Source organism: Corallococcus sp. AB018 (assembly GCF_003986945.1).
Lineage (GTDB): Bacteria > Myxococcota > Myxococcia > Myxococcales > Myxococcaceae > Corallococcus > Corallococcus exiguus.
The window spans coordinates 1-56,910 of the sequence record NZ_RAWR01000017.1; the positions used below are offsets into that span (position 1 = coordinate 1).

Sequence of the window (56,910 nt, forward strand, 5' to 3'; positions counted from 1 at the left end):
GGAGGTGGGGTGGGCTTCGGCGCTCACGCGGGCATCAGACGGCGCGGGCGACGGCGAACAGGCTCATGCCCACGGGCAGCCTCACCTGTTGCTCGGCCTGGGCGAGCAGGGGCGCCAGCGTGTCGTAGAGCTTGAGCTGGAGCTTGGGCACCGCGCGGCGGCGCAGGAGGCGGCTGTTGACGAACCAGCCCGGCAGGCCGACGAGGTTCATCCACTCCAGCGTGTCCACGCGGAAGCCGTTCTCCTGCAGCACCGCGCGCAGGGTCTCCGGCGTGTAGCGGCGGTAGTGGCCCACGGCCTCGTCGATGGCGCCGAACAGCTGCGGCAGCGCCGGCACGAGGATGAGCACGCGGCCGTCCGGCTGGAGAATCTGGCGGAAGCGGCGCACCGCGGACGCGTCGTCCGGGATGTGCTCCAGCACGTTGGACAGCACGATGGTGTCCAGGTTCTCCGCCTTCAGCGACTCCCAGTCCGCGAGCGCCACGTCGGACAGGTAGGGGCGCACGTGGGGCTTGCCGCGGAAGAGGTTCTTCAGGCGGTCCACGTAGAAGCGCTCCACCTCCAGCGCGACCAGGTGCTCCGCGCCGGCCTCCAACTCGCGGGTGATGGTGCCGATGCCGGCGCCAATCTCCAGCACGCGCCGGCCCATGTGTTCGCGGAAGCGGCGGCCCAGCCACTGGTTGTAGTGGGTGGCGCCGTCCATGCGCTCCAGGGTGGAGTAGCCCTCGTGCTGGTTGTCCGCGTCGTCGCGCACGGTGGCGTAGCGCACCAGCGTGCGCAGGCGGGCCAGGTGCGCGGAGGCCGAGCGGCGCGGCACGGCCTGCAGCGGCGGCAGGGACACCTCGGTGAGCCGGAAGAGCTGCGCGGCCAGCTTCACCACCAGCTCCGCGTCCACCGCGTCGTCGTCGCTGGTGAGCTGGATGGAGCGCAGCGCCTCCGTGCGGAAGGCGCGCAGGCCGGTGAGCGGATCCGTCAGCGCCACGTCGGTGACGAAGCGGGTGATGCCGCCCAGCGCGCGCTCGGCCACCATCTCCGGCGACATGCCGGGGCGCCGGCCGAAGACGCCGTCCGCGGTGTCGTCACGCAGGGGCTGCACCAGGGCGTCGTAGGTGTCGGGCGAGTAGGCGGCGTCTGGATCCTGGAGCACCGTGTGGGCGCCGGTGACGTGGGGCAGCGCGGCGCGGATGGCCGCTCCCTTGCCGCCCTGGGCCGCGAGGACGTGGACGTTGGGACCGGGCGTGACGTCCACCGGCCCTTCACCCGCGAGCACGACCTGGGCCTGGCCGGCCAGCGCGTGGGCGAACCGGGCGGCGGCGGCGGCGGTGGCGGGGTTGAAGGGCAGGACGACGGAAAGCGCAGGAACCATTGCGCCGCTCACTACCACAGGACCCCCCGGGGTGCGCGTTCGCGGACCGGCGCGGATGGATGGGGGGCATCCAGGCGACGTCGGTTGGATGGACAACCCGCCCCGCCCGTTGCACGCTCCGGACGTTATTCCCCCAGCGCGATGTGGGTGCAGGTCGGGTCCGGATGAGTTCGGGCCGGTGGAGACCGCCCGCGGCAGCCACTTCCGGAGAGACGCGACGTGGAAGGAACGGTGTTGGACCCGGCCGGTGGGGCGCCCGGCGCGGCGTCCGCGAGCGTGATGCACCGGGTGCGGGGCGTGTGGCGCCGGCGGTGGGTGATGCTCGGGGTGGCGTTGGGCGTCACCGCGCTCACCGCGGCGTGGACGCTGCGGCAGCCGCGCATCTACGCGTCCAGCACCTCGCTCATCATCGACGTCACCGCGCCGCGCATCCTCGACGGCGAGGTGAAGGAGGTGATGGGGGAGGAGCGCAGCAACTACTGGTTCAACAAGGAGTACTACGCCACGCAGAGCGAGATCATCACCTCGCGCGCGGTGGCCAGCCGTGTGGTGGACCGGCTGGGGCTGTCGAAGGACGCGTCCTTCCTGGGCCTGCCGGCGAACCAGGATCCGGCGGAGCGCGCGAAGGCGCTGGAAGACGCGGACCCGGTGGGGTTGTTGCGCTCGCGCATCCAGGTGGTGCCCGGCAAGGACTCGCGGGTGATGAACATTGGCGTGGAGGACGTGGATCCCGCGCGCGCGGCGCTGCTCTCCAACGAGGTGGCCGCCGCGTACATGGCGGAGAACCTGGCGCTGAAGCTGCGCACCACGGAGGAGGCGCGCACGTGGCTGGAGGGGCGCCTGGATGAGCTGGGCCGTCAGTCCAAGGCCGGCGAGATGGCCGTCTACGACCTGAAGAAGGACGCGGACATGCTGTCCACGTCGCTGGAGTCGCGGCTGTCCATCGTCAGCGAGCGGATCAACTCCTACAACCTGAAGCTCACCGAGGTGCGCACGCGCATCGCGGCGCAGCAGGCGCGCGTGGACGCCATCCACCGGCTGCGCAGGGACGCGGGCAACGACGAGACGTGGGCGGAGGCGGTGCCCGGCGCGAAGGACGGTCCCATCCAGGATCTCAAATCGCGCTACGGCGAACAGAAGGCCGCATGCGCGGAGCTGACCGAGCGCTACCTGCCGGAGCACCCGAAGCTGCTGGAGTGCAACCGCAAGCTGGACGTCGTGCGCGCGGACCTGCTCAAGAGCCTGAGCAACGTGGTGCGCTCGGCGGAGACGCAGCTGGCGGAGGCGCAGGGCGAGGAGAAGAACCTCAACAAGCTCCTGGACGAGACCAAGGCCGAGGCCTTCCAGGTGAACAAGAAGGCCATCGAGTACGGACGGCTGCAGCGCGAGTCGGACAACAACCAGCGGCTCTATGAGCTGGTGCTCAAGCGGCTGAAGGACATCGAGCTGTCGGGCTTGCTGCGCACGAGCAACGTGCGCGTGCTGGACCCCGCGCAGCCGGCGATGGTGCCGGTGCGGCCGCACACGCGGCGCAACCTGATGGTCGGCTGGGTGATGGGGCTGCTCCTGGGGCTGGGCGTGGCGCTGTTCCTGGAGATGCTGGAGAACAGCGTCGCGTCGCAGGCGGACGTGGAGGACGTGCTGGGCCTGGCGTTCCTGGGCGTGGTGCCGCGCATGGAGGCCACGAAGGCGCCGGGCGACCGCGACCTGTACGTGCACCGCGCGCCGCGCTCGGCGGTGGCGGAGTGCTGCCGCGCGGTGCGCACCAATCTGCTGTTCATGTCGCCGGATCATCCCTGCAAGACGCTGGTGGTGACGTCCAGCGGCCCGCAGGAGGGCAAGTCCACCACGTGCATCAACCTGGGCGTGGCCATGGCCCAGAGCGGCAACCGCGTGCTGCTGCTGGACACGGACATGCGCCGGCCCCGGCTGCACCGCGCGTTCGGCGTGCCCAACGACCTGGGCATCAGCTCGCTGGTGGTGGGCGAGGGTTCGCTGGACAAGGCGGTGAAGAGCACGGAGGTGCCCAACCTCTTCGTGCTGCCGTGTGGCCCGCTGCCGCCGAACCCCGCGGAGCTGCTGCACACGCGTGCCTTCAAGGAACTGCTGCGCACCGCGGGGGAGAAGTTCGACCGCATCATCCTGGACAGCCCGCCGCTCAATGCCGTCGTGGACGCGGCGGTGCTGGCCACGCAGGCGGACGGCGTGGTGATGGTGCTCAAGGCGGGCCGGACGGACCGGAGCGCCGCGAAGCGCGCGCTGCGCTCGTTGGCGGACGTGCAGGCACGGATGTTCGGCGCCATCCTCAACGACGTGGACCTGCGGCAGCCGCGCTACGGCGACACGTACCTGGGCTACCAGGGCTATGGCCCGACGCAGGACGAGCCCAAGGGCGGGGTGGCGCCGTCGTGAGGGGCGCGGGCCTGCGGGTGCTGCACCTGGGGAAGTTCTACCCTCCGGCCTCCGGCGGCATGGAGGCGCACGTGCGAACGCTGGCGCGCGCGCAGGCGTCGCTGGGCGCGCAGGTGGAGGTGCTGTGCGCGAACCATTCCGTGGACGGCACCGGGACGAGCCACGAGTTCCACGGGCGCAGTCCCACGCGTGAGGAGTGGGACGGTCCGGTGCGCGTGATTCGCCTGGGGCGGCTCGCGTCCGTGGCGCGCATGGACGTGATGCCGTCGCTGCCGTTCGTGCTCAGGAGGGCGCTGGCGCGGGGCGTGGATGTGGTGCACCTGCACGTGCCCAACCCGAGCATGGTGCTGGCGCTGGACGCGGTGCCGCGTCTGCCGGCGGTGGTGGTGACGCACCAGAGCGACATCATCCGGCAGAAGGTCGCGGGCGCGCTGTTCCGTCCCTTCGAGTGGATGCTGTACTCGCGCGCGGCGCGGCTCTTGGCCACGAGTGACGCGTACGTGCGAGGCTCGTCGCTGCTGTCGACGTTCAAGTCGAAGGTGCGCGTACTGCCGCTGGGCATCGAGCTGGAGTCGTACCTGCGGCCACCTTCCGCGGAAGCGCGCGAGGCGCAGGCGCGCTGGACGGCGGAGGCGGCGGGCGGGCCGCTGTGGCTGATGGTGGGGCGGCTCGTCTACTACAAGGGATTGTTCACGGCGCTGGAGGCGCTGGTGCACGCGCCGGGGCGGCTGGTCATCGTGGGCGAGGGGCCGCTGGCGGAGGAGGGCCGCGCGCGGGCGAAGGCGTTGGGCATCGAGGACCGGGTGACGTGGGCGGGCTACCTGTCGCCGGAGGCGCTGACGGGCGCGTACCGGGCCGCGACGGCGCTGTGGTTCCCGAGCAACGCGCGCAGCGAGGCGTATGGCCTGTCGCAGGTGGAGGCGCTGGCGAGTGGATTGCCCGTGCTCAACACCGCCGTGCCGGACTCGGGTGTGGCGTGGGTGAGCCTGCACGAGCGCACCGGGCTCACGGTGCCCGTCGGTGATGCGCAAGCGCTGGCGGCGGCGGCGCGCCGGTTGGTGGAGGAGCCGGGCCTGCGCGAGCGGCTGTCGCGTGGGGCGCAGGAGCGTGCGCGGGCGGAGTTCGCCCATGACGTGATGGCGTCGCGCAGCCTGGAGTTGTACGCGGAGGCGCTCGGACGGCAGCCGGTGGCGGAGGAGAAGAGCGATGCCTCCGTCCGGCACGTCGCGGGCGGGCGCTGAAGGTCCGCGCATGCACGGAACGCGCGCGTCTCATCGTGACGGTCCCGCGGAGGGCGGAGGTCGCTCCTCGCATGCGTCGGGTGGTGCGCCGCTTCGCGTGCTGCATGTCTCCAGCGGAAACCTCTACGGCGGCGTCGAGACGTTGCTGCGCACGCTGGCGCTCGCGAGCGCGGACCGGGCGGGCGGCTCGGTGCATGCGTTCGCGCTCTGCTTCGAGGGACGCATCGCGGAGGAGCTTCGCGCGGCGGGCGCGCCGCTGACGTTGCTGGGACCGGCGAAGGTGAGTCGCCCCTGGCGGGTCTGGGAGGCTCGACGCTCGCTGATGGCGCTGCTCCGGCGGGAGGCGTTCGACGCGGTGGTGTGTCACGCGGCGTGGCCTCAAGCCATCTTCGGGCCGGTGGTGCGCACGGCCGGTGTTCCGTTGCTCTTCTTCCAGCACGACGCACTGTCGGGTTCGCACTGGGTGGAGCGCTGGGCTCGCGTCACCTCTCCGGACCTGGCGCTGTGCAACAGCCGCTACACCGCGAGCACGCTTCCGAGCGTGTATCCGCGCACGCAGTGGCGCTTGCTCCATCCACCTGTTCAGGACGGTGGCCCGGACCTCATGGCTTCCGAGCGCACGTCGCTCCGCGGTGAGCTGGGCGCGGATCCGATGGATGTCGTCATCGTCCATGCCAGCCGCATGCAGGAGTGGAAGGGGCAGCGGCTGCTGCTCGAAGCGCTGGGCCGGCTGCGCCAGGTGCCTCGCTGGAAGGCGTGGTTCGCTGGTGGTGCGCAGCGCCCGGAGGAAATCGCCTACGAAGCGGGCTTGAAGGCCCAGGCCTTGGCCCTGGGCCTTGGGGACCGCGTGCGGTTCCTGGGACAGCGCTCGGATGTGCCTCGCTTGCTGCGCGCGGCGGAGGTGCACTGTCAGCCCAACACCGGGCCGGAGCCGTTTGGCCTGGCGTTCGTGGAGGCGCTCTACGCCGGGCTTCCCGTGGTCACCACCGCGTTGGGTGGACCGCTGGAGATCGTCGATGCGTCCTGCGGCGTGCTCGTGCCTCCGAAGCCGGAGGTCCTGGCCCAGGCGCTGCGCGGACTCATCGAAGATGAAGCGGCTCGACGGAAGCTGGGCCGTGGTGGCCCCGCTCGCGCGAAGGCGCTGAGCGCACCGGATGCCTTCCTGACGGCGCTGGAGGATGCAGTGCGCTCCGTGGCCCGGAAGGCCGCCGCATGAGTGGCGCGAGTCCTCGTCCCCAGCTCCAGGGGCCCGGTGTGCTGCATCGGCGTTACGTGCGCCGCGCGCCCCAACCCGCGACAACGCAGGCCGTGCCGACTCCGGCGGCGGCGTCTCCGGGGCTGCTCGGTTCGGGCCACGTGGTGGTGGTGTTCATCGTGCTGCTCTTCGTCTGCCAGCTCGCGCTGCTGATGGATGCGCTGGCGCCGGCGCGCGTGGTGTTCCGCATCCTGTCGTTTGGCACGAGCCTGGCGCTGCTGGTGCTGGTGAAGGGTCCGCGCCTCAAGCACCCGGCGATGCCCTTCCTGCTCGCCTCGGCGGGGCTCACCGCGCTGAACTTCTTCCACCCCGGCACCAACACCCCGCTGGCGGCGGCCGCGCAACTGGGCATCCAGATCTCCGTGTTCGCGCCTCTGTTCTGGGCGAGCCGCCTGCGCATCGACGCGAGGATGTTCGGACGCGTCGTCCTGCTGCTCTTCCTGTTCAACATGGCGAGCGCCTCGTTGGGCGTCCTGCAGGTGACCTTCCCCGGACGCTTCCAGCCCGCCCTGTCCGCCATGGTCGAAAGCCAGGGCGAGGGCTACGTGCGCAGCCTCCAGTTCGAGACCGCGAGCGGCGCGCGCGTGTTCCGTCCCATGGGGCTGACGGATGTCCCGGGCGGAGCCGCCACCGGCGCCTTCTATTCGGTGCTGCTGGGCGGCGCGTTCCTGCTCAGCCGTCAGGGCATGTCCCGGAAGGTGCTGGGCGCGGCGGGTATCGGCATCGGGCTCATCTGCCTCTACCTGGGACAGGTGCGCGTCGCGGCGGTGACGCTGATTGTATGCATGGCGGCCATGGCGCTGGTGCTCACCGTGAGCGGCCGGTGGGTGCGGCTCGTGGCATTGGCCGCGGTCGTGGGTGGCTTCGCGGTGGTGGCCTTCGGCTGGGCCGTCGCGGTCGGTGGCGACGCGGTGCTCTCGCGCTGGAGCACGCTCACGGCCTCCGACCCCTCGCAGGTGTATCAATCCAACCGCGGCCGCTTCCTCGACGAGACCTTCGACCAGGTGCTCCCGGAGTTCCCCCTGGGCGCGGGCCTGGGGCGCTATGGCATGGCCAACGCCTACTTCGGCGACAACCTCGACCGCGAGAGTCCTCCGCTGTGGGCTGAAATCCAGTGGACGGCGTGGGCCTATGACGGTGGATGGCTGGGGCTCGTCTGCTATCCGCTCGCGCTGCTGGTGACGCTGGGGTGGGGCTTCCAGGTGGCGCGGCGCCGCGATGACTCGGCGGGCGAGTTCTGGCTCTGGGGCAGCCTGCTCTTCGCGTATGACCTGGGCGCGCTCGCGCAGACCTTCAGCTACCAGTTCTTCATGAGCCAGATGGGGATGGAGTTCTGGCTGCTCAACGCGGCCTTCTTCAGTGCGTACTGGAACCGGAATGCGGCCCTACACCCTCATCGCCGGTGACTTCGTCTCCACCGGAGGCATGGACCGCGCGAACCTCGCGCTGGCGGATTGGCTCGCGCGCCAGGGTGGCCCCGTGCGGCTGGTGGCGCACCGGGTGGAGGATTCGCTCCTGCGCTACCCCAACGTGCACTTCGTCCGCGTGCCCAAGCCCGCGAACGCGTACCTGCTGGGCGAGCCGTTGCTCGACGCCGTAGGGCGCTTCTGGGCGGCGCGCACGCTGGCCCAGGGGGGCCAGGTGGTGGCCAACGGCGGCAACTGCGAGGTGCCCGCCGCGAACTGGGTCCACTACGTCCACGCCGCGCACGCGCCCGAGCCCGCCGGCAGTCCGCTGCGCAGGCTGAAGGGCCACGTGAGCCACCGGATGCACCTGCGCAGCGAGCAACGCGCGTTGCGCCGGGCGCGGATCATCCTGGCGAACTCGGAGCGCACGCGGCAGGACCTGCTGACCGCCACGGGCGTGGAGGCATCCCGCGTCCATGTCGTGTACCTGGGCGGTGATCCGACGCGCTTCCCGTCCACGACGCCTGTTCTCCGTCGTGAGGCGCGGGCGTCGCTGGGCTGGTCTCAAGAACGGCGGGTGGCGCTGTTCGTGGGCGCGCTGGGGGACCGGCGCAAGGGCTTCGACACGCTCTTCCATGCGTGGGCGCGGCTGTGCGCGAGACGCGAGTGGGACATGGACCTGTGCGTCGTGGGGACGGGTGCGCAGCGGGAATCATGGGAGCGCGCGGCGCGTGAGCAGGGCCTGGGCGAGCGGATCCGCTTCCTGGGCTTCCGCGACGACGTGCCCCGCCTGATGGCGGCCGCGGACCTGCTGGTCTCCCCCACGCGCTACGAGTCCTATGGCCTGGGCGTGCACGAAGCGCTGTGCGTGGGCATCCCCGCGCTGGTGAGCCGCTCGGCGGGCGTGGCGGAGCGCTTCCCGTCTTCGCTCCAGGGGCTGCTGCTGGACGACCCGGAGGATTCGGGCGAGCTGGTGCGGCGCCTGGAGGAATGGCGGGCCCGGGGTGGGGACTGGATGCCCGCCGTGGCCGCGCTGTCATCGGAGCTGCGGGCCTGGACGTGGGACGCGATGGCGGCGGCGGTGGTGGCTCGGCTGGAGGCGTGAAGCTTCAGGCTTTGCGCTCGAGCACCTGCTCGAAGAAGTCGAGGTGCGCCTTCGCGACCACCGGCCAGGCGAAGCGGGACACGGCTCGCTCGCGGCCTCGTGTGGACAGTTCCTGACGTTGAGCGGGGCTCTCCAGCAGCTCCTCTAGCGCGGTGATCCAGGCACCGCCGTACGACTCCGGCAGGATGCGCCCGGCATCGCCCACGGTGTGCGGAATCTCTCCGGAGTCGCTGGCGAACACGGGCACGCCACACGCGAAGGCCTCCGCGAGCATGCGGCCAAACTGTTCCTTCCACGCGGGCGTCGTCTGGCTGGGCGCGCAGAGCACGTCCATGGCGTTGAGCGCGCGAGGCACCTCCGCGTGCTTCACGCCGGTGACGATGCGCACGCGGTCTCCGTGGCGCTGCGCCCACGCGCGCAGGTCCACCTCCAGGGGGCCTCCGCCGACGAAGAGGGCTCGCCAGGGCGTGGTCGTCCTGTTGAGTGCATCCATCAGGAGCCGCAGGCCCTTCTCCGGCACGAAGCGGCCCAGATAGCCCACCACGGGCGGCCCTTCGGACGTCCAGCCCAGGCGCTCGCGGAAGGCGCGGCCCGCCTCCGGATCCGGACGGAAGTGCTCCACGTCCACGCCCACGGGGATGAAGCGCGAGGGGCGCTGCTCATAGCCGGGCCGCGCGAGGAGGTTGTCGTGCACCGTCTGGCCCCAGGCGATCCACCCCGCGGCCCGGCGCAGGACGAAGCGCTCGGCTTGCGCGAAGGGCGGGGGATAGCGCTTGGTCAGGTTCTGGAATGTGCAGAAGACGAGCGGCACGTGGGCGGGCGTCATCAGCGCCACCTCCAGGCCGGAGAGCACGTAGGGCTCCTCCCACAAGTGCACCAGGTCCGCGCCTCGCGACAGGTGCGCGTGCACCTCCGGTCCGTAGACGAAGCCGTGCAGCGAGCGGCTGAAGTACGCGGGCACGCCCTCCAGGTTCACGGCCTCGTGAGGGTCGCGCTGGAGCACCAGCGGGCTCAGGTCCCCGTGAAAGGACTTCGGCGCCACGGCGGTGACGTCCCAGCGGCCGGCGCCCACGCGGGCCATCTCGTTGGCCAGCCGCCGGTTGAGGGTGACGACGTAGGAGTGCGAGACGGTGACGAGCTTCCGGGGACGCATCATGAATGCCCTCGCGTGGGGACGAGGCTCCGATACACGGCGAGGATGTCCCGGGCGTAGCGCTCACGGGAGAAGCGGCGTACGGCGGTGTGGCGGGCCGCGCGGGCCAGGGTGTCTCGCAAGGCTTCGTCCTCCAGCAGCCGGCGCAGGGCCGCCGCGAGCGTGTTCGCGTCGCCGGGTTCGATGGCCAGCACGTCCTCGCCATCCCGCAGCGCTTCGGCGGCGCCGCTCGACTTCGAGATGACGGCGGCCCGGCCGCAGGCGAGCGCCTCCGCGATGGTGAGGCCGAAGGGCTCGCGGCGGGTGCTCGCGTGCACGAAGACGTCCAGGGCCCGGTAGACGCGGGCGGGCTCGGGCTGGAAGGGCACGAAGCCCACGCGACCCGTGAGGCCGTGGCGCTCCACTTGTTCGCGCAGCTCCGCGTCGGTGAATTGCGAGCCGGCCGTGCGGTAGAGCGGCGCGCCCACGAGGTAGAAGCGCACGGGCAGGGACGGTGCCTGACGCGTCAGCAGGGCCGCGGCCTCCAGGAAGACGTCGTGTCCCTTCCAACGCGCGTACGTGGCCACGAGCCCCACGCGCAGCGTGCCCGGAGGCGCGGGCGGCAGTCCGGCCAGTGCATCCAGGTGCGCGCCGTCACCGGCGGCCGGAGAGAACCGCTCCACGTCCACGCCGTTGGGCACGACGTGCACGGGCACCTTCCCGAGCACCGTGCGCGCGTCGTCGCCGACGGCCTGCGAGTTCGCGATGGCGGCCGAGGCCAGCGGATGCAGGCCGGAGAGCGCGCGTCGAACCAGCGGCCGCTCGCCGAGGAAGTCGTGCACGTGCCACACGCGCGGAATCGGAAGTCCGGTGGTGGCCGCGCTCAGCAGGTGGGTCTTGATGCCATTGGAGTGCAGCAGGTCCGGCGCCGCGTCACGCACCGCGCGCCGCAGGTCGAGGCCGTAGCGGGTCAGCAGCAGGGGCGTCGGGGCAATCTCACGCGCGAAGCGAAAGAGACCCGCGCGACCCTGCTCCCGCAGACCACTGTCCCCGAGCGCGGACAGGCGGTCGGGCAGGGCGAGCACCTGGGTCTCCACGCCGAGCCCTCGGGCTGTCTCCACCAGCGGCCCGTCCGTACCTGCGATGAGGTGCGGCGAAAGGCCGGGCTCCAGCGTGCGCAGGCACGCGAGGAGATCCACGAGCGCGCGCTCGGCACCGCCCAGGATTCCCACGGGATTGAGGAACAGGATCCGCACGCGGACGCGACCGAATCAGACCCGCCCGGGGCGGTCAAGGCGATGCAGATACGCGTCCAACACGGTGCGCGCATGGGCGCTCCACGTGAAGCGTACGGCCCGTGCATGCCGCGTCTCCGCGGATGGGGCGGGCACGCGACCCGTGAGCAGGGCGTCTACCGTCTCCGACCATGCGGCCACGTCGCCCACCGGGCAGTACGTGCAGGCGTCGGCGCCCACTTCGCGCAGCACCGGCAGGTCGCTGGCCACCACGGGGACACCACACGCCAATGCTTCGATGACAGGCAGGCCGAAGCCCTCCGCGTCACTGGGCACCAGCACCGCGCGGGCACGCCGGTACAGTCCCGCGAGCGTGGCCCGCTCCTGCCGGGGTGGTTGCAGCAGCGCGTCCTTCAAGCCGAGCCGCGCCACCTGTGCCTGTTGAGCCGCGTCCAGTTCGCCGCCCTGCTGCACCAGCATGAGGTCCGGATGCCGGGCGCGCAGCGCGGCGAAGACGTCGAAGAGCACGTCCAGCCGCTTGCGGCGGATGGCACTGCCCACGTGCAGCAGGTACGGCCGGCCCTTCAGCGGTGCGAGTACGGCTTCGCTGGCGTCTCCGGGAACGGGGTCGAGCCGGTACTCCGGCGAGACTCCGTAGGGCGCCCACACCAATCGCTCGGGAGGCACCACGCCATGCGCGAGCAGTTCGTCGCGGACTTGCTGCGTGCTGTGGAAGACGATGGCCGCGCGCTCCAGGCCCTTGAGCGTGGCTCTCGCCATCAGGCGGAACCACGTGGGGCGCGGTTCGCGGTGGGGCTCCAGGACGGAGCGGAACGCGTCCAGGTCATGGCAGAAGACGCCGGTACGCTCCGCGGGCAGCGCGTGGACGAGCTGCGCGTAGGTGTGGTCCACGACGTGGAACGCATCGTGGCCGATTCGCTCACGCAGCAATCGCGCGGGATAGAGGCCGAAGCGGGTGAGCAGTCGGTCCGCGTTGAAGGCGGCCTTGCGGCTTCCCACGCGGGGCAGGGCGCGCACGGCGTGGGGAATGGACGGACGCACGGGAGTGACGCCGACCTCGGCGGGAAACGCCGCCAGTCCCTCGACGAGCGCTTCGCCCACCAGGTCCATGCTGGGCCAGCCCTCCTCGCGCGGATCCATCAGGACCTTCAACCTCAAGATGCTCACGCGGTGACTCCGCGACGCAGCAGGTGCGCCACCGTGTGCTCCAGCGCGAAGTGCTCACGGTACACGCGCGCCGCGCGCTCACCCAGGGTTCGGCGCTCTTCCTCGTGCTCCAACAGGTGCTCCGCGAGCACCCGCAGCGAAGCGGGTGACGCATCATCCGCGAGCGCCACTGGCCGCAGGTCGCGCCACAGCGGTTCGCTCAGGTGCCCGGTGTTGGTGACGATGGGCAGGCCCAGTCCCAATCCGCCCATCGCGCTGCTTCGCCGGGCGCTGACGCCGTCGGGATACGGCTGCACCAGCAGCTCCGCCGCGCGCAGGTGCACGGCCACGGCCTCCGGTGCCAGTCCGTCCCTCGCATGAAGTCGGCGGGCCAGCGCGGGATGCTTCCGTCCCAGTGACTCGCACCAGGCCTGACTGCCTCGGCCCAGCAGCAGCGCCTGCCGCCGTTCGTCCCGCTGCAACAACGGCACGAGCACGGCCTCCAGCGGGCCCGCGATGGCTCCGCCATACGTCCCGAAGTGCGCCACCGTGGGGCCGCCGAGCGCATCCCGCACCGCGCGCACTTCATCCGCTGGCACGTCCAGGGGCAGGGGACTGGGGATGGGACACCACCGGGCCTGGGACCGCAGTGGCTCCGGCAGGTGCTCCGCCCAGGTGGGGATGGACACGTAGGCTCGCTCCACGCCGAGCGCCAGCGTGCGCAGCATCACCCGCGTGACTCCCGCGAGCAGCTGATGCTTCCACGGCGCGCCCGGACTCCACGGGTACACCGCTTCATGGAGGAACAGCTCGCGTTCGTCCCGCCGCCTCGCCGCGAACCAGGCGCAGAACGGCACGTTCATCGCCTTCAATCCGAATGCGTGCGGCACGTACTGGAGGAACAGCCGCCGGGGCACTGGCAGCGCATCCAACTCTCGCGTCAGGCGCACCAGCCCTGGCGGCGTGAAGAGGCCGGGCCACCGGTGCACGGTCACGCCTTGATCATCCGTGACGCTCTCGGCGCCAGGGGTCCAGACGTGCACCGTCTCCCCCGCCTTCAAGAGCGCGTGGGCGATGCTCCTCGAATGGTCGGAGACGCCGCCGGGGGCCGGCGGATACTCCCCCGTCAACAGATGCCACGTGCGGCTCACGGAGGCGCCCGCCTCGCGCGCAGGTGCTGGACCAGGGCGCGCAGCTCTCCCAGCAACGACAGGCCTCGCCGCGTGGCCTCACGCGCGAGCACCAGCGCGGTCAACAGCCCCGCCGCGACCAGCGCCTGCACGAGCAGCCCGTCCTGTCCCATCGCGAGCCGCGAACAGCCCACCGCGAGCGCGAGCAGCGCTCCTACAGTGAGGAACGGCTCCATGACCTCGAACTCGAGCCGCGACAGGTGCGGGTTGCGGCGGGATACCAGTCGCGCCGTGAGCCACAGCTCCGTGAGCGTCACGGCCGTCGCGCTCACCCCGACGCCCACGATGCCCCAGTGCATCACCGCCAGCACTCCCAGGCCGAAGCGCAGCAGGCTCCCGGTGATGGCCACGTACATCCGCTCCCGCGCGTGACCGCTGGCGTTCTGCTGCGAGGCCAGCAGGCCCTGCACCGCCAGCATCGACGCCTCGATGGTGAACCACTGCACCAGCGTGGACGCGAGGCTCCAGCGCTCGCCGAAGACCACCGGGATGAAGGGCGGCAGCGCGATGACGCCGAACGGGATGGCCAGGCACAGGACCGCGCTCACGCGCCGGATGGACGTGCGCAGGTAGTCCGCCAGCGCGGCCGAGTCCTCCTGCATGCGGCTGTACGCCGGATACGCGACGCGGGTGAGGACGCTGCTCACCGCCAGCGGCACGGAGGCCAGCGCGGTCGCCCAGTTCACCAGGCCCACCCCGTCCTTGCCCTCCATGCGCCCCACCACGAGTGGAATCCATCCCTGGAGCGCCGCGGGGATGATGCCCGTGAGCTGGAACCAGATGCCGAAGGACAAGAGCCGCTTGACGATGTCCCAGCGGAACGTGCCCTGGGGCCTCCAGCCCGCCGCCGCCCAGAACAGCACCATGCCCACCGCGCCCCGCACCAGCCCGCCGCCAATGAGCGACCACGCCCCGAAGTGCATCGAGGCCAGCAGGATGCTGCCCGCCGTCTGCGCCACGCTCTCGATGAGCTCGATGCGCGCGAGCGTCGGGAAGCGCAGCTGCCGCTCCAGCATCATGACGGGGATGACGCGCAGCGAGTGGAAGAACAGGCCGATCGCCATCGTGCCCACCATGGCCGCGCCCGAAGGCCCCAACTCGTAGGTGCTCGACAGCCACGGCGCGAGCAGCACGATGGCGCCCACGATGAAGACGGTGAACGCCTGGTGGCTCCAGAAGGCGGAGGTGATTTCGTCCTGCGTGGGTTCGTGCTGCTGGCGCACCAGCGAGGCGCTGAGCCCCAGGTCCCCCAGGAACGCGCCCATCGCGGAGGTGAAGGCGACGATGGCGAACACGCCATAGTCCCCGGGGAACAGCAGATGCGACAGGGTGAGCGAGCTCACCACGCGTAAGCCCAGCGAGCCGATCGTCCGCAGGAGCAGGGCGATGATGGAGCGCTGCGCGCGGACCTTCACGTCCGACATGCCCAGGGGCGGAGCGTCAGCGGCGTCCGGCGCGGAAGGGGAACGGCTGCTCATGGGGGAAACGGGGCGCTCCACGAAAGGAACTCCGACGGAGCCTATATGCGCCCCCGCCTCCGGCGAACAGGGGCACGAGGAGGCAGGGCGTCCCCGTGCCCTGGAAGGAGGGCCCGCATGCAGCCCCGTGGAGCGGGCGGGCGGACACGGGCGTGCCCGGCACGGCGGCCCTGGCCGTGACCGCGCTGCGCAGATTGTGCCGCGAGCGGCCGCCGGTGCCGCGAGTCACGGGGGCATCACATGGCCGACGCGTCAGCGAAGAACGGGCACCGCGCGGGGAACGGGGCGCGCAACGGCAAGGGCCGCGTCTGGGGAGGCATCGACCTGGGCGGCACGAAAATCGAGGCCGTCATCGTGGATGCGCGCGGCGACGTGCTGGGCCGGGCCCGCCACGTGACCCCCGCGACGGGCGGCCCGGGCGAGGTGGTGAAGGAGCTCTACGGCACGCTGGGCGAGGCCGCGCATGCCGTGGGCATCGAGCCCGCGAAGCTCGTGGGCGTGGGCGTGGGCGTGCCGGGCTCGGTGGACGCGAACAACGGCACGCTCTCGCACACGGCCAACGTGGCGGGCGGCTGGGACGCGCCCTATCCGCTGGCGTCGGACCTGGGCGACCTGGTGGGCGGCGGCAAGGTGATGCTGGGCAACGACGTCCAGGTGGCGGTCGCGGCCGAGTACAAGCTGGGCGCGGGCCGCGGCCACCGCTCCGTGCTGGGCGTGTGGTGGGGCACGGGCGTGGGCGGGGGCCTGGTGCTCAACGGCGTGCCGTGGCGCGGGCAGGGCTCCGCCGGCGAGATTGGCCACATGGTGGTGAAGCCCAACGGCGCGCGCTGTGGCTGCGGCCGGCGTGGCTGCCTGGAGGCCTACGCGGGGCGCGCGTGCATGGAGAGCAAGGCGCGCTCGGCGGCGAGGAAGGGAGAGAAGACCCTCCTCTTCGACATCATGCGCGACAAGAATCGCACGCGCCTGTCCAGCAGCGTCTGGGCGAGCGCGCTGAAGCAGAAGGATCCGCTGGCGACGCGGCTCATCGAGCGGGCCATCGACATGCTGGGCGTGGCCATCGCCTCCGTCATCAACCTGCTGGACCTGGAGGCCGTCGTCATCGGAGGCGGGCTGGGGTCCCGGCTGGGCCCCATGTACATGGGCCACATCCAGGACGCCATGCACCCGCACCTGTTCATCACGGAGCGCAAGCCCGTGATGCGCATCGCCGAACTGGGGGACCTGTCCGGCGCCATCGGCGCGGCGCTGCTCGCGGGCCCACGGATGTGAGGACTCACCTGGCCCGACATCGCCACCCGTCCTCTCTCGATGCGTTTGACGCAGAAGTCCCGCGAATCCGGGCTGACAGCAGGTAGGCAGGCGAGTCGTGACACACCTGCGACGTCAGGACGTTGACGCGCTGCTTCGGTGACCGTCACGATGCGGGTGGACGCTCCTCTCGCATGGTCACCTTCTTCGTCGCCTTCCTCGTGTCGTTCCTCGTGGCGTTGGTGCTCACGTGGCGCGTGCGTGAGCGTGCGCTGGCGTGGGGCTGGTTGGATCAGGCGAACTCCAGCCGCAAGGTGCACGTGCGGCCCGTCCCCCGGCTGGGCGGCATAGGCATCGTGGGGGGCTTCTTCGCGCCGCTGTGCGCGCTGTTCATCGTGGACTCGGGCGTGGGAGACCAGTTCCTCGCGCAGACGACTCTCATCATCGGCCTCTTCGTGGGCGGCGCCATCATCGCGGGGCTGGGCTTCTACGACGACCTCAAGGGCGCGGGCGCGAAGCTGAAGTTCTCCGTGCAGTTCGCGGTGGCGCTGGGCCTGTACGCGCTGGGCTTCCGCATCGAGGTGCTGGCCAACCCCTTCGGCGCGGAGCTGACGCTGGGGCTCTTGAGCCTGCCGCTGACGGTGCTGTGGGTGGTGGGCGTCATCAACGCGCTCAACCTCATCGACGGGTTGGACGGGCTGGCGGGCGGCGTCGCGTTCTTCGGCGTGGGCACCCACTTCCTGCTCGCGCTGATGCGCGGGGACGTGCTGCTGTGCCTGCTGATGGTGGCGCTCGCGGGCGCCATCCTCGGGTTCCTGGTGTTCAACTTCAACCCGGCCTCCATCTTCATGGGGGACACGGGCAGCATGTTCCTGGGCTTCGTGCTCGCGGCGGTGTCCATCAAGACGTCGTCGAAGAGCGGCACCGCGGTGGCGCTGCTCGTGCCGGTGATGGCGCTGGGCCTGCCCATCATGGACACGCTGCTGGCCATGGTGCGCCGCTCGCTGCTGGGCAGACCCATGTTCAGCGCGGACAAGGAGCACATCCACCACCGGCTGATGAGCCGCCTGCTCTTGTCCCACCGCACCACCGTGCTGGTGCTCTACGCGCTGTGCACGCTGTTCATGCTCACCGCGCTGGGGCTCAGCTTCGCCAACAGCATCCAGAGCGCGCTGCTGCTCAGCGGCATCGGCGTGGTCATCATGGTGCTGATGCGCAAGCTGGGCTACCTGGACGTGCGCCACATGGACGCCGTCCAGCAGACGCGCCAGCGCAACCTGGAGCTGCGCTCGCTGGTGCGCTCCGTCACCGCGGCGGTGCGCGCGGCCGGTTCGTTCCAGGAGGTGTGGAACGCCGTCCGTCCGCTGTCCCAGGGGCTGAGCCTGTCCTCGCTGGAGCTGCGCCTGCGCCGCCCGCACGAGGGCGTGAACGCGGGCGTCGTCTTCGAGTCCCAGCACCCGGACGCTGGCGCCGAGGCCGCGCTGGAGGTGCGCCTGGACGTGAAGGAGGAGGAGTCCCTGCTCGGCGCGCTGCGCCTGGTCTGGCGCGATGGCCGGGCCGCCATCGACCGGGACGAGGAGCTGGCGCTGGAGGTGGTCGCGGACGCGGTGGCCGAACGCGTGGGGCAGCTGGTGGCGCTGGAGGCCGCGGAGCCCGAGCGCATCATCGCGCTGCGGCGGTGAGCCCATGAGCTCCTCTCCGGCCCTGCTGACCCTGCTCCATGCGTGGCCGGAAGTGCCGGACGCTCCCGGGCCTTCGAACGAAGGCGACGGTGACGCGCTGGTGAAGGCCGCCGTGCGCCACGGACTGGCGGGCTTCGTCGAGCACGCGCTCGCGAAGGCGGACTGGACGCTGACCCCGGACTCCGCCGCGCTGCTCACCCGCGAGGCCCGGCTGAGCGCGGCGCGGGGCATGCGCGTGCGGTCGCTCTTGTCGCGGAGCCTGACGGCGCTGGCGGCGCTGGGCCTGACGCCGGTGCTGCTCAAGGGCTACGGGCTGGCGCGCAGGCTCTACCCGGAGCCGCTCCAGCGCGCGACGAACGACGTGGACCTGCTGGTGCCGCGCGCCCGGGTGCTGTGCGCCGTGCACGCGCTGGAGGGGATGGGGCTCACCACCCAGGCCGGCGACGTGGACCGGGACGACGCGCACCACGTGGAGCTCACCGGACCGGACGGACTGGTGGAGCTGCACTACCGCGCGCTCACGGGCTACGGCCTGTCGCTGGAGGGCGACGCCATGGTGTCGCGGGCGCTGGACGCGACGCTGGACGGCCACCCCGTGCGCTACCTGTGCCCGGAGGACGAGGCCGTCTACCTGGCCCTGCACGCGAGCAACCACCTGCTGCAGCGGCTGGCCTGGCTGTTCGACCTGAAGCTGCTGGCGCGGGCGAACCCCCGGCTCGACTGGGACCGCGTGGTGACGCGCGCGCGGCGCACGGAGCTGCCCCACCTGGTCTGGTACGCGTGGGACGCGGCGCACCGGCTGCTGGACGCGCCCGTGCCCGCCTGGGTGCTCAAGGCGCTGGCCCCGCCCCGGTGGCAGCGCGCGCTGGCGACGCGGCTGTTCTCCGGGCCCCGGCTGGTGGGCGCGGAGCTGGCGCGCAACAAGCCGGCATGGGTCGCCGCGAAGCTGGCCCTGGCGCCCCGGGCCCGGCCCATGGTGCGGTACGCGCTGCGGCGGCTGCGCGGCGCCCGGCCCCCTCCCGGGACGGGAGCGGAGCCAGGGGCACCACGGCCCGTCCGGTCGCCCGCTGGAAGACGGTGATTGCGGCGAGCAGGCCCGGCCCATTAAAGGTGCCGCACCATGGCGCCCAGCCTCCTCGACACCTTCCGGGTCCTGTCCTCCTTCGAGCCCCCGCGCGGAAAGCTCCGGGGCGCGCCGTGGGAGGCGTACGTCGACTGGGCCATCGCGCAGGGACTGGCGCCGCTCGCGGCGTACAACCTGGAGTACCGGATGGGCGGGGGCGAGGCGCCGGAGTGGGCCCGCGACCGGATGATGTCCATCTACACCGGCTCCGTGAACGACAACGTCATGAAGCTGGTCCACTTCAAGCGCATCGTGGATCAGCTGGAGGGCCGCAAGATTCTCCTCCTGGGCGGCGCGGCCTTCGCGGAGGCGCTCTATCCGCACGTGGGCTTCCGGCCCGTGCTGGACATCCAGGTGCTGGTGCGCCGCATGGACGTGGACGGCTTCGCCGGCTACCTGTCCAACCACGAGTTCGTCCCGGAGGAGGACACGACGAACAGCGGCGCCGCGCGCGTCGTGTCCGACGGCCGCACCCCCATCCACATCTACGCGGACGTGCTGGGCGCGAACCGACGTGAGCAGTTGGCTGGCATCTTCGAGCGCGCCCGACCCATGAAGGTCTACGGACAGTCCATCTTCCGCCCGGAGCTGGAGGACGCGCTGCTGCTCACCGCGCTGGACCAGGCCCACCACGGGTATGACGTGCCGTGGCTGTCGTTCGTGGACCTGCGCGAGCTCATCACCGGGGCTACCTGGATGGGCGGCGTGTACTCGCGCCCGATGGATGTCCCGGCGCTGCTCGCTCGCGCGGAGGCGTTCGGCCTGGAGCGCGCCCTCTACACGTCGCTGGCCATCGTGGCGCGTCTGTTCCCGGAGGCGGAGGCGCAGGCCACCGCCGCGTTCCCGCCGCTGCGCCGCGCGACCCGTGAGCTTCTGGACCGGGGCGTGGTGGGTCCGGTGAGCACCCCCGGACGTTCCTCCGCCCTACGGGGTGTGGACAGACTGCGTCGCCTCCTCACGGGGCGATAAGGCTGTCTGGTCGCTCGGCGGTCCTTCGTGCCCGGGCTTTCTTTCAGTGCTCCGGTCGGCGTATGAGTTCATGACGCCACCTGTCGAAACCAGGACACTCAAAGAATGCGCATTGCCATTATCGGATCGGGTTACGTCGGACTCGTCGCGGGCACCTGCTTCGCGGACTCGGGCAACGACGTCGCGTGCGTGGACATCGACGAGCGGAAGATCCGCATGCTCCAGGATGGACAGGTCCCCATCTACGAGCCGGGTCTGGAGGAGCTCATCCGCAAGAACGTGAAGGAGAAGCGCCTCACGTTCACCACCAACCTGGCGGAGGGCGTGGCGAACGCGCAGGCCGTGTTCATCGCCGTAGGCACCCCTGAAGGGGAGAGCGGCGAGGCGGATCTCCAGTACGTGCTCGCGGCGGCGCAGGCGGTGGGCCGCGCGATGAAGCAGTACACGGTGGTGGTGGACAAGAGCACCGTGCCGGTGGGCACCGCGGACAAGGTTCGCGAGGCCATCGCCAAGGTGACGGACGTGGAGTTCGACGTCGTCTCCAACCCGGAGTTCCTGAAGGAAGGCGCCGCGCTGGACGACTTCTTCAAGCCGGACCGCGTCGTCATTGGCGCGGACACCGAGCGCGCCCGGACCCTGATGGGGGAGCTGTACGCGCCGTTCGTGCGCACGGAGAACCCCATCCTGTTCATGGACACGCGCTCCGCGGAGCTGACGAAGTACGCGGCGAACGCGATGCTCGCGACGCGCATCTCCTTCATGAACGACGTGGCCGCGCTCTGCGAGAAGGTGGGCGCGGACGTGGACTTCGTGCGCAAGGGCCTGGGCGCGGACAAGCGCATCGGCTACCCGTTCCTCTTCCCTGGCGTGGGCTACGGCGGCTCCTGCTTCCCCAAGGACGTGAAGGCGCTCGTCACGACGGCGCGTGAGTACGGCCTGGAGCTGGACCTGCTGCGCGCGGTGGAGCGCACCAACGAGCGGCAGAAGAAGCTGCTCGTGAACAAGGCCGTGAAGCACTACGGGACGCTGGAGGGCAAGAAGTTCGGCGTCTGGGGCCTGGCGTTCAAGCCGAAGACGGACGACATGCGCGAGGCGCCGTCCATCGAGGTCATCGAGGGCCTCATCGGCAAGGGCGCGACGGTCATCGCGCACGACCCGGTGGCCGCGCACGCGTCCAAGCGCGTCTTCGGCGACCGCATCCGCTACGCGGACCTGCCGTACGACGCGCTGGAGGGCGTGGACGGCCTGTTCGTGGTGACGGAGTGGAACGAGTTCCGCCACCCGGACTTCGCGCGCATGAAGTCGCTGATGAAGTCGCCGGTGATCTTCGACGGCCGCAACATCTTCCAGCCCGCGCGCATGCGTGAGCAGGGCTTCACCTACTTCGGTATCGGTCGCAAGTAGATGAAGCAGCAGTCCGGAGGCTCGCTGGATGCGCTGACAGGGCTGCGTTTCCTGGCGGCCCTGCACGTCGTCTTGTTCCACTTCGGCACCCCGTGCATCCAGGGCGTGGCGCCGGAGTGGATGGTGCAGGTGGTGGCCTCCGGCTATGCCTCCGTGGGGGTCTTCTTCCTCCTGTCCGGCTTCGTGCTCGCGTACAACTACGTGGACACGGCCGGTGGGATGCAGACCCCGCCCCGGGCCTTCTGGAGCGCGCGGGTGGCGCGCGTCTACCCGGTGTTCCTCCTGATGTTCCTGCTGTCGGCGGTGCCCACGGCGCAGGGCTCGCTGGCGGCGAACAGCGTGCCGGTGGCCGCGGCGAAGCTGACCACGGCGGGGCTCACCACGCTGATGCTGCTCCAGTCGTGGGTGCCGCAGCTGGCGCTGTACTGGAACCCTCCGTCCTGGTCCGTGTCGGTGGAGGCGTTCTTCTACGCGGTGTTCCCGGCGCTGGCCGGGAGGCTGGAGCGCTTCCGGGGCGCGCGCATGAAGGCGGCCCTGGTGGGCGTGTGGCTGCTGGGGCTGTTGCCGCCGGTGCTCTACCTGGTGCTGCGGCCGGACGGGCCGGGCACGCTGAACGCGGCGTCCGGCGGCATGTGGCTGGCGGTGGTGAAGCTCAACCCGCTGATGCGCCTGCCGGAGTTCCTGCTGGGCGTGCTGCTGGGGCTGGTCTTCGTGCGGGAGCGGGCGGCGGCGACGGCGACGTCCCAGCGCTCCGGCGCGGTGATGGCGCTGGCTGGCGCGGCGCTGCTGGTCGCGGGCTTCTCGCAGGGCGCGTGGATTCCGTATCCGCTGATGCACAACGCGCTGCTGGCACCCGCGTCGGCGCTGCTGGTGTATGGGCTGGCGCGCGGCGGTGGTCCGCTGGGGCAGGTGCTGGCGCGGCCGTGGTTGGTGCACCTGGGTGGGGCCAGCTACGCGCTGTACCTGCTGCAGTACCCCGTCAGCGAGCTGGTGCACTGGATGGAGCGATTCGTGGGCCCGTCGTCGCCCACGCGCTTCCTGGCGGTGCTGCTGGTGTTGCTGGTGCCCGCGTCGGTGGCGGTGCACCGATGGGTGGAGACGCCGTGGCGCACGCGGGTGCGGCGCGGGCTTCAGCCGTGGGTGGATGGCTCGCCCTCGCGGCCGGCTCCGGCTCCCGTGGTGCCGGGCACCTGAGGTTCGCGACAGCGCGTCCTCAGCGGGCGGCGTTCAGCAGGTGTTGCCGTAGGACCTTCCGGGGCGCGGAGGCCCAAGCCTCGCGACAGCGCGTCCTCAGCGGATGAGGCCTTGGGCCCTTTGGGGCCGCGAAGGTCGAGCCTCGCGACAGCGTCCTCAGCGGATGAGGCCTTGGGCCCTTCGTGGCCGCGAAGGTCGAACCTCGCGACAGCGTCCTCAGCGGATGAGGCCTTGGGCCCTTCGTGGCCGCGAAGGTCGAGCCTCGCGACAGCGCGTCTTCAGCGGGCGAGGCCGCAGGCCTTCTTGCCCTCTTCGGTCTCGATGGTGCGGCAGTCGCAGCCTTCGAGCTTCGCTTCGCAGACGGCCTCGTCCTCGGCGATGGGCTCCACGCGGCCCTCCTCGTCGGCGGCTCGCTGCTGGCAGGCCTGCTTCTCCACCGAGTTCAAGGCGCACTCGCAGAGCTTCTCGGACAGCTCGCGGCACGCGCCCTTGCACGCGGTGAGTCCGGAGAGGGAAGCGCAGAGGACGGCGGCAGTGAGCAGGAAGCGACGCATGGGGTCGGGGGAAGATGCCAGATGATTCCCCGGATGCAAGCGGTGTCCCGGGCGGGGCGTTCATTCGATAGCCCCGGAAGGCCGCGCCGGGGGAGGAGGCATCCAGGCGCCGCGTCCGCTGGTCGAGGGGACGAGCCCCGGAGGTTCGTGAGGAGCGTGACATACTCCCGCGCCGCGCATGGCTCCTGGCTCCCACCGCGTCTCCCGGTACACCGTCTACGCGGAAGTGGCGCTCGCGGCGCTGGTGGTGCTGGGCCCGGTGGCGCTCGGCGGCGCGGCGCACTGGGTGTCCTGGCCGCTGGGCGTGCTGTCCGGGGCCGCGGCGGTGCTGGCGTTCGTGGGGGCCCGGCGACAGGGAGAGACCCCGCGCGTGCCGCTCCTGGCCGCGCCGCTGGTGGGCGCCGTGGTGCTGTGTGTGTCGCAGCTCGTGCCGCTGCCACCCGGACTGCTCGCATGGGTGAGTCCGGAGGCCGCGGCGCTGCGCGAGGACGTGCTCGTTCCGCTGGGTCTCACGGGCTGGCGGCCGGTGTCGCTGGAGCCTTCCGCCACCTGGCGTGAGCTGGCGAAGCACGTGGCCTACCTCGTCACGTTCGTCGCGGCGGTGCAGGTGTGCCGCGCTCGCGCGTCTCGGCAGCGGCTGCTCTCGGTGCTGGCGTTCACGGGCGCGGCGGTGGCGACGGTGGGCCTGGGCCACGCGCTGTTCGGCGTGGACACGCTGTTCGGGCTGCGGGCGTACGTGCATGCACGGCCGCCGCTGGTGACGCCGTTCGGAAATCCCAATCACCTCGCTGGCTTCCTGGGGCTGTGCGCGACGGTGGCGGTGGGGCTCGCGCTGTCGAAGCAGCCGCGTTCGCGCGCGTGGCCCTTCGCGATGGCGGCGCTCGTCTCCGGCGCGGGAGTGCTGCTGTCGCTGTCTCGCGCGGGCATCGTGTTCTTCGTCTTCGGGCAGGTGCTGCTCGCCGCGTGGCTGATGAAGCAGCGTCGCGAGGCGCGCACTCCCGCCAGGCCCGCGTGGGGGCGGGGCGCGGCGGTGCTGCTGGGGCTGCTGGCGACGCTGTCCGTGGGCGCGTACCTGGCGGCGGATCAGCTGTGGGCGGAGGCTCGCACCGTGGACGGCGTGGAGTCCCTGCGCCGCGGCAAGATGGAGCCCTGGCCGATGATGGCTCGCGCGGCCCGCGCCTTCCCGGTGCTGGGCATGGGGCGCGGCGCGTTCGAAGCCGCCTTCCCGCGCTACCAGACCGAGCCCAACCCCAACACCTTCACGCACCCGGAGAACGCGGTGTTGCAGGTGGCGGCGGAGTGGGGCGTGCCGGGGCTGCTGCTGCTCGGGCTGGGCGTCTGGGCCTTCGTGAAGCGCGTGCGGCGCGAGGACCACGGGCCCGTGGAGCTGGCGGCGCTGTCCGGCGTGGCGGCGCTGGCGCTGCACAACCTCTTCGACTTCAGTCTGGAGCTGCCCGCGTGCGCGGTGGCGGTCGCGGTGGTGCTGGGCGCGGTGTTCCGGCCCCGTGAAGCCGAGCGCATGGCCGCGCGCCGCACGAAGCTGGGCACACTGCCCGTCGGTCCCGCGCTGGCGCTGGCTGCGGGGCTCACCGTCGTGATGCTCGTCGCGCTCGTGCCGGGACGGCGGAGGATGGCGGACGCGGAGGCGCTGCTGGCGGAGCGCGTGGCGGCGAGGGCGCCAGGCGCGGAGGTTCGAGCCCTGGGGCTCCAGCTCATCGACGTGCACCCGGCGGACTACCTGCTGTACCGGCTGATGGCGATGGCCTCCGTGTCGAATGGCGCCGAGGGCGCGAAGGACGCGCTGAGCTTCGTCAATCACACGCTGTACCTGCGGCCCCTGGATGCGCCCGCGCACCGCGTGGCCGCGCGGGCCCTGCTGCACCTGGGCCGGCGCGAGCAGGCCTTCCTGGAGTACCGGCTCGCGCACGAGGCCGGGGACACGCGCGTGTTGATCAGCGAGGCGATGCCCCGTGCCCGCACGGTCGAGGAGCTGAAGACCCTCACGTCCGAATCGCCCGGACAGGTGGTGGAGCTGGCGGAGGCGCTGCTCGCCGGGCCCTCGCGTCGAGCGCTGGGACTCGAATGGCTCACCTGGGCGCGTGAACACTTCGAGGGCCGGCCCGAAGCCACCGCGCTGTGGATGCAGGAAGCGCGCGGACGGCTGGCCCAGGGAGAACTCCCCGCGGCGGAGGCGGCCTGTGCGGAGGTGGAGCGGCGCGCCCCGGACGCACTGGCCACGCACCTGCTGCGCGCGGACGTGTGGCTTGCGCAGGGAAAGCGCGCGGAGGCACTCCAGTCGCTGGAGGCGCTCGTGAAGCGCTTCCCTCACGACGTGGAACTGGCCTTCACGCTGTCCACGCGGCAGCAGGAGGCCGGGCTCATGCGCAGGTCCCGGGACACGCTGGCCGCCATGGCGCCGTACCTGACCGACCTGCGGCAGCGCGCACGCCTGCTGTCGCTGGAAGCGGACAGCTTCGAACAGGAAGGCCTGCTGGCCCGCGCACTGGAGCAGCGCCGCTCGGTCGTGGGGCTGCTGCCCGGTCCGGAGAGCCACTTCGAAGTGGCCCGATTGCAGGAGTTGCTGTCGCGCTACGACGCGGCGGCGCGCTCGGTGCACGAGGGCCTGCGGCTCATGCCACTTAACGATGCACGGCGCGCGGAGGGTGAAGCCTGGGCGGCGCGGCTGGAAGAACGCGAGCGTGCGCTACAGGACGCACACAAGGGCGGGCTGCTGGAGGACGCGAAGGGGCGGGAAGTGGAACCGCCGGGTTCACCGGCGGTCAGCGACGCTCCCGCTCCATGAGGACATCAGGCCGGCGCGCCTGAGTCCTCCACGGGCGCTCCGTACGACGACGCTCTCTCTTCTTCACGCGAGAGCGACTGGATGAAGGACGCGACCAGCGGCCACTCCAGGCGCGCGAAGTCCTGGAAGCGCATCTCCAGGGCCTCCTCGTGCGAACCGGCGCGGAACAGCAGTCGCTCGTTGGCGCTCAGGGACTCGTCCATCGCGACGGGCAGGCCGTACAGCTCGCCGAAGGGAGGCTCGGCGCCCGTCTCGCAGTCGGGGAAGTGGTCGGCGAACTCGGACTCGGCGGCGAGCCGCGCGGTGCGGACGCCCAGCGTGTGGCGGACCTGCCGCAGGTCCACGGTCGCCATCGCGGGCACGACGACGATCCACGGCTGCCGGTCGGCCAGCACGATGATGGATTTGGCCACGCGCCAGGCGGGCACGTTGAGGGCGTCCACGAGCTCCATCGCGGTCACGGCCCGAGCGTGGGCGTACCGCTCGAAGGGGACGCGATGGCGCCGCAGATAGCTTTGAATGGCACTCGGAATCATGGGGGACATCACCTCCTTCGCGTAGAAGGTGTGTCCGGACGACGCGGGCGGCCATTCGCCACCCGAACGGGACGGCCAGGGCTGCCTGCCCTCGCCGGGTGCGCCGGAGGGCAGGCGGGCGGCCACCTCACGTCACTGCTGGAAGTCGTACACGCTGCCCAGCTTGAGCAGGCGCGTCAGCTCGTCGAGCGCGGTCATTGTCTCGCGCGCGAGCTGCGGATCGCGCACGTCCTCTGGCTTGAGCACATCGCGGTAGTGCTTGCGCACCCACGCCGCGAGCCCCTCGTGCAGAGCCGGCGAGTAGAAGACGTCCGCGGTGATGGCGGCGCGCTCCGCGTCCGTGAGCGAGATGCGCTGACGCAGGCACGCCGGGCCGCCGCCGTTGTTCATGGACTGCCGGACGTCCAGGTAGTGCACCGCCTTCACCGGGTTGTCCCCGGCGACCACTCGCTCCAGGAAGGCGTGGGCGGTGGGCGTCTCGCGGCTCTCGATGGGCGCGATGATGGCCATGGTGCCGTCCGGCAGCGACAGCACCTGCGAGTTGAACGGGTAGGCGCGCACGGCGTCCTTCACCGGCAGCTCGGCGTCCGTCGCGACCTCGAAGCGGAAGGCGTCGCCCAGCTTCTCGCGCAGCGTCTGGAGGAGCTTCGGGTGCTCCACGAAGGCCAGCGCGTGCAGCATGAGGAAGCGCTCGTTGCCCACCGCGAGCACGTCCGTGTGGAACGCGCCCGCGTCGATGCCGTCCGGATGCTGCTGCGGCAGCACCACCTGCTCCGGCGCCAGCTGGTGTAGCCGCGCCAGGGCCTGGCTGGACTCCAGCGTCTGGCGCGCGGGGAAGCGCTGGGGCCCCTTCACGTCCTGCCACGCGCTGCGCCCCCAGGCGAGCACGTGCACGGCCTTGTGCCCCGGCGTGAAGAGGCGCGTGTGGTTGGCCGCGCCCTCGTCCGCGAAGTGCGAGGCGCCCGGTAGCGGCGCGTGCACCTGGAAGTGCTTCGCGTCCGCGAAGATGGCGCGCAGCACCGCGTGCGTGGTGTCCGCCTCGATGGCGCGGTGGAACATCTGCGTGAGGTTCGCGGGCGTCAGGTGCACCCTGCCATCCGCGGTGTCCGCCGAGGGCGCCACGGTGGCCGCGTTCGCCGTCCACATGGCGGAGGCGCTGGAGGTGAGGCGCAGCAGGTGCTCCCCGTCGCGCGCGGCGCGGGTGATGACCTCCTCGTCGGAGCCCGTGAAGCCCAGGGCCCGCAGCGTGCGCAGGGAGGGGCGCGGTTGGGGCGGCAGCACCGCCTGGCCCACGCCCAGCTCCGACACGAAGCGCATCTTCTCCAGCCCCTGGAGCGCCGCCTCCCGGGGGTGGCTGGGCTGGCCGCCGTGGTGCTGTGACGCCAGGTTGCCCGGCGAGAGGCCGGCGTAATTGTGGGTCGGACCAATGAGGCCGTCGAAGTTGTATTCGCGCATGGGATATGGAGACGCGTCGTGGAGCGTCCCCCTTTAACAAAGCGCCTCAAGCGTTACCTGCGCTACCTGCTCATCGCCGGGATGTTGCGCCTGCTCCAGTTCCTTTCGCTGGACACGGCCCGCACCCTGGGCATGACCCTGGGCGGCTGGGCCTACGCGTTCGCGGGCGGAGAGCGCAGGAAGGCGCTCAAGTCGCTGGCCCGCGCCTTCCCGGAAAGGACCGGGGCGGAACGTGACGCGCTCGCCCGTGACGCCTTCCGCCATCTGGCCGCCGCGGCCCTGGAGGTCGCCTCCGCGCGGGCGCTGGATGCCGGGCTGGAGTCCCTGGTGTCCTGGCCGGACGCGGACCGCCAGGTGCTGGAGGCCGCGCTGGCGAAGGGGAAGGGCGTCGTCTTCGTGTCCGGCCACGTAGGCAACTGGGAGCTGCTCGCCCGGCGCGTGGCGAGGGCGGGCTACCCCAGCCAGAGCATCGCGAAGGAGACCAGCGACCCGCGCCTCACCGCGCTGGTGGAGGACTTCCGGGCGAAGGGCGGCGTGCGCAGCATCTGGCGCGGCCAGGAGGGCGCGGCCCGGGCCATGCTCCGCGCGCTCCGGAGCGGCGAAATCCTGGGCATCCTCATCGACCAGGACACCAAGGTGCAGTCCGTCTTCGTGCCCTTCTTCGGGGAGCTGGCGGCCACCCCTCGCGCCGCGGCGGACCTGGCGCTGCGCACCGGCGCGGCGGTGGTGGTGGGCTTCTGCCAGCGCGACGGCCAGGGCTACCGGCTCACCATGGAAGAGGTGCCGCACCCGGACGCGACGGAGCGTGAGGCGGCCGTGCAGGCGCTCACCGCCGCGCTGTCGCAGCGCATCGAGGCGGCCATCCGCCGCGCCCCCGAACAGTGGGTGTGGATGCATCAGCGCTGGAAGACGCGTCCTCCCGAGGACGCTCCCCCGGCCCTCGCTGACGCACCGTCCGCCCCGGCGCGGTGATAAGGAGGGCCTTGTGCCGCGCCTGCTTGCCTTGAGCTTCCTGGGACTCCTCGCCACCGCCTGCGCGCCGCGCCGTCCGGCCCCGGGCGCCTCGAACGAGCCGCGCCCGGACGTGGTTCTGGAGGGCGCGCACCTGCGCTCCTACGAGGGCGACGCGCTCCAGGTCTCCGGCACCGCTTCCCGCGTCCTCTACCGGCGCGCGGGCGGCGAGGTGCAGGCCACCGAGGTCGTCGTTCGCCTGCCCCCCGGGAAGGGCGCGCAGGGCTCGCCTGGCGCCTCGCGGGCGGACACCGTCATCACCGCGCCGAATATGGACGGCAGCCTCGCGTCCAAGAGGTGGGTGGGGTCGGGCGGTGTCGTCGTGCAGACGGCGGAGGGACTGGTGGCCAACACTCCCCGGCTGACCTACGACGCGGATGCGCGGCGGGCCCATGGCGACGAGGGCGTGACGATGAGGGGCCCGGACTACCAGATGCGGGCGGACCGCTTCACGCTGTCCTCCGCGGACCAGACGTTCACCTTCGAGGGCACGGTCCAAGCCGTGCTGGGTGGAGCGACGGAGTGATTGAGTTCCTCGTGATGGCGCTGTTCCTGGCCCAGCCCGCGTCCTCGCAGGCCGCCGCGCCCGCAGCTTCCGGCGCCCCGGTCGTCGCGCAGGCCACTCCGCCCGCGAAGCCCGGTGCCCCCACCGCGCCCGCCGCGAAGCCCGCTGCTCCCGACTCGGCCGCTCCGGCCGCTCCGCCGCCCGCGCCGGGCACGTCGCTGGCGCCCACGGGCTTGCGCAACCCGGTGGACCTGTCCGCGGACCACGTCACCGGCGACCGCAACCAGGCGGTGCTCACCGGCAACGTGGTGGTGAAGCACCAGACCATGGACATCCGCTGCGAGAAGATGACCGGCTACTACAACGCCACCCGCCAGGTGACGCGCGTGGTGTGCGCCGGCAACGTGCGCGCCGTGGACGGTGACCGGCAGGCCCGGGGCGAACGAGCCGACTACGACGTGCCCTCGGGCGTGCTGGTGGTGACGGGCTCCCCGGAGGCCCGCCAGGGCAACACCTACCTCACCGGCACCAAGGTGCGCCTCGTCCTGGGCAGCGAGCGCCTGGAGGTGGAGAACGCCCGCATCCTCGTGGACTCCCCGTCCACCACCGCCGTCCCCGGCACCCGCAAGAAGGCCCCCACGCCGAAGCCGGCGGGCACGACGCCATGAGCGGCGCGAAGCTCTTCGCCGAAGGGCTCCAGAAGTCCTTCCGCAAGCGCCAGGTGGTGCGCGACGTGTCCTTCAACGTCGCCCCCGGTGAAGTGGTCGGCCTGCTGGGACCCAACGGCGCCGGCAAGACGACGAGCTTCAACATGGTGGTGGGCCTGGTGACGCCGGACGCGGGCCGGGTGCGCGTGGGCGACGAGGACCTCACCCACCTGCCCATGCACCGCCGTGCGCGCCGTGGCGTGGGCTACCTGCCGCAGGAGGCCTCCGTCTTCCGCAAGCTCACGGTGCGCGAGAACTTCCTGGCCGTGCTGGAGCTCCAGAAGGGGCTCACCGCCCAGGACCGCAAGCAGCGCGCGGACACCCTCCTGGAGGAGTTCGGCCTCTCCCACGTCGCCGACTCCTGGGGAGAGACGCTCTCCGGCGGCGAGCGGCGGCGCGCCGAAATCGCCCGCAGCCTCATCCCCGCCCCCCGCTTCATCCTCTTCGACGAGCCCTTCGCCGGCGTGGACCCCATCAACGTGGGCGACCTCCAGCGGCAGATTCACCTCCTGCGGGAGCGGGGCCTGGGCATCCTCATCACCGACCACAACGTCCAGGACACCCTGGGCATCTGTGACCGGGCCTACATCATCGCACAGGGTCAGATTCTCGAAGAGGGCACCCCCGCGCAGATCGCCGGCTCGGCCCGCGCGAGGGCCGTCTACCTGGGAGACCGGTTCCGTCTCCAGGCTCCGTGAAAAGCCGCTCTCTCCGTATGTCTCCAGATGCTCGCGGTGAAGTTGGCCCCGCTTTTGCGTCGACGTCTGAACATCTGCCAAGCGAGCGGGGGTTACGACAACCTGTCGGATTTCCAGCGGATTTTTGACGATGCAAATCAGAAACCACGCGCTGGGGCACTGGACGTGGCCGGGGGTCCTTGTTAGGTTGGCACGGTCCTTGATTGGAATCTCCAATCAGGTGGCACGCAAGCCTTCCGGAGACGCCCCCACATGGCGATGGAACTCAAACAGAGCCTGAAGCTCGCCCAGCAGCTGGTGATGACGCCCCAGCTGCAGCAGGCCATCAAGCTCCTCCAGCTCTCACGCATGGAGCTCCTGGACCAGGTCCGCGAGGAGATGGAGCAGAACCCCCTCCTGGAGCAGCCCGAGGAGGGCATGCCCGGGGAGGTGAGCGAGAAGGAGCCTGGCGAGGCCTCGCTCGAAGCGGACAACGCGGAAATCGCGCGCGACGTGGACCTGCCGTCGGCGACGCCGGAGAACGCCCAGGAGTTCAAGGCGGACGGCGAGGGACCCCCGGAGATCGACTGGGAGTCCTACCTCAACAGCTACCAGTTCAACGAGCCCACCACCGCCTCCAACAAGGGCAACGTGGCCACGGACGACCTGCCGTCGTTCGAAGCCAACATGGTGAAGAAGGAGGACCTGGTCGACCACCTCCAGGAGCAGCTGGGCACGCTGCGGCTCAACGAGGCCGAGCGCCGCGTGGCGGTGCTCATCCTGGGGAACCTGGACGACGACGGTTACCTCAAGCTGCCCGACATTGAAGGCGACCCGCTCATCCGCCTGTCCAACGAGGCGGACGTGCCCATGCACGTGGCCGAGCGCACCCTGCGCCGCATCCAGAACCTGGAGCCCCGGGGCTGCGGCGCGCGCGACCTGCAGGAGTGCCTGCTCATCCAGCTGCAGGCGATGAAGGACCCGAACGCGGCGCTGCTGGGCCTCATCATCAAGCGGCACATGAAGTACCTGGAGAGCAAGAACCTGCCGGCCATCGCCAAGGACCTCAAGGTCACCCTGGACGAGGTGGTCTCTGCGGCGAAGCTGCTCCCGAAGCTGGACCCGCGGCCGGGCCGCAACTTCAGCGGGGACGACGCGCAGTACATCACCCCCGACGTCTTCGTCTACAAGCTGGGGGACGAGGACTACACCGTGGTCCTCAACGACGACGGCCTGTCCAAGCTGCGCATCTCCGGCATGTACCGGAACGCGCTCAAGAACGGCGCGGTGAGCCCCGGGCAGACGAAGGAGTTCATCCAGGACAAGCTGCGCAGCGCGATGTGGCTCATCCGCTCCATCCACCAGCGGCAGCGGACCATCTACAAGGTCACCGAGAGCATCGTGAAGTTCCAGCGGGACTTCCTGGACAAGGGCATCGCGCACCTGAAGCCGCTCATCCTGCGCGACGTGGCGGAGGACATCGGCATGCACGAGTCCACCGTCAGCCGCGTCACCACCAGCAAGTACGTGCACACGCCGCAGGGCATCTTCGAGCTGAAGTACTTCTTCAACTCGTCCATCGCGCGCGTGTCCGGCGAGGACACGGCCAGCGAGGCCGTGAAGCACCACATCAAGCAGCTGGTGTCGCAGGAAGACTCGCGCAACCCGTACTCAGACCAGAAGATCGTCGAGCTGCTGCGCTCGCAGGGCACGGAGATTGCCCGCCGCACGGTGGCCAAGTACCGCGAGGTGCTGGGCATCCTCCCCAGCAGCAAGCGCAAGAAGTACTTCTGAGCTGTCCTTGAAGCGCCGGCCCTGCACAGCAGGGCCGGTTTGGGGCATGAAGCGGTCCATGGACCCCGTGCTCCCCACCGATGTCGGCGTTCCCCGTCGTGACCCCGTGCCGCTCGTCGTCCCGCCCGTCACCCTGGAGGGGAGGGCGGTGCGACTGGAGCCGTTGTCACTGGAGCACGTGCCCGCGCTCGCGGCGGTCTGCGAACCGGAAATCTTCGACCACTTCTCGCGCGTGCTGCGCACGGAAGCGGACGTCGCGGACTACATCACCGTCGCGCTGAAGGCATCCGCCGCGGGCACGGAGCGGCCCTTCGCCATCCGCGAGCAGGCCAGCGGCGCGGTGGTGGGCACCACGCGCTACCTGGACATCTCCCGCGAGTTCCGCACGCTCGAAATCGGCTCCACGTGGCTGGCGCGGCGGGCGTGGCGCTCGCGGGTGAACACCGAGTGCAAGTACCTGCTCCTCACGCACGCCTTCGAGACGCTGGGCGTGATGCGCGTGCAGCTCAAGACGGACAGCCGCAACGCGCGCTCCAGGGCGGCCATCGAGCGCCTGGGTGCTTCCTTCGAGGGCATCCTGCGCAACCACATGCTGGTGCGCGGCGGCGTGGTGCGGGACAGCGCGTACTTCGGGTTCATCGACACCGAGTGGCCCGCCGTGAAGGCGCGGCTCGAAGGACTGCTGGCGCGGGAGTGATAGGGTGCCGGCCGCCATGACCTTCCCCGCCTCGAGCCCGCGTCGAACCGTGTCCCGCTTCACCGTCCTGGGGGCGCTCGTGGCGCTCACCGGTTGTAGCGGCGGCGAGACGAAGGTGATGTCGCTGGCGGAGCTGTCGGACCGCTCGCTCATCTTCGCGCTGGCGGACGTGGATGACGCGGAGACGCCGGACGCGCAGGGCGCGCACCGCTTCACCGCCAGCTACACGGTGTCGCCGGACGGCCCGTGCTCGCGCTTCGCCGACGACGTGACGGCCACCTTCAACGGCCAGCCCATGACGCTGGTGCCGGGTGGCGCGTCGGACGTGGGCGGGCGCTCGGAGGCGTGTGAGAACAGCCGCGTCTACTTCAACTTCGATCCGACCGCCTGGGGCCGCGAGCCGGTGGAGGACATCGTCGTGCAGCTGCAGGACGCCTCCAGCACCGTGCGCCTGGTGGTGAAGAACGCCAAGGCCAAGCGCAAGTTCACGTTCCAGGGCGAGGGCACCCCGGACAAGCTGCGCGTGGGGCAGTCCTACGACTTCCTCTGGGAGCCCTCCACGGAGGTGCCCGGTCCGGTGGAGGCGCTGCTCCTGCGCGAAGGGGGCCGCGCGCCCGGCGTGCTCTCCGTCACGCAGAACGGCAACACGTCCACCGTCGCCATCGCCGCGGGCACCCCGCAGGCGAACCACATCCTGACGCTGGGCGCGGACCTGGAGGGCGTCGTGGGCGAGTGCACGGGCGTGGCGTCGTGCTCGGGCGCCATCTACCACTCGCAGGACTACGTGCTCTCCGTGGTGCCCTGATTCCGCCGGGCCGCGGGGCGATCCGCAGGCATGTTGCTGGCGTGAGCGCCACGCACGCGGTGTGGGGGAATGCCGACCGGAAAATGAGGCCCGGGTCGGAATCCCCTCACCGTGCCATGCAGCGGACACCAGACGTGTCCTATTGCGGTCGCTTTCGCGAGCGCGATCCGTGAACGGGATTTCCAACCTGGGGGGCCGGGTTGCTTTCGGCGTGGGCTCCGTTTCTGATCTGTCACGGAGCTTACCTCTCTCCCTAGGAGGCGGCCACGCATGCAGCTCAACATCACCTTCCGTCAGTTCGGAGCGTCGGATTCCCTGAAGGAGTACGCCCGTGAAAAGGTCGATCGGGTGAACCGACTGCTGGACCGGGCTGGTGAAGCCCACGTGGTGCTGTCGTTGGAGCGGCACCTGCATCACGCGGACATCACCATCCACTCCGGCGCCTGGGTCCTCCGAGGGCGTGAGAAGAGCGATGACATGTACGCGTCCATCGACCTGGCGATGGACAAGATCGAACGGCAGCTGCGCCGCTACCGCGACAAGCTCAAGTCGCACCACGGCAAGGAGAAGGTCCATCACCGCCAGGACCTGGTGAGGGTCCGCCACGACGTCTTCGAGGTCCACGAGCCGGAGGCGACCGCGGAGGCTTCCACGCCCGCCGCCCAGGCCGCGCCCGCCGCGCAGGCGCCGGTGGCCGAGTCGGGTGTCGCCCGCCTGGTGCGCACCACGCATCTGGCCATCCAGTCGCTGTCCGTGGACGACGCCGTGATGCAGATGAACCTGATGAACAACGACTTCTACGTGTTCCAGAACCAGCAGTCCCAGGCGCTGTCCATCGTCTACCGGCGCAAGGAGGGAGGGTTCGGGCTCATCGAGCCGCACCTGCCTGACGCGCCGGTGGCCGCCACCGGCACCTGACAGGCAGTCGTATCCGTGCCGGGGAACCGGGTCCGGGACATCCCCGGGCCCGGGTCCGGGGTGGGGGGAACGGCCCGGGCTGACGCGCAGTGAGCGAAGCGCCTGCCACCGCCCAGGCGACCCTTGCGCGAATCCAGTGTGAGGAGTAATTGCCGGCCGAGGAATCATTGCCGGCCCGGAGCGCCAGTGCGGGAGCGCCATTGAGAATCGCCGATTTCCTCAGCCCCCAGGCGGTCGTCGCGGACATGCAAGCCCGGACGAAACCGGAGGTGCTGCGCGAGCTGAGTGCCACGTTGGCCCGGGCGCATCCGAATCTGCGCGAGGACCGGCTGGTGGCGGTGCTCCAGGAACGCGAGAAGCTGGGCAGCACGGGCATTGGCGAAGGCGTGGCCATCCCCCACGGCAAGCTGGCGGGCATGGACAGTCTCCAGGCGGCCTTCTGCGTGTCGCGCGCGGGGGTGGACTTCGAGTCCATCGACGGCAAGCCCACGCACCTGTTCTTCGCGCTGGTGGCGCCGGAGAACAGCGCGGGGGTGCATCTGAAGGCGCTGGCGCGCATCTCGCGGCTGTTCAAGAACCCGCGCTTCCGGGCGGCCATCCTGGAAGCGCCCTCGGCCGCGGACATCCACGCCCTCATCGTCCAGGAAGACGCGCGGCCCTGAGGGCCTGACAGGAGACGCCCCGCATGGACGTCGTCCTGCGTCCCATCAACGATCGTTTCTTCCACGAGCAGGTGCTGCCCTTCTTCACGCGCGCCATGGGGGATGCCTCCGGCGCGCTGGAAGCCCTCTCCAACCACCTGGGTGACGCGCAGGCGTTCACGCTCTGCCAGCGGCTGGCCTCGTCGGCGTTGCCGGGGGGCGTGGGGTCGGTGGACTCGGACGGGTGGATGGACCTGGTGGACCGGCTGGTGTTCCAGCCCTGGCGCGAGTCGCCCGGCGGCTGGGAGGTGGGCGGGTCCCCTGGCGGCTACGCGGACGAGTGGGACGAGGCGCTGAACCTGGCGCTGATGGTGGAGGACGCGGCCTATCCCTACTGGGACACGAAGGCGGCGCGCGTGGTGCGGGACAACTTCCGCAGGCGCCCTCCGGGCGAGCAGGGGCTGGCGTCGCTCCTGGCCGGGCAGTGGGACCCCTTCCCGGAGTTCCCGCCGGACCGCGTCTTCGTCACGCAGGGCCGTGGGGAGTACGCGGTCCGTGAGCGGTTCGCCTTCGCGGACTGGGCCTGGCGGCCGGCGAAGACGGTGTTGCACTGGCAGGTGAACCTGCCGCGCAAGCTGGAGCGGCTGCTGACGCGGGAGCAGGAGCGCCTGAAGCTGCCGGTGCTGCCGGAGCGCGACGAGGTGCTGGGCTACTGGACGGGGAAGCTGCCCCAGCCGCCGCCCCTGTCCGTGCTGTTCTCCGGCCTGGGCCCGAACGCGGCCACGTGGATCCGCGAACTGGGCGCGCTCACGCTGCACCTGCGCGGCGCCGCGCAGACGAAGCAGGGTCTGGCCGCGCTGGTGACGCGCGGGACCACCGTGCGGCTGTGAGCTGACGGCGATTTCCGGGTTTCCTTGTCCTGTCGTTCCCGGTCATGCTGCGGAGCATGCGCCGCTTCTTGTCGCCCGTGGGTTCCATGCTCCTCGCCGCCGCGGTGCTGATGGGCGGCTGTTCTTCCTCGAAGAAGGCGACGGAGGCTCCGCGTACGGACCATGCGTCGCTCTACGGGGCGGACGCGGCCTACGCGGTGGGCGTCACGCAATCGCTGACGTACGAGGACGCGGTCCGCCGCCGCACGTTGAAGCCGCTGGTCTGGTACCCGGTGGCGCCCGGCACGCCGATGGACAACCGTGCGCCGTCGGACCTGTTCAAGCCCTTCTACGGAGCGAAGGACGCACCGCTTTCGGACGCGCGGGAGCGCTGGCCGGTGGTGTTGCTGTCGCACGGGAGTGGGGGCTCGTTGATGGACCTGTCCTGGTTCGGTTCGAACCTGGCGGCGCATGGCTTCGTCGTGGTGGCGTTGAACCACCCGGGCAACACCTTCGGCGACACGAGCCCGGAGGGCTTCGCGCGCGCGTACGAGCGTCCGCAAGACTTCACGGTCATCCTGGACCACCTGCTGAAGGATCCGAAGTGGGGCCCGCGCGTGGATCCGGAGCGCATCGGCGCGTCGGGGCACTCGATGGGCGGCTACACGGCGCTGGCGCTGGTGGGGCTGAACCTGAACCTGGAGTGGATTGAAAAGCGCTGCAAGACGCCGGGCACCAAGGAGGAGATTGGCTGCGAGGGCCTGCGCGACGTGGACTACAGCCGCATCGACATGAAGCGCTCGCGAGCGTCGTACCTGGACCCGCGAGTGAAGGCCGCGTTCGCGATGGCGCCGGGCATGGCGGCCTCCTTCGAGGCGCGTGACACCGCCGACGTCCAGAAGCCGGTGGAGCTGGTGCTCGCGAAGGGTGACGAGCTGATGCCGCACGAAGGGCACGGTATGCACCTGGCAGGGCTGCTGCCGCCCGCGACCACGACGACGGTGGTCCTGGACGACGCGGGACACTTCAGCTTCCTGCCCGAGTGCTACCCGAAGGGCTTCGACGTCATCGCGATGCTGTGCCGCGACCCGGTGACGGGGACGCGCCCGGCCTCGCACGCGCGCACCAACGCGGAAGGCGTGGCGTTCTTCCGCCGCACGCTGGACGTGCGCTAGGCAGGAGCCGCGGCCTTCGGAGGGCTCTCCAGCAGGATGGTGACGGGCCCGTCGTTGACGAGCGCGACCTTCATGTCCGCGGCGAAGATGCCGGTGCCCACGGTGAGGCCTCGCTGGCGCAGCGCTTCGCAGGTGCGCTCGTAGAGGGCCTTGGCGGCGACAGGCTCCATCGCGTCGATGAAGCTGGGCCGGCGGCCCTTGCGCGCGTCGCCGTAGAGCGTGAACTGGCTGACGACGATGAGGTGCTTGGAGGTGTCCTCCAGCGACAGGTTCATCTTGCCGTCGGAGTCCTCGAAGATGCGCAGCATGGCCAGCTTCTCCACCATCCACGCCATGTCCGCGTCGGTGTCGCCCTTGCCCACGCCCAGCAGCACGAGCAGGCCCGGGCCCATCTCGCTCACACGCTGTCCGTCCACCGTCACCGACGCTTCCAGGACCCGCTGCACCACGGCCTTCATGGATTGACTCCCTTGCGTTCCTGCTTCCTGCCAGGGACGCGCGAGGCCTTCAAGTCAGCGTCCTTCGCGACGCGGATCCATCGCGTCGCGCAGCGCATCGCCCAGCAGGTTGAAGCCCAGCACGGTGATCGCCAGCGCGATGCCGGGGAAGAGGGCCACGTGCGGCGCCACCAGCAGGTACTGCGTCCCCTGGTCCACCAGCGCGCCCCATGACGGCGTGCCCGGCGGGACGCCCAGCCCCAGGAAACTCAGGGACGCCTCCGCGACGATGGCGCCCGGCAGTGCGAACGTCGCCAGCACGAGCAGTGGCCCCGCCGCATTGGGCAGGATGTGCCGCACGAGGATGCGGCCCGGCCCACTGCCCAGCGCCCGAGCAGCCTGCACGTAGTCGCGCTCGCGCAGGGTGAGCACCTGCCCGCGCGTCAGCCGCGCGTAGCCCGTCCATCCAGTGAACGACAGGGCGAACACCACGTTGGCAAGGCTGGGGCCCAGCACCGCGGTGATGAACAGCGCAAGCAGGATGCCCGGGAACGCGAGCAGCACGTCCACCAGCCGCATCAGCGCTTCGTCCACGAGCCCGCCCGCATAGCCCGCGATGCCGCCCAGCGTGATGCCCACCGCGGCGGACAGCACCACGGCGAAGAAGGACACCTCCAGCGATACGCGCGCGCCGTACAGCACGTGGGTGAGCACATCGATGCCGTTCTCTCCCGTGCCCAGCAGGTGACCGGGCGTCGGGGGCAGCAGCTCGCGAGTGAGGTCGATGGCGTCCGGCGCATGCGGGCTGAGCCACGGCGCGAACAGCGCGGTGAACACCCAGACGCACGCCACGGCCAGCCCGAACCGAGCCCCCCACGAGTGCAGCCGGAAGCGATGGGCCGCGCTCATGAGCGCCTCCGCACGCGCGGGTCGACCCACGAATACGCGAGGTCGGTGAGCGTGTTGACCGCGACGTAGCAGAACGTGAAGAGGAGCACCGTGGCGCGCACGGTGTTGTAGTCGCGCTTCTCGATGGCGGTGAGCAGCAGCGTGCCCATGCCCGGCCACGCGAACACCTTCTCCGTCACGATGGCGCCGCCCAGCAGCGCGCCGAACTCCAGGCCCAGCACGGTCACCAGTGGCAGCAGCGCGTTGCGGAACGCGTGCTTCCACAGCACCACGCGAGGCGACAGGCCCTTGGCCCGGGCCACCGTGACGTAGTCCTCACGCAGCGCTTCGAGCATCGTCGCGCGCGTCATCCGTGCCAGGAACGCGGCCAGCGCGGTGCCCAGCGTGAACGCGGGTAGCACCAGGTGCCGCCATGACTCCGCGCCCGACACGGGCAGCCAGTCCAGCTTCAGCGCGAACAGGATGATGAGCACCGGCCCCAACCAGAAGCGGGGCAGGGCGACACCCGCCACGGACACGCCCATCGCCGCCGCGTCCACGGGCGTCCCTCGTCGCGCCGCCGCCATCACGCCCAGAGGCAGCGCCAACACCAGGGACACGGCCATCGCCGACACCGTGAGCAGCAGCGTGTACGGCAGCGCCGCGCCCAGGGCAGGAAGCACCTTGCGCTGGAACGGAGGCAGCGACGTGCGCAGCTCCCCGGTGGCCAGGTCTCGAGCGAACGTCCAGAGCTGCGCGTACCACGGCAGGTCCAACCCCACGGCCTGCCGCAACGCCGCGCGGTCCACCTGCGTCGCCTGCTCCCCCAGCATCACGTCCACCGGGTCCCCAGGCACGAGGTGCAGGAACAGCGACACGAGCAGCAGCGCCCCCACCATCGCGATGACCGCGGACACGAGCCTCCGGGTCACGGCGTGCCCCCACGCTCGGGCGTCACTTCCCGCGCCTTCGCCAGCGGCAGCAGCAGTCCATGCGCGCTGGGCTCGAAGTCCGCGAGCCGCGAGGACACCACCGCGACACTGGCCTCATGCCACAGCGGGATGACGGGCATGTCCGCGTCCAGCTCCCGCTGTGCCTCCGCGTACAACGTCTTCCGTTCCTCCCGAGACGCCTGCGTCGCCGCGTCCAGCACGCGGTCCAGCTTCGGGTCCTTCAGGGCTCCACGGTTGAACCCGCCCCAGTGGTTCTCAGGGCCGGGGATGTTCGCGGAATGGAACGCGCCCCGGAGCAGGTCCGGCTCCATCACGGCGGCCCACTTCAACGTGAACAGCTCGAAGCGCCCCCGGCGCACGTCCTCGAAGAACGTTCCGAACTCCAGCGCCCGCACCTCCACCGCGATACCTCCCTTCGCCAGCTGCTCCTTGAGCACCAACGCCACCGCGCGCCGGAAGCGGTCCGTGCTCGTCTTGAAGGTGAAGGACAAGCGTGGCTGTCCCCCGGGCCCGTCCGGATCCGGGTACCCCGCAGCGTCCAGCAGCCGGGCCGCCTCCTCCGGCGCGTAGCCGCATCCCGGTGTCTCCGTGAAGGCCCAGTGCTCGCGAGGCAGCATGCTGGACGCAGGCTCCGCCAGCCCGTGCAGCTTGTGATCCACCAACGGGCGCACGTCGATGAGGTGACACAGCGCCTGGCGCACCCGCACGTCCGCGAGCGGCCCCTCGCGCAGGTTGATGCCCAGGTACGTGAAGCCCGTGCCCGGCTTCGTCACCACACGCAGGTGGGGCGACTTTCGCAGCGCTGGCAGCACCGCCGGGGACACGCCGTTCACCACCAGGTCCGCGCGGCCCTTGAGCAGCTCCAGCACCCGCGTCGTCTCGTCCCGCACCACCCGGAACGTCAGCCTCGACACCGCGGGCTTCCCTCCATGCCATCCCTCGAACGGGACCAGCGTCAGGTGCTCCTCGTCCGGCCACGACTCGAACCGGAAGGGCCCCGCGCCCACCGGGTGCGTTCCCTGCGCCTCGATGCCTCCGGGCCCCACGCGCTCCGCGGGCAGGATGGCCGCGGACAGCTCCGCGAGCAGCGGCGCATAGGGTCGCTTCAAGTGGAAGCGCACCGTGCGGGCGTCCACCACCTCCACGCGCTCCACCGGCTCGTACCGTTCGCGCTTGGGGCTGCCCAGCTTCGGGTCTCGCAGGGCGTCGAAGGTGGCCTTCACGTCCTCGGCGGTGAGGGCGCTCCCGTCGTGGAAGGTCAGCCCCGGACGGAGGACGAACTCCATCACCGTGGGCGAGACCTCCCGGAAGGACTCCGCCAGCTGGGGCACGGGCCGGCTCGCGTCATCGAAGGTGAGGAGCCCCGGGCTGACGAGCTGCGCCAGCCGCTGTCCATGGGCCGTGAGGGCGAAGCGATCGTCCAGGCTGTCCGGTGGGGCCTCCAACAGCACCGTGATGCCCGCCGGGGGCGCCGGGTCGCGGCAGCCGGAGTCAAGCACCAGCGCCAGCGCGATGAAGAACACCCGGGTGGCGCGGGAGGGCAGGGGGGGCATGGCGTCTGTCACGAGGTGGATGTCAGGCGGGACGTCCATGCTGCGACAGCCTTCTTCTTGTTTCCAGGAAGCAGGCAGGCGTGCAGGGTAACAGCGACCGTGGATCCGCCCCCCACCCTTGCCGCCCCTTTCGTCCCTTCTTCATAATGGATCGCGACTTCCCTGGAGCGTGCGTGCAGGTTTTTCGAACCAGACCCTTCTGGGCAGCGACCGTCATTGCCTTGTGGCTCCCTTCCGCCACCCTGGCCGCGTCGCCGTCCGCCGACAAAAAGGCTGAACGCGAGGCGCTGAAGAACGCGCTCGTGCAGGTCATGCAGCGCACCGCGCTCAAGAGCAGCCGCGTCGGCGTCCACATGCAGAGCCTGGACGACGGCACCGTGGTGTTCAGCCACAACGCGGACGAACTGCTCAACCCCGCCTCCAACGTGAAGCTCGTCACGTCCTCCGCGGCCCTCGTCGCACTGGGGCCGGAGTTCCGCTACGAGACGGAGTTCCTCGTCGAGGCGGAGATGCCCGCCGACGGCAAGGTCAAGACCCTCTACGTTCGCGGCAAGGGTGACCCCACCGTCACCACCGAGCGCCTCTACGGCATGACCTCCGAGCTGCTCCACGCGGGCCTCAAGGAGGTGCAGGACATCGTCGTGGACGATTCCTGGTTCGACGCCGAGCGCACCCCGCCCGGCTACGACCAGGAGGACTCCGACCGCGCGTACATGGCGCCCACCGGCGCGGTGAGCCTCAACTGGAACGCGGTCGCCGTCTACGTGCGCGCCGCTCCCGGCGGCAAGGCCGTGGTGGACATGGAGCCGCCCAGCGACTTCTTCGTCGTGGAGAACACCGTCACCAGCGGCCCCGGCCGCGCGCGGCGCGTGTCCGTGAAGTCCGACGCGTACGGCGACAAGCAGAAGATCGTCGTCAAGGGCCAGGTCCCCGACGAGCGCGGCGCCGTCAGCGTCTGGAAGAAGATCGACAGCCCGCCCCTGTACTTCGGCGGGTCGCTCAAGCAGTTGCTCGTGTCGCGCGGCGTGAAGGTGAAGGGCAAGGTGAAGCTGGGCCTGACGCCGTCCCGCGCCAAGGTCGTGCACGTGGCGCAATCCGACACGTTCGACATCGTCCTCAAGCGCCTCAACAAGCTCTCCAGCAACTTCGTCGCGGAGACGCTCCTGAAGACGATGGGCGCGGAGCTGCGTGGACAGCCGGGCTCGTTCGCCAAGGGCATCGACGTGGTGGAGGAGTTCCTGGACCGCGACGTGGGCATCCCGCGCGGCACCTACGTGATGAAGAACGGCAGCGGTCTCAACGACGCCAACCGCTTCTCCACCGCGCAGGTGGACCGGCTCCTGCGCCACATGTACGAGCGCTTCCCGCTGGCCCCGGAGTACCTGTCCTCGCTGGGCATCGCCGGCAAGGACGGCACGCTCAAGTACCGCTTCGACGGCACGGACGCCGTGGGCCGGCTGCGCGCCAAGACGGGCACCCTGGAGGGTGTCTCCGCGCTCAGCGGCTACGTGCAGTCCGCGGGCGGGGAGAAGTTCTCCTTCTCCATCATGGTCAACGACTACGCGGGCCGCGCCGGCCCTGTCGTCGCGGGCATGGACGCGCTGGGCGCCGCCGTGGCCGCCACCGGCTCCACGCTGGGGCCGGGCAACGCGCTGGCCTCCCTCAATGAGGGCCAGAAGGCGCAGGGCGGCCTGCCGGACATCGCCAACCGCGTGAAGACCTACCTGGAGCTGGGCAAGCAGCGCGATCAACGCAACATCGGCTTCCTGCGCACCGCGTGGCGCAGCGAGCGCGACCCCGCCGTGCGCGCCGTGCTGGCGGAGAGCCTCTACCAGTCCAACCCGCACGACTACCTGGGCACCCGCACGCTGCTGGACAGCTACTCCGCCACGGATGACGTCTACGGCCGCCTGCGCCAGGTGGCCCACGCCCTGTCCGTGGGCGTGCCCGGCGTGAGCAGCATGGTGGAGCTGGCCTCCGGCGGAAACACGGAGGCCCTGGCCCGCGTGCTGGAGCTGTGCCGCGCGGCCGGCACCGCCCGTGACGTCGAGGCGCAGGACGAACTGGCGGATGGCCTGGGCGAGGTGGCCCGCACCGCCCCCGAGGAGCTGGTCGTTGCCCTGCGCACCGCCAGCACCGTGGAGCGCGACGCGACCGTGCCGCTCCTGGCCCAGGGGCTGGTGAAGACCGGGGACACCACCCACCCGTTCTGGAAGTCCCTGCGCAAGCTGGGCTCTGGCGGGACGGATGCCCAGCTCGTGGCCTTCGCCAAGGGGCTGGACTCCACTCTCACCACCAAGACGGCCGAGGCCCGGACCTCCCAGCGCGCCCAGCCCGTCCAGGTGGTCGCGCCCGCTTCCGCCACGCCCAACGTGGTCCCTGCCTCCGGGGTCCTCCGCCCGGGCGGGTAGTCCCTCGCCTCGGCTTCCCTCCGCCCGGACGTCTCCGTCCGGGCGGACTCTCCCCCCAGCCGGCTCCCGGCACCTCCCAACATCGCGGAATCCTTGAGGCCTCCCGTTAGGGGAGCAGGCGGACGTGCGTCCCCGGCACCCCTGGCCGTTTAGTGGCCCGGGGAATGTCAGTGGTGGATGCTATGGGCTGAAGGACCTGTCGGGGCGTGTGGCCTCGCAGGTTTGTTCCTGGCCCTAGAGGGGTCAGGTATCGGGAGGAAACATGGCTGGAGGCGTGAACAAGGTCATTCTCATCGGCAACCTCGGGGCGGACCCCGAAGTGCGCTTCACCCCGGGCGGTCAGGCCGTGGCGAACTTCCGCATCGCGACGAGCGAGAGCTGGAACGACAAGAACGGCCAGAAGCAGGAGCGCACCGAGTGGCACCGCATCGTCGTCTGGGGAAAGCTCGCGGAGCTGTGCGGCGAGTACCTCAAGAAGGGACGGCAGTGCTTCGTCGAAGGCCGTCTGCAGACGCGCGAGTGGATGGATAAGGAAAACAAGAAGAACTACACCACCGAGGTCGTCGCCACCTCCGTCACCTTCCTCGGCGGACGTGACGCCGGTGAGGGCTACAGCGGCGGCAGCGGCGGCAGTGGCGGTGGGCGCCGGCAGCAGCCGCAGGGCAACGGCGGCTACGGGCAGGGGCGTGACGACTTCGGCCAGCCTCCCCCTCCCATGGACGACGGTGGCGGCATGGGCGGCGGCAACCACGGCGGCACGGACGACGACATCCCGTTCTAACGCCCTGGGGCCATTCCCCTGAAAAGCGAACCGGCCGCTCCTGGATGTCAGGGGCGGCCGGTCGTGTTTTCGGGCACCGGGGCTTCAAGGCCCCGGCGCTTCTTCAGGACTGCTTCAGCCGACGTCCAGGCCGGCAGGGCCGTACGCCGCGCCCGCAGTGTAGAGCGCGTAGATGGCGCCCCAGGACATGGCCAGCAGGATGAGGAAGATGAGGATGGAGAAGGGCTCGAAGCGGCGCATGGAGCGGTCGCTCGCGAAGATGCCCCAGCCCATGGCGAAGGTCTGCAGGCCGTTGGCCAGGTGGTACGCGGTGCCCAGCGTGCCCAGCAGGTAAACCATCAGCGTGGGGCCGTGGTAGTGCATCTCCCGGGCGATATCCATGAAGGGCTCCGCGTGGCCCTCCACCAGGCGCGGGTGCAGGAAGGCCAGCCAGATGTGGGCGCCCAGGAACGCGAGCACGCCCAGGCCCGCCACGCGCTGCACGATGTACTTGAGGTTGCCGTAGTTGCTGTACGCGAGGTTGTTGGGCTTCATGGTGAAGATGCGCACCAGGCCCCACGCCGTGTGGATGAGCAGCGGCAGCATGACGATGATGAACGTGAACGCCTGGGCGAACGGGTTCGCGTACTCCGTCACCGACTTTTCCCAGGCCGTCGCGCCGTAGAAGGCGGACAGGTTGTCCCACAGATGGTTGATGACCCAGAAGCTCAGGGGCACCACGGCGAGGAACGACCCCAGCCGCGACTTCAAGAGGGGGTTCCGGTCGGTGAGGGCTTCGGCGGTGGCTTGGGTGCTCATCGAGTCTCCAGCGGGGCGCGCGGATGGGTGGGGTGAAGACCCCCGCGAGCCCAAGTCAGGGCCTGGGTGATACGGCCTTCCGCCGGTTTATAGCCGTTCCGTCACGCGGGCTGGATTTCTTCCGCATCCGCCCGTGCCAGCAGGGGAACACCGACTCATAAGCCCTGGCGATGCCAGCCCCCCGCCCTGACTGCTGGCCGCCGGGCAGGCGGCCCGTCTCCGTCCCTCTTCCGTTGGCGGGCGCGAACGGGTGGGGCACGCTAACCAGCCCTATGCCTGATGAGCTTGTCAGTGGATTGTTGAAGGCGACGGACCTGCGCCTGGTGCTGGCCACCACCGGTGACCTGTCCCGCCAGGCCCGCGCCACGCACCAGAGCATGCCGGCCTCCGCCGCGCTCCTGTCCCAGGGCCTCACCGTCGCCGCCCTCATGGGGTCGCTCCGCAAGGGCACGGACTCCCGGATCAACGTGCAACTGGAGTGCGACGGCCCCCTGCGCGGCCTCTTCGTGGACGGCGACGCGAACGGCGTCGTGCGCGGCTACGTGAAGAACACCCTGGTGGAGTACTCCGGCTCGGAGGGGCGCTATCACTGGCGCCCGGTGCTGGGGAACCAGGGCTTCCTGTCCGTGCTGCGCGACCAGGGCGGCGGCGAGTACTACCGCTCGTCCGTGGAGCTGGAGCACTTCGACCTGGTGGCGGACCTGGAGCGCTACTTCCACCAGTCGGATCAGGTGCCCTCGCACCTGCTGGTGGCGCAGCTGCCCGGCCAGGTGGACGGCCAGGAGGATCCGCTCGCCACGGTGGTGGGTCTGCTCGTGCAGCCCCTGCCCAACGGGGACAAGGACGCCTTCAAGGCGCTGGGCACCCGGCTCAAGGCGCAGTTCCAGACGGCCGTGCAGGCGCACGCGCAGGACGGGGCGGAGACGCTCCTTCGCTCGCTCGTGCCGGAGGCGGACCTGGAGGTCATGTCGCGCTACCCGCTGCGCTTCACCTGTTCGTGCAGCCGGGACCGCGTGAAGCTCGCGCTGCTCGCCATGGGCCGCGAGGAGCTGAAGGACCTGCTGGAGAAAGAAGGCCAGGCAGAGGCCACTTGCCAGTTCTGCACGACGCGCTATGTCATCCCCGGCGCGGAGATCCAGCAGATGCTCACCGAGGGCAGCGCCTGAGCCTGTCCCCGTGGACAAGGCGCCTGTCACGAAGACAGACATCCTTCGTTTTCCGGGGACTTTTCAGCGCCTCACATCCTCAGGGGAGGCACTCGCGGCGGTTGTGGCGGGGTCGCGGTGCTCGGGATATGACAGGGCCGCACCTCACCCGGAGCTTTCGCCGTGGCCATCAAGCGGGCAGCGCCGCCGAAGTCCCAGGACCAGCGCAACCCTTCCCAGAAGTCTGCCGTGCCCTCCGCCGCCCAGAAGGACGGGGCGGAGAAGCTCGTCTCCATTCCCAATGACATGATCCTGGCGCCCCAGGTGGAGGCCCCTCGCCAACCCACCGGCCGCGACCAGTCCCGGCACAAGTCCACGGGCGTGGTGGAGCTGTCGTGGGCGGAGTTCGACCGGAAGGTGCAGCAACTGGCGCGCACCATCCGTCAGGCGTGGGAGCCACAGGCGGTGGTGGGCGTGGCCCACGGCGGCGTGTACGTGGGCGGGGCGCTCGCGGGCGCGCTCGGCTGCCCGTTCTACCCCGTGCGCATCAGCCGCCGCAGCCGCGACAAGGCCGAGCGCACCCAGGAGCGCGGCCAGCCCCAGGTGAGCGAGGAGATGCCCCCGGCAATCAAGGGCTGCCGCGTGCTCATCGTGGACGACATCGCATCCAGCGGAGACACGCTGGAGCTGGCCACGGCGCTCGCGAAGAAGGTGGGCGCGAAGGAGATCCGCACCGCGTGTCTCATCGCGCGGCCGGAGGGCTTCACGCCGGACCACGTGGGGCTGTCCACGGACTCGCTCTTCGTCTTCCCGTGGGACTACCAGCCGGTGATGGGCGACGCGCACTTCGACGACGACCCGGACAAGGCCGGGGCCTGAGTCCAGCTTCAAGGGCGTTGACGCGGCGATGATCATCGGGACGGCGGGGCACATCGACCACGGCAAGACGTCCCTCGTGAAGGCGCTGACGGGCACCGACACCGACCGGCTCCCGGAGGAGAAGCGGCGGGGCATCACCCTGGAGCTGGGCTTCGCCCACCTGCCGCTCCCGGACGGGCAGGTGGCGGGCGTGGTGGACGTGCCCGGCCACGAGCGCTTCGTGAAGGCCATGGCCGCGGGCGCGGGTGGCGTGGACCTGGCCGTGCTGGTGGTCGCGGCGGACGAAGGTGTCATGCCCCAGACGCGCGAGCACCTGGACATCTGCCGCCTGCTCGGCGTGAAGGCGGGCGTCGTCGCGCTCACCAAGGCGGACCTGCTGGAGGGCCTGGGCGACGACTGGCGCGCGCTGGTGGAGGCGGACCTCGCCGCGCTCACCGTCGGCACCTTCCTGGAGACCGCGCCCGTGGTGCCGGTGTCCTCGCGCACGGGGCAGGGCCTGCCGGAGCTGAAGGCGGCGCTCGCGAGCGCGGGCGCTTCACTGCCACGGCGTCCCTCGGAGGGCCCCGTGTTCCTCCCGGTGGACCGGGCCTTCACCATCAAGGGCTTCGGCACGGTGGTGACGGGCACGCTGTTGTCCGGCGCGCTGGCGGTGGATGACGCGGTGTCGCTGCTTCCCTCGGTGGCCGGTGCGCGTCCGGGCCCCTTTCGCGTCCGCGGCGTGCAGGTGCACGGCCAGCCGGTGGCGCGCGTGGAGGCGGGGCAGCGCGCGGCGGTGAACGTGACGGACGTGCAGACGGAGGACGTGCACCGGGGCATGGTGCTCACGCGCGCGGGCGAGCTGCCGGAGACGTCCATGCTGGACGTGGAGCTGACGCTGCTGCCCGCCGCGGAAGTCCCGCTGCCCAAGCGCCGCAAGCTGCTGCTGCACCTGGGCACCGCGCAGGTGGAGGCCACGGTGGCGCTGCTGGACCTGGAGTCGCTTTCGCCGGGGGAGACGGGGCTCGCGCAGCTGCGGCTGGAGTCTCCGGTGGGCGCGCTCGTGGGCCAGCGCTTCATCCTGCGCGGCTCGCGCGCGCTGCCGGGACGGGGCGCCACGGTGGCCGGGGGCCGCGTGCTCTCCATCACGCCGCCGCGCCGGCGCAAGGGTGCGTCGTCGGTGGTGCGGCCGCTCCTGGAGGCGGACGCGGCCGGGCAGGTGGGGTGGCTCCTCAGGCAGGCGGGCTACGCGGGGCTCACGCAGACGGAGCTGTTCGGCCGCTCGGGGCTTTCGCCCAAGGTGCTCACGCGCACGCTGGAGCTGCTGGGCGCGAAGGGGCAGGTGCTGCTGGTGGACCGCGACCGGCGGCTCTACGTGGCGCAGGACGTGTTCGAGGGACTGCGCCAGCGCTCGCTCGCGCTGCTCGCCGCGTTCCATGAACGTGAGCCCATGCGCGAGGGCCTGTCCCGCGAGGAGCTCCGTCAGCGGCTCTCCGCCCAACTGGACGCGCGCTTGTTCCAACGCGTGGTGCAGGCGCTGGTGGACTCCAGCGGCGTGGAGGCGGAGAAGGACCTGGTGCGCCTCAAGGGCCGGGGCCGTACGCTCACGCTGGGCGACGAGGCCGCGCGCACGCGCCTGTCCGCGGAGCTGTCCGCGGCGGGGCTCGCGCCGCCCACCGTCACGGAGCTGTCGCAGAAGTTGGGGCTCCCGCCCGCGAAGCTGCAGGAGTTGTTGAAGGTGCTGGTGGCGTCAGGCACTGGCGTGCGGGTGAGCGAGGAACTGTGCTTCGACACGGGCGCGCTGGAGGACCTGCGCGGACGGCTGGTGACGTACCTGAAGGACCAGAAGGAGATTTCCACGCAGGGCTTCAAGGAACTGGTGGGCCAGAGCCGCAAGTTCACCATCCCCCTGTCGGAGTACTTCGACCGGGAGAAGGTGACGCTGAGGGTGGGGGACAAACGGGTGCTGCGTCGCGGATGAGTGACAAGGCCTACAGCGAGCAGGAACTGCGTGCCCTGGTGGATGCCTTCACCCAGCCCGTGCTGGTGGTGGAGGGCGAGGGGCACGTCTGGGTGGCCAATGCCGCGTACGCGCGGCTGTTGGGACTGCCCGTGGAGCAGGTGGAGGGGCGTTCCTTCCTGGACTTCGTGCAGCCGGAGGAGCGCAGCCGGATGGGAGACCGCTTCCACCGGGTGGCCACGGGTGCGCCGCTGGACGGGCGTCCGCAGCTCTACAAGATATTCAGCGTCCACGGGGCGACGGGCGAGGTCTACGTGCAGGCCAACCCCCTGCGGCTGGACAACGGGCGTTTCGCCCTGCTGCTCAGCTGCATGGTGGTGGCGGAGCGCCCCCGGGAGCTGGTGGTGGCGGAGCGGTTGGTGGACACGTCCGCGGGGCTGGTGTCCGCGCGCTCGGAGGAGGGCGTGCGGCGCGTGGCGCTGGCGGGCCTGGAGGCCGCGGGCTTCCGGGCGCGGCTCCTGCGCTGGGACGGCACGCGGTGGGTGGTGCGCGACGGAGTGTCCATTCCGGCGGATTCGCACCTGGCGCTGGAGGCGCTGTCGGACGGGCGGCCGGTGTTCGGCGGCGCGGACCATGCGCAGCCCACGCACGCGTACCTGCCGGTGGGCGGGCCGCAGTCGGAGGTGCTCTGGGTGGCGGGCCCGTGGGTGGCGCCCCGGCACGGCTCGGTGCTGACGCTGTTCGCGAAGGTGGTGGGCGCGGCGCTCGCGGACGCCCACCTCCAGGCGGACGGCGCGCGCAGCCGCTGGGAGGTGGAGTCGGTGGCGGAGATGGCGCGCTTCGTGGCGCAGCCCGTGCCCCCGCCGCCGGAGACGTTCCTCGCGCGAGTGGCGGAGCTGCTCCAGGCCCGCGCGGTGGCGCTGCACGTCGTCCCCGAACCAGGGGAGGCCCCCCGGCTCTCCGCCCACGTGGGGCTGGAGGAGGGGAGTGACGCGGAGGCCGTGCGCGCCACCGGCGTGCTGCTGGCCGCGTCGCTGCGGGAGGACGGGGGCGTGCTGTCCTCCGAGTCGCAGGGGCGCGCGCTGGAGACCCTGTCCCAGGGCCGCCTGGGCAGCGGGACGGCGGCGCGGCTCACCCGCGGCGGTGAGAGCGTGGGCGTGGTGCAGGCGCTGCGCGCGAAGGAGCGGCCCTTCGACGAGCGAGACGCGCGGCTGTTGTCCACGCTCGCGGAGCTGCTGGTGACGCTCCTGGAGCAGCGCCGCCTCCGCGCCGAGTCCGCGCGCCAGCTCACGGAGACGCGCCTCCTGCTGGACCTGGCGCGCACCACATCCGGCGTGCTGGAGACGGCGAGCATCCTGGACGTCGCGTCCGACTTCCTGGTGCACCTGCTGGACGTGTCCAACTGCTTCATCCTGCTCTACGACGAGCAGGCCAAGGTGCTGCGCGGCGCGGCGGCGTCGGCGACCCACCGCGACATGTTCCGCACGGTGGTGGTGCCGCTCGACAGCGACGACCTGGCCGCGCGCGTGGCGCAGGAGCGCAAGCCCATCGCGGTGGAGGACCTGACGTCCGCGAGCACCTCCGTGAGCGCGGTGCTCATCGACCGGCTGGGGGAGAAGGCGCTCCTGGGCCTGCCGCTGACCTCGCGCGAGGAGCTCATCGGCGTGGTGCTGGTGGACGACGTGCGCGGCCCGCGCCCCTTCGGCCCGGAGCTGATTGAGCTGGCGGAGGCGACGTGCGGCCAGCTGGCGCTGTCCATCGCCAACGCGCGCCTCTACGAATCGCTGTGGGCCAGCTACGCGGAACTGGCCGCCACCCGCGCGGAGATGGTGAAGCGCGAGCGCTTCGCCGCGCTGGGCGAGCTGTCCGCCATCGTCGCCCACGAGGTGCGCAATCCCCTGGGCGTCATCTTCAACGCGGTGGCCACGCTCCGGCGCATCATGAACCCCGGGGGGGACACGGCCATGCTGTTGGACATCGTCGCGGAGGAGAGCGACCGCCTCAACCGCATGGTGGCGGACCTGCTGGACTTCACCCGCCCGCGCAACCCGGTGCTCCAGCCGGAGGACCTCTTGCGCGTGCTCCAGGACGCGTTCGAGGCGGCGCGGGCGCAGGCTCCCACGGAGCGTCCGGTGTACATCTCCGTGGAGGTGGATCCCGGCCTCTCCGCGGTGCCCATGGACCGGCGGCAGATCCGCCAGGCCCTGTTCAACGTGGCCGTCAACGCCATCCAGTCCATGCCCCAGGGCGGCGACGTGCGGGTGCGTGGGCGCCGGGACACGCACGGAGGCCGCGAGCAGCTGCGCATCGACGTGATGGACCAGGGGCCGGGCATCCCGGCGGAGCTGCTCCACCGCGTCTTCGAACCCTTCTTCACCACCAAGGCCCAGGGCACCGGCCTGGGGCTGGCGGTGGTGAAGCGCATCCTGGAGGAGCACCGCGGCGAAATCGCCGTGGAGAGCGCCCCCGGACGCGGAACCACCTTCACCTTCTGGCTGCCGCTCACGCAGCCCCAGTCCTTCTCATGACCGACGCGACCACTCCGGTTCCCCGAGGCTACATCCTCGTGGTGGACGACCAGAAAAACATGCGCGCCACCACCGCGCTGCTCCTGAAACAGGAGGGCTACGAGGTCGCCGAAGCCGCCACTGGCGAGGAGGCGCTCCTCCGGCTCGCGAAGGCGCGCGTGGACCTGCTCCTCACGGACCTGAAGATGGAGCCCATGGACGGGCTCACGCTGCTCAAGCGTGCGCTGGAGGCCTCGCCCCGCCTCCAGGTCATCATGATGACGGCCTTCGGCTCCATCGACAGCGCGGTGGAGGCCATGCGCCTGGGGGCCTACGACTACGTCACCAAGCCCTTCAAGGAAGGCGAGCTGCGCTACCGCGTGGAGCGCGCCCTGGAGCGCGCCCGGCTCCAGGCGGCGGTGGACAACCTGGCCACGGAGTTCAACGAACGCCACGGCCTGTCCGCGCTGGTGGGCCGCAGCCAGGCCATGCGCGAGCTCACCACGCGCCTGATGCGCGTCGCCCAGAGCGACGCCACCGTCCTCATCCAGGGCGAGAGCGGCACGGGCAAGGAGCTGGTGGCCCGCGCGCTCCACGTGCACAGCCGCCGCAGCAAGCAGCCCTTCGTGCCCGTCAACTGCGCGGCCATCAGCGAGACGCTGCTGGAGAGCGAGCTCTTCGGTCACGCCAAAGGCGCCTTCACGGGCGCGGTGAAGACGCGCCGCGGCCTCTTCGAGGAGGCGGACAACGGCACGCTCTTCATCGACGAGGTGACGGAGACGAGCCCCACCTTCCAGTCCAAGCTCTTGCGCACGCTCCAGGACGGCGAGGTGCGCCGCGTGGGGGAGTCCACCGCGCTGCGCGTGAACGTGCGAATCGCGGCGGCCACCAACCGCGACATCGAGCTGGAGGTGAAGGAGAAGCGCTTCCGTCAGGACCTCTACTACCGCCTCAACGTGGTGCTCCTGCGCGTGCCCCCGCTGCGCGAGCGCCTGGAGGACGTGCCCGCGCTGGCGCAGCACTTCCTGGACCGGGCCAACAACCGCAGCCCCCGGCCCCGGCGCCTGTCCGCCACCGCCGTGGAGCACCTGATGACGTACGACTTCCCCGGCAACGTGCGCGAGCTGGAGAACCTGGTGGAGCAGGCCGCCGCGCTCGCCGAAGCGGACGAACTGCTCCCCGAGGACTTCCCGCTGCGCCCCCAGGGCCGCGTGCTCGCCGCCGCGCCTCCGACTGAAGCGCCTTTGCCCGAGGCCATGGGCCTGCCCCCCACCGACGTCGTGCGGCCCACCAGCACGGAGGCCACGGGCCCCACGCTGGCGGAGGTGGTGGAGGACGCGGAGCGCCGGGCCATCGTCCTGGCCCTGGAGCGCCACGGCGTGGACCTGGCCCGCGTGGCGGACGAGCTGGGCGTCTCCTCCACCACGCTGTGGCGGAAGATGAAGCGGCTCAACCTGCGGCCTCCCGCCGGTGCCCGCGAATAGCCTGCCAGCGAACTCGTACCTGCCTCCCAGTACGAGTGCAGATCCGAAATCACCTGCGTTCAGGGATGAAAAAACCAACCTCCTGAATTCGTTGATTGTTTTCATCCCTGAAACGCGATTTCAGGGCTGCAATGGGGCGAAACTGTTGCCCGGTCGTCCAAGTGCTTGAGAACTCTAGAGTTTCGTCCCAAACGGGCTCTGGCATGGCACCTGCTAAGGGTTAGGCTCGGGACGCATCGAAGCGAGGTTGAAAGTGGTTCCCCCCCACCCTTTCAGCACTTCCGGTGCGTTACCTTGAGAAGACCCGCGGCCCGACACCCTCACGGGTGCCGGGCCGCCTTCTTTTCCGCTCCCTGCATCATCGCCGCGTTGCAGCCGCCCGCATGACGCGGCGCGGATCCATTTCACTTCTGCAATGCGCGCGGCGTTTGACGCCGTGAGCCACGCCCCGCAACGACAACGCCCGCCAGGGCCAGGGGCCGAGGCGGGCGTCGGGTGCCGCGAGCTGCCGGCGAACGGCTACTGACCGAACAGCGTGCCGGCCTGGGCCAGCCAGTCGGTGACGTGGCCGGGGAGGATGCCCAGCAGCACGACGGCGACGGTGGAGATGACCAGCGCGGCCTCGGTGCCCCAGTTGCGCTCCAGCGGCTGGGCGCCTTCGGGGACGGGGTGCATGAACATGTAGACCACGACGCGCAGGTAGTAATACGCGCCCGCCGCGCTGCTGAGCACCGCGACCACCGTGAGGCCCACCAGGCCCACGTCGATGGCGGCCTGGAAGATGAGCAGCTTGCTCATGAAGCCCACCGTGGGGGGGATGCCGCCCAGGGACAGCATGAAGGCCGCCATGGCGAACGCCCAACCCGGACGGCGCTGCGCGAGGCCCGCGAAGCGCTCCAGGTCCCACGCGGTTCCCTTCTCCTCGTCCTCGCGGCGCTCCAGCGCGGACACCATGGCGAAGGCGCCCGTCGCGCTGAAGGTGTACGCCAGCAGGTAGTACAGGATGCCGCGCAGCGCGTCCGAGCGCGCCACGTCCAGCGGCGTGCCACCGGACAGCGAGGACGCGGACAGCAGGCGGAAGTGCTCGCCCGGCGCCACGACGAACAGCGCCGCCACGCCCAGGAGCAGGTAGCCCGCGTGCGCGATGGAGGAGTACGCCAGCATGCGCTTCACGTTGCGCTGCGGAATCGCCATCAGGTTGCCGGCCACCATCGTGAGCAGCGCCAGCGTGGCGAAGAGCATCAGCGGCAGCTTGGGGTCCATGTCCTTGCCCACCGTGACGAACACGCGGACCAGCGACGCGAACGCCGCCGCCTTCACGCCCGCGCTCATGAGCGCCGTCACCGGGGTGGGAGCGCCCTCGTACACGTCCGGCGTCCACATGTGGAACGGCACGGCCGCCACCTTGAACGCGAAGCCCGCGGCGATGAGCACCGCGCCCACGTAGACGAGCGCCGGGGACGTGGACAGCGCCTGCTGCAGCGGGCCCGCCATGTCGTTGAGCTTCGTCGTGCCCGTGGCTCCGTACAGCAGCGCCGTTCCGTACAGCAGGACGGCGGAGGAGAAGGCGCCCAGGATGAAGTACTTGAAGCCCGCCTCGCTGGGGCGCGTGCCGCGGCGCAGGTACGCCGTCAGCGCGTACGTCGCGATGGAGAGCACCTCGATGTTGACGAAGATGGTGATGAACTCCGACGACATCGCCAGCAGGCTCATGCCCGCGGAGGCGAAGAGCATCAGCGCGTAGAACTCACCGCGCTCCGCTCCGCGCTTGCGCAGGAAGCCCACCGCGCTCAGCGCCGCCAGCCCCAGGCCCACGCTCACCACCAGGGTGAGGAAGCTGGAGAAGGGGTCCAACACGCCGAAGCCGAGGAACACCTCCTGCGGCGGCTCGAACATCAGGCCCACGGCCACGGCGCCGCTGGCCAGCGCCGCCACGACGGTGAGCACCGCCTGGTAGCCGCGGGACGCCGTCGCGGAGAGGAACACCTCCGACAACAGCAGGACGCAGGCTGCCACCACCATGATGATGGCGGGCAGCATGGGGAGGAAATCCGCCAGGGTGAGATTTGGCAGGTTCATGGAGTCTTTCGGGGCCTACTCGCGAACGGCGAGCGGCGCGGCGGGAACGGAGGGGCGGGCCGCGGCGGCGGTGGAGGGCAGGGACATCACCTCCACGCGCAGCTGGTCGTCCTTCGCCTGGGTGGCGCCCGGAGCGCCCACGCTGGCGCGAGCCACGTAGCGGTCCGTGGACGGAGCGATGCGGTCCAGGAAGGGCTGCGGCATCAGGCCCATCACCGCCACCAGCACGATGAAGGGGGCCGTGGTGAGCATCTCGCGCAGGTTCATGTCGCGCAGGTGCTGGTTCTCCCGGTGCGTGATGCTGCCGAAGAACACCTTCTGCACCATCCACAGCATGTACGCCGCGCCCAGGATGACGCCCAGCGTGGCGAACGCGCCAAAGCCCAGGGGCAGGGTGCTCTTGAACGTGCCCATCAGCACCAGGAACTCGCCGATGAAGCCGTTGGTGCCCGGCACCGCCACCGACGAGAAGGTGATGATGACGAACGCCGCGGTGAACACCGGCATCACCTTGGCGATGCCGCCGTAGTCCGACATCAGGCGCGTGTGGCGACGCTCGTAGAGGAAGCCGAACAGGAGGAACAGCGCGCCCGTGGAGATGCCGTGGTTGAGCATCTGGTACGCGCTGCCCGTGGCGCCCTCACCGGTGACGGCGAGCAGGCCCAGCATGCAGTAGCCCAGGTGGCTGACGGACGAGTACGCGATGAGCTTCTTGATGTCCCGCTGCGCCAGGCACATCAGCGCGCCGTACACGATGCCGATGACAGCCAGCACCGCGAGGAACGGACGGGCCGCGTGCGCCGCCACGGGGAAGAGCGGGATCGCGAAGCGCCAGAAGCCGTAGGTGCCCATCTTCAGCATCACGCCGGCCAGAATCATGGAGCCCGCCACCGGCGCCTGCACGTGCGCGTCCGGCAACCAGGTGTGCACCGGCCACATGGGGACCTTGATGGCGAACGCCAGCGCGAACGCGGCGAACATCCACGGCCCGTAGGTTTGCAGCGTGGCGGCCAGCGGCGAGAGGCCCACGCACGAGCCCTCCGGGCCGTTGGTGCACGCGGCGAGCTGCTGATTGGCGGCGAGCAGGTTGTTGTAGAGCGTGCCGTAGTCGAACGAGCGCACACCCGGGCCGCCGCTCACGAAGTACACCGCCACGATGGCCACCAGCATCAGCAGCGAGCCGACCAGCGTGTAGAGGAAGAACTTCACCGCCGCCATGCGCCGGTCCTCGGCGCCCCACACGCCCACCAGCAGGTACATGGGGATGAGCATGGCTTCGAAGAAGATGTAGAAGAGCAGGACGTC

The 56,910-nt window shown here is 70.8% G+C and carries 46 protein-coding genes (1 of these 46 only partly in view); 30 read left to right on the top strand and 16 right to left on the bottom strand.

All coding sequences use genetic code 11. The features are described from left to right. Positions 1-34 precede the first annotated feature (34 nt). Positions 35-1,366, bottom strand: coding sequence for a bifunctional glycosyltransferase/class I SAM-dependent methyltransferase (locus D7Y11_RS05960; protein ID WP_121752315.1), 1,332 nt, complete (start codon positions 1,364-1,366; stop codon positions 35-37). 219 nt (positions 1,367-1,585) lie between these two features. Here D7Y11_RS05960 and D7Y11_RS05965 point away from each other — a divergent pair, with 219 nt between their 5' ends. From D7Y11_RS05965 to D7Y11_RS05985, 5 genes are read left to right on the top strand one after another with little or no spacing between them, the layout of a single operon-like run. Further along, positions 1,586-3,778, top strand: coding sequence for a polysaccharide biosynthesis tyrosine autokinase (locus D7Y11_RS05965; protein WP_120576812.1), 2,193 nt, complete (start codon positions 1,586-1,588; stop codon positions 3,776-3,778). Between the two features lie 59 nt (positions 3,779-3,837). Further along, a complete protein-coding gene (locus D7Y11_RS05970) occupies positions 3,838-5,019 on the top strand; it encodes a glycosyltransferase (protein WP_306770418.1) in 1,182 nt (393 codons plus the stop codon). A gap of 10 nt (positions 5,020-5,029) precedes the next feature. Next, positions 5,030-6,235 (top strand): glycosyltransferase family 4 protein, encoded by a 1,206-nt coding sequence (locus D7Y11_RS05975; RefSeq protein WP_199753692.1) that lies wholly within the window; start codon positions 5,030-5,032, stop codon positions 6,233-6,235. Beyond that, positions 6,232-7,680, top strand: a complete 1,449-nt coding sequence (locus D7Y11_RS05980; protein ID WP_126933227.1) for an O-antigen ligase — start codon at positions 6,232-6,234, stop codon at positions 7,678-7,680. The genes D7Y11_RS05975 and D7Y11_RS05980 overlap by 4 nt, the downstream gene beginning before the upstream one ends. Before the next feature lie 19 nt (positions 7,681-7,699). Then, entirely contained in the window at positions 7,700-8,785 is a 1,086-nt protein-coding gene (locus D7Y11_RS05985) for a glycosyltransferase family 4 protein (protein ID WP_126933245.1), read from the top strand. Positions 8,786-8,789: 4 nt separating this feature from the next. On the opposite strand, the gene D7Y11_RS05990 is transcribed toward D7Y11_RS05985, so the two are convergent. The 5 genes from D7Y11_RS05990 to D7Y11_RS06010 are packed head-to-tail and all read right to left on the bottom strand — an operon-like array spanning position 8,790 to position 14,987. After that, positions 8,790-9,941, bottom strand: a complete 1,152-nt coding sequence (locus tag D7Y11_RS05990; RefSeq protein WP_126933228.1) for a glycosyltransferase family 4 protein — start codon at positions 9,939-9,941, stop codon at positions 8,790-8,792. Beyond that, the gene (locus tag D7Y11_RS05995; protein WP_126933229.1) at positions 9,938-11,173 is read right to left on the bottom strand and encodes a glycosyltransferase family 4 protein; all 1,236 of its coding nucleotides are present in this window, start codon (positions 11,171-11,173) and stop codon (positions 9,938-9,940) included. The genes D7Y11_RS05990 and D7Y11_RS05995 overlap by 4 nt, the downstream gene beginning before the upstream one ends. Positions 11,174-11,188: 15 nt before the next feature. Beyond that, positions 11,189-12,313, bottom strand: a complete 1,125-nt coding sequence (locus D7Y11_RS06000; RefSeq protein ID WP_126933246.1) for a glycosyltransferase family 1 protein — start codon at positions 12,311-12,313, stop codon at positions 11,189-11,191. A gap of 23 nt (positions 12,314-12,336) precedes the next feature. Beyond that, positions 12,337-13,470 (bottom strand): glycosyltransferase, encoded by a 1,134-nt coding sequence (locus tag D7Y11_RS06005; protein WP_126933230.1) that lies wholly within the window; start codon positions 13,468-13,470, stop codon positions 12,337-12,339. Further along, entirely contained in the window at positions 13,467-14,987 is a 1,521-nt protein-coding gene (locus D7Y11_RS06010) for an oligosaccharide flippase family protein (protein WP_126933231.1), read from the bottom strand. Before D7Y11_RS06010 ends, D7Y11_RS06005 begins: the two co-directional genes overlap by 4 nt. Positions 14,988-15,227: 240 nt before the next feature. Between D7Y11_RS06010 and D7Y11_RS06015 the strand changes: the two genes are divergently transcribed. From D7Y11_RS06015 to D7Y11_RS06040, 6 genes are all read left to right on the top strand, one after another. After that, positions 15,228-16,256, top strand: coding sequence for an ROK family protein (locus tag D7Y11_RS06015; protein ID WP_126933232.1), 1,029 nt, complete (start codon positions 15,228-15,230; stop codon positions 16,254-16,256). 173 nt (positions 16,257-16,429) lie between these two features. Continuing rightward, positions 16,430-17,917, top strand: a complete 1,488-nt coding sequence (locus tag D7Y11_RS06020; RefSeq protein ID WP_126933233.1) for an MraY family glycosyltransferase — start codon at positions 16,430-16,432, stop codon at positions 17,915-17,917. Between the two features lie 4 nt (positions 17,918-17,921). Continuing rightward, positions 17,922-18,998, top strand: coding sequence for a nucleotidyltransferase family protein (locus D7Y11_RS06025; protein WP_199753693.1), 1,077 nt, complete (start codon positions 17,922-17,924; stop codon positions 18,996-18,998). A 39-nt stretch (positions 18,999-19,037) separates the two neighbouring features. Beyond that, the gene (locus D7Y11_RS06030) at positions 19,038-20,009 is read left to right on the top strand and encodes a nucleotidyltransferase family protein (RefSeq protein WP_121752306.1); all 972 of its coding nucleotides are present in this window, start codon (positions 19,038-19,040) and stop codon (positions 20,007-20,009) included. 105 nt (positions 20,010-20,114) lie between these two features. Beyond that, positions 20,115-21,413: a UDP-glucose/GDP-mannose dehydrogenase family protein gene (locus D7Y11_RS06035; protein ID WP_120594092.1), complete on the top strand. Its 1,299-nt coding sequence runs from the start codon at positions 20,115-20,117 to the stop codon at positions 21,411-21,413. Beyond that, positions 21,414-22,607 (top strand): acyltransferase, encoded by a 1,194-nt coding sequence (locus tag D7Y11_RS06040; protein ID WP_121752305.1) that lies wholly within the window; start codon positions 21,414-21,416, stop codon positions 22,605-22,607. Positions 22,608-22,885: 278 nt separating this feature from the next. Here D7Y11_RS06040 and D7Y11_RS06045 read toward each other — a convergent pair whose 3' ends face one another. Continuing rightward, on the bottom strand, positions 22,886-23,161 hold the full coding sequence (locus tag D7Y11_RS06045; protein ID WP_120576825.1) for a hypothetical protein: 276 nt from the start codon (positions 23,159-23,161) through the stop codon (positions 22,886-22,888). Positions 23,162-23,339: 178 nt separating this feature from the next. On the opposite strand from D7Y11_RS06045, the gene D7Y11_RS06050 reads away from it, so the two are divergent. After that, a complete protein-coding gene (locus D7Y11_RS06050; RefSeq protein ID WP_126933234.1) occupies positions 23,340-25,964 on the top strand; it encodes an O-antigen ligase family protein in 2,625 nt (874 codons plus the stop codon). Positions 25,965-25,969: 5 nt separating this feature from the next. On the opposite strand, the gene D7Y11_RS06055 is transcribed toward D7Y11_RS06050, so the two are convergent. Together D7Y11_RS06055 and astB are read right to left on the bottom strand one after the other, a co-directional pair. Continuing rightward, the gene (locus D7Y11_RS06055; RefSeq protein ID WP_199753694.1) at positions 25,970-26,500 is read right to left on the bottom strand and encodes an aminoacyl-tRNA deacylase; all 531 of its coding nucleotides are present in this window, start codon (positions 26,498-26,500) and stop codon (positions 25,970-25,972) included. A 132-nt stretch (positions 26,501-26,632) separates the two neighbouring features. Continuing rightward, on the bottom strand, positions 26,633-27,955 hold the full coding sequence (astB, locus tag D7Y11_RS06060) for an N-succinylarginine dihydrolase (protein ID WP_126933235.1): 1,323 nt from the start codon (positions 27,953-27,955) through the stop codon (positions 26,633-26,635). A gap of 18 nt (positions 27,956-27,973) precedes the next feature. Here astB and D7Y11_RS06065 point away from each other — a divergent pair, with 18 nt between their 5' ends. The 11 genes from D7Y11_RS06065 to D7Y11_RS06115 all read left to right on the top strand — a co-directional run bounded on the left by D7Y11_RS06065 (position 27,974) and on the right by D7Y11_RS06115 (position 37,754). Further along, positions 27,974-28,927 (top strand): lysophospholipid acyltransferase family protein, encoded by a 954-nt coding sequence (locus D7Y11_RS06065; RefSeq protein WP_126933236.1) that lies wholly within the window; start codon positions 27,974-27,976, stop codon positions 28,925-28,927. 13 nt (positions 28,928-28,940) lie between these two features. Further along, complete coding sequence (locus tag D7Y11_RS06070; protein WP_126933237.1) at positions 28,941-29,492, top strand: LPS export ABC transporter periplasmic protein LptC; 552 nt, start codon at positions 28,941-28,943, stop codon at positions 29,490-29,492. After that, positions 29,489-30,139 (top strand): LptA/OstA family protein, encoded by a 651-nt coding sequence (locus D7Y11_RS06075; protein WP_120576831.1) that lies wholly within the window; start codon positions 29,489-29,491, stop codon positions 30,137-30,139. Before D7Y11_RS06070 ends, D7Y11_RS06075 begins: the two co-directional genes overlap by 4 nt. Continuing rightward, positions 30,136-30,876 (top strand): LPS export ABC transporter ATP-binding protein, encoded by a 741-nt coding sequence (gene lptB / locus D7Y11_RS06080; protein WP_120554202.1) that lies wholly within the window; start codon positions 30,136-30,138, stop codon positions 30,874-30,876. The genes D7Y11_RS06075 and lptB overlap by 4 nt, the downstream gene beginning before the upstream one ends. 252 nt (positions 30,877-31,128) lie before the next feature. Continuing rightward, positions 31,129-32,649, top strand: a complete 1,521-nt coding sequence (gene rpoN / locus D7Y11_RS06085) for an RNA polymerase factor sigma-54 (RefSeq protein ID WP_120576832.1) — start codon at positions 31,129-31,131, stop codon at positions 32,647-32,649. A 58-nt stretch (positions 32,650-32,707) separates the two neighbouring features. Next, the gene (locus D7Y11_RS06090; protein WP_126933238.1) at positions 32,708-33,346 is read left to right on the top strand and encodes a GNAT family N-acetyltransferase; all 639 of its coding nucleotides are present in this window, start codon (positions 32,708-32,710) and stop codon (positions 33,344-33,346) included. Between the two features lie 16 nt (positions 33,347-33,362). Continuing rightward, positions 33,363-34,151 (top strand): hypothetical protein, encoded by a 789-nt coding sequence (locus tag D7Y11_RS06095; protein WP_126933239.1) that lies wholly within the window; start codon positions 33,363-33,365, stop codon positions 34,149-34,151. A 270-nt stretch (positions 34,152-34,421) separates the two neighbouring features. Then, a complete protein-coding gene (gene raiA / locus D7Y11_RS06100; RefSeq protein WP_120576834.1) occupies positions 34,422-35,069 on the top strand; it encodes a ribosome-associated translation inhibitor RaiA in 648 nt (215 codons plus the stop codon). 200 nt (positions 35,070-35,269) lie between these two features. Beyond that, positions 35,270-35,731, top strand: coding sequence for a PTS sugar transporter subunit IIA (locus D7Y11_RS06105; RefSeq protein ID WP_120576835.1), 462 nt, complete (start codon positions 35,270-35,272; stop codon positions 35,729-35,731). A 23-nt stretch (positions 35,732-35,754) separates the two neighbouring features. Continuing rightward, positions 35,755-36,600: a hypothetical protein gene (locus D7Y11_RS06110; RefSeq protein ID WP_126933240.1), complete on the top strand. Its 846-nt coding sequence runs from the start codon at positions 35,755-35,757 to the stop codon at positions 36,598-36,600. A gap of 56 nt (positions 36,601-36,656) precedes the next feature. Next, positions 36,657-37,754 carry an alpha/beta fold hydrolase gene (locus D7Y11_RS06115; RefSeq protein ID WP_233596984.1) on the top strand — a complete coding sequence of 366 codons (1,098 nt, stop codon included), beginning with the start codon at positions 36,657-36,659 and terminating at the stop codon, positions 37,752-37,754. Here the strand turns inward: D7Y11_RS06115 and dtd are convergent. Genes dtd through D7Y11_RS06135 form a run of 4 tightly spaced genes read right to left on the bottom strand, consistent with a single transcriptional unit; the run spans position 37,751 to position 41,624 of the window. Beyond that, positions 37,751-38,212 (bottom strand): D-aminoacyl-tRNA deacylase, encoded by a 462-nt coding sequence (gene dtd, locus D7Y11_RS06120; protein WP_120581553.1) that lies wholly within the window; start codon positions 38,210-38,212, stop codon positions 37,751-37,753. The genes D7Y11_RS06115 and dtd overlap by 4 nt on opposite strands. Before the next feature lie 54 nt (positions 38,213-38,266). Continuing rightward, positions 38,267-39,100, bottom strand: a complete 834-nt coding sequence (locus D7Y11_RS06125) for an ABC transporter permease (protein WP_120581554.1) — start codon at positions 39,098-39,100, stop codon at positions 38,267-38,269. Beyond that, the gene (locus tag D7Y11_RS06130; protein WP_199733985.1) at positions 39,097-40,011 is read right to left on the bottom strand and encodes an ABC transporter permease; all 915 of its coding nucleotides are present in this window, start codon (positions 40,009-40,011) and stop codon (positions 39,097-39,099) included. The genes D7Y11_RS06125 and D7Y11_RS06130 overlap by 4 nt, the downstream gene beginning before the upstream one ends. Next, on the bottom strand, positions 40,008-41,624 hold the full coding sequence (locus D7Y11_RS06135; protein WP_126933241.1) for an ABC transporter substrate-binding protein: 1,617 nt from the start codon (positions 41,622-41,624) through the stop codon (positions 40,008-40,010). Before D7Y11_RS06135 ends, D7Y11_RS06130 begins: the two co-directional genes overlap by 4 nt. A gap of 107 nt (positions 41,625-41,731) precedes the next feature. Here D7Y11_RS06135 and dacB point away from each other — a divergent pair, with 107 nt between their 5' ends. Further along, positions 41,732-43,996: a D-alanyl-D-alanine carboxypeptidase/D-alanyl-D-alanine-endopeptidase gene (dacB, locus tag D7Y11_RS06140; RefSeq protein ID WP_120579134.1), complete on the top strand. Its 2,265-nt coding sequence runs from the start codon at positions 41,732-41,734 to the stop codon at positions 43,994-43,996. A 262-nt stretch (positions 43,997-44,258) separates the two neighbouring features. Then, the gene (locus D7Y11_RS06145; protein WP_120579133.1) at positions 44,259-44,777 is read left to right on the top strand and encodes a single-stranded DNA-binding protein; all 519 of its coding nucleotides are present in this window, start codon (positions 44,259-44,261) and stop codon (positions 44,775-44,777) included. Positions 44,778-44,891: 114 nt separating this feature from the next. Here the strand turns inward: D7Y11_RS06145 and D7Y11_RS06150 are convergent, their stop codons facing one another. After that, the gene (locus D7Y11_RS06150) at positions 44,892-45,575 is read right to left on the bottom strand and encodes a succinate dehydrogenase (protein WP_120579132.1); all 684 of its coding nucleotides are present in this window, start codon (positions 45,573-45,575) and stop codon (positions 44,892-44,894) included. Positions 45,576-45,847: 272 nt separating this feature from the next. On the opposite strand from D7Y11_RS06150, the gene D7Y11_RS06155 reads away from it, so the two are divergent. The 5 genes from D7Y11_RS06155 to D7Y11_RS06175 all read left to right on the top strand — a co-directional run bounded on the left by D7Y11_RS06155 (position 45,848) and on the right by D7Y11_RS06175 (position 53,526). Beyond that, the gene (locus D7Y11_RS06155; protein ID WP_120579131.1) at positions 45,848-46,741 is read left to right on the top strand and encodes an Hsp33 family molecular chaperone HslO; all 894 of its coding nucleotides are present in this window, start codon (positions 45,848-45,850) and stop codon (positions 46,739-46,741) included. 162 nt (positions 46,742-46,903) lie between these two features. After that, positions 46,904-47,599, top strand: a complete 696-nt coding sequence (locus D7Y11_RS06160; protein ID WP_120579130.1) for a phosphoribosyltransferase — start codon at positions 46,904-46,906, stop codon at positions 47,597-47,599. A 28-nt stretch (positions 47,600-47,627) separates the two neighbouring features. Next, on the top strand, positions 47,628-49,556 hold the full coding sequence (selB, locus tag D7Y11_RS06165) for a selenocysteine-specific translation elongation factor (protein ID WP_120579129.1): 1,929 nt from the start codon (positions 47,628-47,630) through the stop codon (positions 49,554-49,556). Continuing rightward, positions 49,553-52,063, top strand: a complete 2,511-nt coding sequence (locus D7Y11_RS06170; RefSeq protein ID WP_121752296.1) for an ATP-binding protein — start codon at positions 49,553-49,555, stop codon at positions 52,061-52,063. The genes selB and D7Y11_RS06170 overlap by 4 nt, the downstream gene beginning before the upstream one ends. Beyond that, positions 52,060-53,526 (top strand): sigma-54 dependent transcriptional regulator, encoded by a 1,467-nt coding sequence (locus D7Y11_RS06175; RefSeq protein ID WP_121752295.1) that lies wholly within the window; start codon positions 52,060-52,062, stop codon positions 53,524-53,526. The genes D7Y11_RS06170 and D7Y11_RS06175 overlap by 4 nt, the downstream gene beginning before the upstream one ends. A 519-nt stretch (positions 53,527-54,045) precedes the next feature. Here the strand turns inward: D7Y11_RS06175 and D7Y11_RS06180 are convergent. After that, positions 54,046-55,605: an NADH-quinone oxidoreductase subunit N gene (locus D7Y11_RS06180; protein WP_120579126.1), complete on the bottom strand. Its 1,560-nt coding sequence runs from the start codon at positions 55,603-55,605 to the stop codon at positions 54,046-54,048. Positions 55,606-55,620: 15 nt separating this feature from the next. Next, positions 55,621-56,910: the 3' portion of a NuoM family protein gene (locus D7Y11_RS06185; protein WP_120579125.1), read on the bottom strand. The gene runs 402 nt beyond the window's last position; the window shows 1,290 of its 1,692 coding nt (coding positions 403-1,692); its start codon lies off the right edge, out of view; it ends in the stop codon at positions 55,621-55,623.

Excerpts from the sequence above, each read along its gene's own strand:
- D7Y11_RS06095 (WP_126933239.1), top strand. The coding sequence starts at position 33,363 with ATGACCTTCCCCGCCTCGAGCCCGCGTCGAACCGTGTCCCGCTTCACC.
- D7Y11_RS05970 (WP_306770418.1), top strand. The coding sequence starts at position 3,838 with ATGGAGGCGCACGTGCGAACGCTGGCGCGCGCGCAGGCGTCGCTGGGC.
- D7Y11_RS06155 (WP_120579131.1), top strand. The coding sequence starts at position 45,848 with ATGCCTGATGAGCTTGTCAGTGGATTGTTGAAGGCGACGGACCTGCGC.
- astB (WP_126933235.1), bottom strand. The coding sequence starts at position 27,955 with ATGCGCGAATACAACTTCGACGGCCTCATTGGTCCGACCCACAATTAC.
- D7Y11_RS06110 (WP_126933240.1), top strand. The coding sequence starts at position 35,755 with ATGGACGTCGTCCTGCGTCCCATCAACGATCGTTTCTTCCACGAGCAG.
- D7Y11_RS06015 (WP_126933232.1), top strand. The coding sequence starts at position 15,228 with ATGGCCGACGCGTCAGCGAAGAACGGGCACCGCGCGGGGAACGGGGCG.
- D7Y11_RS06175 (WP_121752295.1), top strand. The coding sequence starts at position 52,060 with ATGACCGACGCGACCACTCCGGTTCCCCGAGGCTACATCCTCGTGGTG.
- D7Y11_RS06150 (WP_120579132.1), bottom strand. The coding sequence starts at position 45,575 with ATGAGCACCCAAGCCACCGCCGAAGCCCTCACCGACCGGAACCCCCTC.
- D7Y11_RS06030 (WP_121752306.1), top strand. The coding sequence starts at position 19,038 with ATGGCGCCCAGCCTCCTCGACACCTTCCGGGTCCTGTCCTCCTTCGAG.
- D7Y11_RS06145 (WP_120579133.1), top strand. The coding sequence starts at position 44,259 with ATGGCTGGAGGCGTGAACAAGGTCATTCTCATCGGCAACCTCGGGGCG.
- D7Y11_RS05990 (WP_126933228.1), bottom strand. The coding sequence starts at position 9,941 with ATGATGCGTCCCCGGAAGCTCGTCACCGTCTCGCACTCCTACGTCGTC.
- D7Y11_RS06010 (WP_126933231.1), bottom strand. The coding sequence starts at position 14,987 with ATGAGCAGCCGTTCCCCTTCCGCGCCGGACGCCGCTGACGCTCCGCCC.
- selB (WP_120579129.1), top strand. The coding sequence starts at position 47,628 with ATGATCATCGGGACGGCGGGGCACATCGACCACGGCAAGACGTCCCTC.
- D7Y11_RS06115 (WP_233596984.1), top strand. The coding sequence starts at position 36,657 with ATGCGCCGCTTCTTGTCGCCCGTGGGTTCCATGCTCCTCGCCGCCGCG.
- D7Y11_RS06170 (WP_121752296.1), top strand. The coding sequence starts at position 49,553 with ATGAGTGACAAGGCCTACAGCGAGCAGGAACTGCGTGCCCTGGTGGAT.
- D7Y11_RS05975 (WP_199753692.1), top strand. The coding sequence starts at position 5,030 with ATGCACGGAACGCGCGCGTCTCATCGTGACGGTCCCGCGGAGGGCGGA.
- dtd (WP_120581553.1), bottom strand. The coding sequence starts at position 38,212 with ATGAAGGCCGTGGTGCAGCGGGTCCTGGAAGCGTCGGTGACGGTGGAC.
- D7Y11_RS06020 (WP_126933233.1), top strand. The coding sequence starts at position 16,430 with ATGGTCACCTTCTTCGTCGCCTTCCTCGTGTCGTTCCTCGTGGCGTTG.
- D7Y11_RS06000 (WP_126933246.1), bottom strand. The coding sequence starts at position 12,313 with ATGGATCCGCGCGAGGAGGGCTGGCCCAGCATGGACCTGGTGGGCGAA.
- D7Y11_RS06090 (WP_126933238.1), top strand. The coding sequence starts at position 32,708 with ATGGACCCCGTGCTCCCCACCGATGTCGGCGTTCCCCGTCGTGACCCC.
- raiA (WP_120576834.1), top strand. The coding sequence starts at position 34,422 with ATGCAGCTCAACATCACCTTCCGTCAGTTCGGAGCGTCGGATTCCCTG.
- dacB (WP_120579134.1), top strand. The coding sequence starts at position 41,732 with ATGGATCGCGACTTCCCTGGAGCGTGCGTGCAGGTTTTTCGAACCAGA.
- lptB (WP_120554202.1), top strand. The coding sequence starts at position 30,136 with ATGAGCGGCGCGAAGCTCTTCGCCGAAGGGCTCCAGAAGTCCTTCCGC.
- D7Y11_RS05980 (WP_126933227.1), top strand. The coding sequence starts at position 6,232 with ATGAGTGGCGCGAGTCCTCGTCCCCAGCTCCAGGGGCCCGGTGTGCTG.
- D7Y11_RS06035 (WP_120594092.1), top strand. The coding sequence starts at position 20,115 with ATGCGCATTGCCATTATCGGATCGGGTTACGTCGGACTCGTCGCGGGC.
- D7Y11_RS06055 (WP_199753694.1), bottom strand. The coding sequence starts at position 26,500 with ATGATTCCGAGTGCCATTCAAAGCTATCTGCGGCGCCATCGCGTCCCC.
- D7Y11_RS06025 (WP_199753693.1), top strand. The coding sequence starts at position 17,922 with ATGAGCTCCTCTCCGGCCCTGCTGACCCTGCTCCATGCGTGGCCGGAA.
- D7Y11_RS06135 (WP_126933241.1), bottom strand. The coding sequence starts at position 41,624 with ATGGACGTCCCGCCTGACATCCACCTCGTGACAGACGCCATGCCCCCC.
- rpoN (WP_120576832.1), top strand. The coding sequence starts at position 31,129 with ATGGCGATGGAACTCAAACAGAGCCTGAAGCTCGCCCAGCAGCTGGTG.
- D7Y11_RS06045 (WP_120576825.1), bottom strand. The coding sequence starts at position 23,161 with ATGCGTCGCTTCCTGCTCACTGCCGCCGTCCTCTGCGCTTCCCTCTCC.
- D7Y11_RS06125 (WP_120581554.1), bottom strand. The coding sequence starts at position 39,100 with ATGAGCGCGGCCCATCGCTTCCGGCTGCACTCGTGGGGGGCTCGGTTC.
- D7Y11_RS06180 (WP_120579126.1), bottom strand. The coding sequence starts at position 55,605 with ATGAACCTGCCAAATCTCACCCTGGCGGATTTCCTCCCCATGCTGCCC.
- D7Y11_RS05985 (WP_126933245.1), top strand. The coding sequence starts at position 7,700 with ATGGACCGCGCGAACCTCGCGCTGGCGGATTGGCTCGCGCGCCAGGGT.
- D7Y11_RS06040 (WP_121752305.1), top strand. The coding sequence starts at position 21,414 with ATGAAGCAGCAGTCCGGAGGCTCGCTGGATGCGCTGACAGGGCTGCGT.
- D7Y11_RS05960 (WP_121752315.1), bottom strand. The coding sequence starts at position 1,366 with ATGGTTCCTGCGCTTTCCGTCGTCCTGCCCTTCAACCCCGCCACCGCC.
- D7Y11_RS06050 (WP_126933234.1), top strand. The coding sequence starts at position 23,340 with ATGGCTCCTGGCTCCCACCGCGTCTCCCGGTACACCGTCTACGCGGAA.